The organism is Neobacillus notoginsengisoli, from assembly GCF_003515685.1.
Classification (GTDB): domain Bacteria; phylum Bacillota; class Bacilli; order Bacillales; family Cytobacillaceae; genus Bacillus_D; species Bacillus_D notoginsengisoli.
This window is the reverse complement of sequence record NZ_QWEG01000011.1, coordinates 173,015-224,441: the sequence shown is the minus strand read 5'-3', so window position 1 is coordinate 224,441 and position 51,427 is coordinate 173,015. Positions and strand designations below refer to the sequence as shown.

General features: G+C 43.4%; 58 protein-coding genes (1 of these 58 only partly in view). 45 read left to right on the top strand and 13 right to left on the bottom strand.

Annotated features, from left to right (window positions below; genetic code table 11):
* Window positions 1-220: 220 nt before the first annotated feature.
* Window positions 221-841 carry a YktB family protein gene (locus D1B31_RS17720; RefSeq protein ID WP_118922882.1) on the bottom strand — a complete coding sequence of 207 codons (621 nt, stop codon included), beginning with the start codon at window positions 839-841 and terminating at the stop codon, window positions 221-223.
* 174 nt (window positions 842-1,015) lie between these two features.
* Between D1B31_RS17720 and D1B31_RS17715 the strand changes: the two genes are divergently transcribed.
* Both D1B31_RS17715 and D1B31_RS17710 read left to right on the top strand, forming a co-directional pair.
* Window positions 1,016-1,210 carry a hypothetical protein gene (locus D1B31_RS17715; RefSeq protein ID WP_048824343.1) on the top strand — a complete coding sequence of 65 codons (195 nt, stop codon included), beginning with the start codon at window positions 1,016-1,018 and terminating at the stop codon, window positions 1,208-1,210.
* 190 nt (window positions 1,211-1,400) lie between these two features.
* The gene (locus tag D1B31_RS17710) at window positions 1,401-2,186 is read left to right on the top strand and encodes an inositol monophosphatase family protein (RefSeq protein ID WP_118922880.1); all 786 of its coding nucleotides are present in this window, start codon (window positions 1,401-1,403) and stop codon (window positions 2,184-2,186) included.
* An 89-nt stretch (window positions 2,187-2,275) separates the two neighbouring features.
* Here the strand turns inward: D1B31_RS17710 and D1B31_RS24370 are convergent, their stop codons facing one another.
* On the bottom strand, window positions 2,276-2,452 hold the full coding sequence (locus D1B31_RS24370) for a DUF5325 family protein (RefSeq protein ID WP_158587582.1): 177 nt from the start codon (window positions 2,450-2,452) through the stop codon (window positions 2,276-2,278).
* A 215-nt stretch (window positions 2,453-2,667) separates the two neighbouring features.
* Between D1B31_RS24370 and typA the strand changes: the two genes are divergently transcribed.
* From typA to D1B31_RS17695, 3 genes are read left to right on the top strand one after another with little or no spacing between them, the layout of a single operon-like run.
* Window positions 2,668-4,512: a translational GTPase TypA gene (typA, locus tag D1B31_RS17705; RefSeq protein WP_118922878.1), complete on the top strand. Its 1,845-nt coding sequence runs from the start codon at window positions 2,668-2,670 to the stop codon at window positions 4,510-4,512.
* An 18-nt stretch (window positions 4,513-4,530) separates the two neighbouring features.
* The gene (locus D1B31_RS17700) at window positions 4,531-4,836 is read left to right on the top strand and encodes a YlaH-like family protein (RefSeq protein ID WP_118922876.1); all 306 of its coding nucleotides are present in this window, start codon (window positions 4,531-4,533) and stop codon (window positions 4,834-4,836) included.
* Between the two features lie 18 nt (window positions 4,837-4,854).
* The gene (locus tag D1B31_RS17695) at window positions 4,855-5,160 is read left to right on the top strand and encodes a hypothetical protein (protein ID WP_118922874.1); all 306 of its coding nucleotides are present in this window, start codon (window positions 4,855-4,857) and stop codon (window positions 5,158-5,160) included.
* Window positions 5,161-5,201: 41 nt separating this feature from the next.
* On the opposite strand, the gene D1B31_RS17690 is transcribed toward D1B31_RS17695, so the two are convergent.
* Window positions 5,202-5,402, bottom strand: coding sequence for a YlaI family protein (locus D1B31_RS17690; RefSeq protein ID WP_118922872.1), 201 nt, complete (start codon window positions 5,400-5,402; stop codon window positions 5,202-5,204).
* A gap of 180 nt (window positions 5,403-5,582) precedes the next feature.
* On the opposite strand from D1B31_RS17690, the gene D1B31_RS17685 reads away from it, so the two are divergent.
* On the top strand, window positions 5,583-6,038 hold the full coding sequence (locus D1B31_RS17685) for a pyridoxamine 5'-phosphate oxidase family protein (RefSeq protein ID WP_118922870.1): 456 nt from the start codon (window positions 5,583-5,585) through the stop codon (window positions 6,036-6,038).
* Window positions 6,039-6,113: 75 nt separating this feature from the next.
* Here the strand turns inward: D1B31_RS17685 and D1B31_RS17680 are convergent, their stop codons facing one another.
* Window positions 6,114-6,698 carry a YhcN/YlaJ family sporulation lipoprotein gene (locus tag D1B31_RS17680; RefSeq protein ID WP_118922868.1) on the bottom strand — a complete coding sequence of 195 codons (585 nt, stop codon included), beginning with the start codon at window positions 6,696-6,698 and terminating at the stop codon, window positions 6,114-6,116.
* Between the two features lie 149 nt (window positions 6,699-6,847).
* On the opposite strand from D1B31_RS17680, the gene D1B31_RS17675 reads away from it, so the two are divergent.
* The gene (locus D1B31_RS17675; protein ID WP_118922866.1) at window positions 6,848-8,176 is read left to right on the top strand and encodes a PhoH family protein; all 1,329 of its coding nucleotides are present in this window, start codon (window positions 6,848-6,850) and stop codon (window positions 8,174-8,176) included.
* 148 nt (window positions 8,177-8,324) lie between these two features.
* Here the strand turns inward: D1B31_RS17675 and D1B31_RS17670 are convergent, their stop codons facing one another.
* Entirely contained in the window at window positions 8,325-8,816 is a 492-nt protein-coding gene (locus D1B31_RS17670; RefSeq protein WP_118922864.1) for a peptidyl-prolyl cis-trans isomerase, read from the bottom strand.
* A gap of 169 nt (window positions 8,817-8,985) precedes the next feature.
* Here D1B31_RS17670 and D1B31_RS17665 point away from each other — a divergent pair, with 169 nt between their 5' ends.
* The 3 genes from D1B31_RS17665 (at window position 8,986) to D1B31_RS17655 (ending at window position 11,047) form a co-directional block, all read left to right on the top strand.
* Window positions 8,986-9,267, top strand: coding sequence for an Fpa/YlaN family protein (locus D1B31_RS17665; protein ID WP_118922862.1), 282 nt, complete (start codon window positions 8,986-8,988; stop codon window positions 9,265-9,267).
* 208 nt (window positions 9,268-9,475) lie between these two features.
* A complete protein-coding gene (locus tag D1B31_RS24365) occupies window positions 9,476-9,649 on the top strand; it encodes a hypothetical protein (protein ID WP_158587581.1) in 174 nt (57 codons plus the stop codon).
* Window positions 9,650-9,847: 198 nt separating this feature from the next.
* Window positions 9,848-11,047 carry an FtsW/RodA/SpoVE family cell cycle protein gene (locus D1B31_RS17655; RefSeq protein ID WP_118922858.1) on the top strand — a complete coding sequence of 400 codons (1,200 nt, stop codon included), beginning with the start codon at window positions 9,848-9,850 and terminating at the stop codon, window positions 11,045-11,047.
* A 67-nt stretch (window positions 11,048-11,114) separates the two neighbouring features.
* On the opposite strand, the gene D1B31_RS17650 is transcribed toward D1B31_RS17655, so the two are convergent.
* Window positions 11,115-12,059, bottom strand: a complete 945-nt coding sequence (locus tag D1B31_RS17650) for a COX15/CtaA family protein (RefSeq protein ID WP_118922856.1) — start codon at window positions 12,057-12,059, stop codon at window positions 11,115-11,117.
* A 647-nt stretch (window positions 12,060-12,706) separates the two neighbouring features.
* On the opposite strand from D1B31_RS17650, the gene cyoE reads away from it, so the two are divergent.
* The 7 genes from cyoE (at window position 12,707) to D1B31_RS17615 (ending at window position 19,344) form a co-directional block, all read left to right on the top strand.
* Window positions 12,707-13,624: a heme o synthase gene (gene cyoE, locus D1B31_RS17645; RefSeq protein WP_118922854.1), complete on the top strand. Its 918-nt coding sequence runs from the start codon at window positions 12,707-12,709 to the stop codon at window positions 13,622-13,624.
* Between the two features lie 88 nt (window positions 13,625-13,712).
* Window positions 13,713-14,783 carry a cytochrome c oxidase subunit II gene (gene coxB / locus D1B31_RS17640; protein ID WP_118922852.1) on the top strand — a complete coding sequence of 357 codons (1,071 nt, stop codon included), beginning with the start codon at window positions 13,713-13,715 and terminating at the stop codon, window positions 14,781-14,783.
* Window positions 14,784-14,811: 28 nt separating this feature from the next.
* On the top strand, window positions 14,812-16,680 hold the full coding sequence (ctaD, locus tag D1B31_RS17635; RefSeq protein ID WP_118922850.1) for a cytochrome c oxidase subunit I: 1,869 nt from the start codon (window positions 14,812-14,814) through the stop codon (window positions 16,678-16,680).
* Window positions 16,680-17,309, top strand: a complete 630-nt coding sequence (locus D1B31_RS17630) for a cytochrome (ubi)quinol oxidase subunit III (RefSeq protein ID WP_118922848.1) — start codon at window positions 16,680-16,682, stop codon at window positions 17,307-17,309. The genes ctaD and D1B31_RS17630 overlap by 1 nt, the downstream gene beginning before the upstream one ends.
* Window positions 17,310-17,313: 4 nt before the next feature.
* Complete coding sequence (ctaF, locus tag D1B31_RS17625; RefSeq protein WP_118922846.1) at window positions 17,314-17,646, top strand: cytochrome c oxidase subunit IVB; 333 nt, start codon at window positions 17,314-17,316, stop codon at window positions 17,644-17,646.
* 215 nt (window positions 17,647-17,861) lie between these two features.
* Window positions 17,862-18,755 (top strand): cytochrome c oxidase assembly factor CtaG, encoded by an 894-nt coding sequence (gene ctaG / locus D1B31_RS17620; protein WP_118922844.1) that lies wholly within the window; start codon window positions 17,862-17,864, stop codon window positions 18,753-18,755.
* A 121-nt stretch (window positions 18,756-18,876) separates the two neighbouring features.
* Window positions 18,877-19,344 (top strand): DUF420 domain-containing protein, encoded by a 468-nt coding sequence (locus tag D1B31_RS17615; RefSeq protein ID WP_118922842.1) that lies wholly within the window; start codon window positions 18,877-18,879, stop codon window positions 19,342-19,344.
* A 58-nt stretch (window positions 19,345-19,402) separates the two neighbouring features.
* Here D1B31_RS17615 and ytvI read toward each other — a convergent pair whose 3' ends face one another.
* Both ytvI and D1B31_RS17605 read right to left on the bottom strand, forming a co-directional pair.
* Complete coding sequence (gene ytvI, locus D1B31_RS17610; protein WP_158587580.1) at window positions 19,403-20,425, bottom strand: sporulation integral membrane protein YtvI; 1,023 nt, start codon at window positions 20,423-20,425, stop codon at window positions 19,403-19,405.
* 166 nt (window positions 20,426-20,591) lie between these two features.
* On the bottom strand, window positions 20,592-20,951 hold the full coding sequence (locus D1B31_RS17605) for a YugN family protein (protein WP_118922838.1): 360 nt from the start codon (window positions 20,949-20,951) through the stop codon (window positions 20,592-20,594).
* 243 nt (window positions 20,952-21,194) lie between these two features.
* Between D1B31_RS17605 and D1B31_RS17600 the strand changes: the two genes are divergently transcribed.
* Window positions 21,195-21,629, top strand: coding sequence for a CBS domain-containing protein (locus D1B31_RS17600; protein WP_118922836.1), 435 nt, complete (start codon window positions 21,195-21,197; stop codon window positions 21,627-21,629).
* 260 nt (window positions 21,630-21,889) lie between these two features.
* Window positions 21,890-22,936: a CAP domain-containing protein gene (locus D1B31_RS17595; RefSeq protein ID WP_240035319.1), complete on the top strand. Its 1,047-nt coding sequence runs from the start codon at window positions 21,890-21,892 to the stop codon at window positions 22,934-22,936.
* A 23-nt stretch (window positions 22,937-22,959) separates the two neighbouring features.
* Here D1B31_RS17595 and D1B31_RS17590 read toward each other — a convergent pair whose 3' ends face one another.
* Window positions 22,960-23,325 carry a DUF4131 domain-containing protein gene (locus tag D1B31_RS17590; protein ID WP_158587579.1) on the bottom strand — a complete coding sequence of 122 codons (366 nt, stop codon included), beginning with the start codon at window positions 23,323-23,325 and terminating at the stop codon, window positions 22,960-22,962.
* Between the two features lie 6 nt (window positions 23,326-23,331).
* Window positions 23,332-23,832 (bottom strand): PaaI family thioesterase, encoded by a 501-nt coding sequence (locus D1B31_RS17585; protein WP_118922830.1) that lies wholly within the window; start codon window positions 23,830-23,832, stop codon window positions 23,332-23,334.
* Window positions 23,833-23,964: 132 nt separating this feature from the next.
* On the opposite strand from D1B31_RS17585, the gene D1B31_RS17580 reads away from it, so the two are divergent.
* The 6 genes from D1B31_RS17580 (at window position 23,965) to coaD (ending at window position 27,055) form a co-directional block, all read left to right on the top strand.
* Window positions 23,965-24,378, top strand: coding sequence for a YlbD family protein (locus tag D1B31_RS17580; RefSeq protein ID WP_118922828.1), 414 nt, complete (start codon window positions 23,965-23,967; stop codon window positions 24,376-24,378).
* A 15-nt stretch (window positions 24,379-24,393) separates the two neighbouring features.
* On the top strand, window positions 24,394-24,636 hold the full coding sequence (locus D1B31_RS17575) for a YlbE-like family protein (protein WP_118922826.1): 243 nt from the start codon (window positions 24,394-24,396) through the stop codon (window positions 24,634-24,636).
* Between the two features lie 96 nt (window positions 24,637-24,732).
* Complete coding sequence (locus D1B31_RS17570) at window positions 24,733-25,182, top strand: YlbF/YmcA family competence regulator (RefSeq protein ID WP_118922824.1); 450 nt, start codon at window positions 24,733-24,735, stop codon at window positions 25,180-25,182.
* 188 nt (window positions 25,183-25,370) lie between these two features.
* Window positions 25,371-25,646: a YlbG family protein gene (locus tag D1B31_RS17565; protein WP_118922822.1), complete on the top strand. Its 276-nt coding sequence runs from the start codon at window positions 25,371-25,373 to the stop codon at window positions 25,644-25,646.
* 352 nt (window positions 25,647-25,998) lie between these two features.
* On the top strand, window positions 25,999-26,580 hold the full coding sequence (gene rsmD, locus D1B31_RS17555) for a 16S rRNA (guanine(966)-N(2))-methyltransferase RsmD (protein WP_118922818.1): 582 nt from the start codon (window positions 25,999-26,001) through the stop codon (window positions 26,578-26,580).
* Window positions 26,573-27,055: a pantetheine-phosphate adenylyltransferase gene (gene coaD, locus D1B31_RS17550; RefSeq protein ID WP_118922816.1), complete on the top strand. Its 483-nt coding sequence runs from the start codon at window positions 26,573-26,575 to the stop codon at window positions 27,053-27,055. Before rsmD ends, coaD begins: the two co-directional genes overlap by 8 nt.
* A 71-nt stretch (window positions 27,056-27,126) precedes the next feature.
* On the opposite strand, the gene ylbJ is transcribed toward coaD, so the two are convergent.
* Complete coding sequence (gene ylbJ, locus D1B31_RS17545; RefSeq protein ID WP_118922814.1) at window positions 27,127-28,338, bottom strand: sporulation integral membrane protein YlbJ; 1,212 nt, start codon at window positions 28,336-28,338, stop codon at window positions 27,127-27,129.
* Between the two features lie 266 nt (window positions 28,339-28,604).
* On the opposite strand from ylbJ, the gene D1B31_RS17540 reads away from it, so the two are divergent.
* Window positions 28,605-29,384 carry a patatin-like phospholipase family protein gene (locus D1B31_RS17540; protein WP_118922901.1) on the top strand — a complete coding sequence of 260 codons (780 nt, stop codon included), beginning with the start codon at window positions 28,605-28,607 and terminating at the stop codon, window positions 29,382-29,384.
* Between the two features lie 4 nt (window positions 29,385-29,388).
* Window positions 29,389-30,417 (top strand): SepM family pheromone-processing serine protease, encoded by a 1,029-nt coding sequence (locus D1B31_RS17535; RefSeq protein WP_118922813.1) that lies wholly within the window; start codon window positions 29,389-29,391, stop codon window positions 30,415-30,417.
* An 11-nt stretch (window positions 30,418-30,428) separates the two neighbouring features.
* Here D1B31_RS17535 and D1B31_RS17530 read toward each other — a convergent pair whose 3' ends face one another.
* Window positions 30,429-31,649, bottom strand: coding sequence for a nucleotidyltransferase (locus D1B31_RS17530; RefSeq protein ID WP_118922811.1), 1,221 nt, complete (start codon window positions 31,647-31,649; stop codon window positions 30,429-30,431).
* Window positions 31,650-31,886: 237 nt separating this feature from the next.
* Between D1B31_RS17530 and D1B31_RS17525 the strand changes: the two genes are divergently transcribed.
* The 4 genes from D1B31_RS17525 to D1B31_RS17510 all read left to right on the top strand — a co-directional run bounded on the left by D1B31_RS17525 (window position 31,887) and on the right by D1B31_RS17510 (window position 34,616).
* Window positions 31,887-32,411: a YceD family protein gene (locus D1B31_RS17525; RefSeq protein ID WP_118922809.1), complete on the top strand. Its 525-nt coding sequence runs from the start codon at window positions 31,887-31,889 to the stop codon at window positions 32,409-32,411.
* Window positions 32,412-32,491: 80 nt separating this feature from the next.
* On the top strand, window positions 32,492-32,665 hold the full coding sequence (rpmF, locus tag D1B31_RS17520) for a 50S ribosomal protein L32 (RefSeq protein ID WP_053366094.1): 174 nt from the start codon (window positions 32,492-32,494) through the stop codon (window positions 32,663-32,665).
* A 482-nt stretch (window positions 32,666-33,147) separates the two neighbouring features.
* Complete coding sequence (locus D1B31_RS17515; protein WP_118922807.1) at window positions 33,148-33,906, top strand: enoyl-CoA hydratase/isomerase family protein; 759 nt, start codon at window positions 33,148-33,150, stop codon at window positions 33,904-33,906.
* A 104-nt stretch (window positions 33,907-34,010) separates the two neighbouring features.
* Window positions 34,011-34,616, top strand: a complete 606-nt coding sequence (locus tag D1B31_RS17510) for an RsfA family transcriptional regulator (protein WP_118922805.1) — start codon at window positions 34,011-34,013, stop codon at window positions 34,614-34,616.
* 87 nt (window positions 34,617-34,703) lie between these two features.
* Here D1B31_RS17510 and D1B31_RS17505 read toward each other — a convergent pair whose 3' ends face one another.
* Window positions 34,704-35,177, bottom strand: a complete 474-nt coding sequence (locus D1B31_RS17505) for an N-acetyltransferase (RefSeq protein ID WP_118922803.1) — start codon at window positions 35,175-35,177, stop codon at window positions 34,704-34,706.
* A gap of 303 nt (window positions 35,178-35,480) precedes the next feature.
* Here D1B31_RS17505 and D1B31_RS17500 point away from each other — a divergent pair, with 303 nt between their 5' ends.
* The 14 genes from D1B31_RS17500 to murD form a co-directional block, all read left to right on the top strand.
* Window positions 35,481-36,821, top strand: coding sequence for an acetyl-CoA carboxylase biotin carboxylase subunit (locus D1B31_RS17500; protein ID WP_118922801.1), 1,341 nt, complete (start codon window positions 35,481-35,483; stop codon window positions 36,819-36,821).
* A 149-nt stretch (window positions 36,822-36,970) separates the two neighbouring features.
* The gene (locus D1B31_RS17495; protein ID WP_118922799.1) at window positions 36,971-37,183 is read left to right on the top strand and encodes an acetyl-CoA carboxylase biotin carboxyl carrier protein subunit; all 213 of its coding nucleotides are present in this window, start codon (window positions 36,971-36,973) and stop codon (window positions 37,181-37,183) included.
* Between the two features lie 12 nt (window positions 37,184-37,195).
* The gene (locus tag D1B31_RS17490) at window positions 37,196-38,737 is read left to right on the top strand and encodes an acyl-CoA carboxylase subunit beta (RefSeq protein WP_118922797.1); all 1,542 of its coding nucleotides are present in this window, start codon (window positions 37,196-37,198) and stop codon (window positions 38,735-38,737) included.
* Window positions 38,738-38,858: 121 nt separating this feature from the next.
* Window positions 38,859-39,752 (top strand): 2-dehydropantoate 2-reductase, encoded by an 894-nt coding sequence (locus D1B31_RS17485; RefSeq protein ID WP_118922795.1) that lies wholly within the window; start codon window positions 38,859-38,861, stop codon window positions 39,750-39,752.
* Window positions 39,749-40,144: a DUF3397 domain-containing protein gene (locus D1B31_RS17480; protein WP_118922793.1), complete on the top strand. Its 396-nt coding sequence runs from the start codon at window positions 39,749-39,751 to the stop codon at window positions 40,142-40,144. The genes D1B31_RS17485 and D1B31_RS17480 overlap by 4 nt, the downstream gene beginning before the upstream one ends.
* Before the next feature lie 100 nt (window positions 40,145-40,244).
* The gene (gene bshC, locus D1B31_RS17475) at window positions 40,245-41,879 is read left to right on the top strand and encodes a bacillithiol biosynthesis cysteine-adding enzyme BshC (protein ID WP_118922791.1); all 1,635 of its coding nucleotides are present in this window, start codon (window positions 40,245-40,247) and stop codon (window positions 41,877-41,879) included.
* Between the two features lie 161 nt (window positions 41,880-42,040).
* Window positions 42,041-42,472 (top strand): division/cell wall cluster transcriptional repressor MraZ, encoded by a 432-nt coding sequence (gene mraZ / locus D1B31_RS17470; RefSeq protein WP_118922789.1) that lies wholly within the window; start codon window positions 42,041-42,043, stop codon window positions 42,470-42,472.
* A gap of 61 nt (window positions 42,473-42,533) precedes the next feature.
* A complete protein-coding gene (rsmH, locus tag D1B31_RS17465; protein WP_118922787.1) occupies window positions 42,534-43,466 on the top strand; it encodes a 16S rRNA (cytosine(1402)-N(4))-methyltransferase RsmH in 933 nt (310 codons plus the stop codon).
* A gap of 55 nt (window positions 43,467-43,521) precedes the next feature.
* The gene (gene ftsL, locus D1B31_RS17460) at window positions 43,522-43,878 is read left to right on the top strand and encodes a cell division protein FtsL (RefSeq protein WP_118922785.1); all 357 of its coding nucleotides are present in this window, start codon (window positions 43,522-43,524) and stop codon (window positions 43,876-43,878) included.
* 2 nt (window positions 43,879-43,880) lie between these two features.
* Window positions 43,881-46,094 carry a penicillin-binding protein gene (locus D1B31_RS17455; RefSeq protein WP_118922783.1) on the top strand — a complete coding sequence of 738 codons (2,214 nt, stop codon included), beginning with the start codon at window positions 43,881-43,883 and terminating at the stop codon, window positions 46,092-46,094.
* Between the two features lie 147 nt (window positions 46,095-46,241).
* On the top strand, window positions 46,242-48,161 hold the full coding sequence (locus D1B31_RS17450; protein WP_118922781.1) for a stage V sporulation protein D: 1,920 nt from the start codon (window positions 46,242-46,244) through the stop codon (window positions 48,159-48,161).
* A gap of 162 nt (window positions 48,162-48,323) precedes the next feature.
* Window positions 48,324-49,787, top strand: a complete 1,464-nt coding sequence (locus tag D1B31_RS17445; protein WP_118922779.1) for a UDP-N-acetylmuramoyl-L-alanyl-D-glutamate--2,6-diaminopimelate ligase — start codon at window positions 48,324-48,326, stop codon at window positions 49,785-49,787.
* 157 nt (window positions 49,788-49,944) lie between these two features.
* Window positions 49,945-50,919: a phospho-N-acetylmuramoyl-pentapeptide-transferase gene (mraY, locus tag D1B31_RS17440; RefSeq protein WP_118922777.1), complete on the top strand. Its 975-nt coding sequence runs from the start codon at window positions 49,945-49,947 to the stop codon at window positions 50,917-50,919.
* Window positions 50,919-51,427, top strand: partial view of a UDP-N-acetylmuramoyl-L-alanine--D-glutamate ligase gene (murD, locus tag D1B31_RS17435; RefSeq protein WP_118922774.1) — the start only. Its footprint extends 841 nt past the window's final position; the window shows 509 of its 1,350 coding nt (coding positions 1-509); it begins with the start codon at window positions 50,919-50,921; the stop codon falls past the right edge of the window. The genes mraY and murD overlap by 1 nt, the downstream gene beginning before the upstream one ends.

The following is a 51,427-nucleotide window of genomic DNA, read 5'->3' as shown; positions in this document are numbered from 1 at the left end:
ACCTCACGTACGGTTTGATGAGGGGGAACAGGAAAAGGACTTGCCCACTTGTCTGGCTTAGTAAGGTGGAACACCCTGAAACCCGAGGACAAGAAGGGCAAAGTCTAATTCCTGTTTTCTACTCTACAAGGTCGGGATAGTAATCTATCAAAACGCACCTTTACTGTCGCAAAAATGAGTGTTTTCCCGCCGAAATACTTTCCCGTGATAATTTAAAGGTTTATGACAATTTATATAGGGGTAATATTTTTCTAAATACATCATCTATAGACCGAAGCAATTCCGATGGGCCCATTTGGATAACAATATCGCGATCAATATGACAGCCGCAAAGAATTTCAGCCTTTTTAACATCCTTAAGCCGTTGAAAGGAAGTACCCAATTCATCTTTTGAAAGGCTGCCATGGAAGGTCGCACCCGGCTTCATATGGTCTTCAGACCAGACATAGCTGGCTGGTATTGCTTGATGGATTTGATTTAACTGGTTTAAAAAGGTTTCTCCGATTTGCGGTTTTCCGTTACATTCATAAATGACCGCAAACCAGATGAATAGATGGGTCTCCCATAAACCAATTTGAAAATGGGGAAGCATTTTATACCCCCTTGGGTTACTTGCAAATGCAACCCAAGTATCATTCGGAGGATTCTTAGTCCGTCTGGCATGCTTTGCTACATGGGCAAACATCTCCTCCTCAGTCAGCTCGGATAATCTTGGAGCAAAGTGACTGCCGAGGAAATCGAGTTTTGGCCTGACCGTTTGGATAAGTGCTTCCATCCTTTTTTCAAGGCCATCAATTGTAAAAACTAGAAAATCATCTTCTGTAAAGCCGTTAAATTCCATAAAGCCCTCCTGCTGTTCTGCTTTGAAGCCATTTTAGCACACGGAGGCCTTTAGATAAAATTAAATACCGTGATAGTTGAATTTCGCATTTTTTGGTGCCGATTCTCGATTTAGCTCATATTATATTAAAAAAATCTGAAAAATCAGTTTAGTATCCGGAAGGAGTGCTTACTAATGAAACAATTGATTAATTCGACGAGGAAAAAAGCTTTTGATAAGGAAAGAACGGCAGTATTAAGGCTTGAAATGGATTATGAGCTTGCTACACTTTTCGATGCGATGTCAGAGAACAACGAAGAAATGAAAAAACATTGCAAATTAAGGCTTGAAAAAATCCGCCAAGAACTCCTCCGCCTCAAGGCACTTTAAACGGGATGGAGACAGGCAAGAAAAACGGGTTGGCAATAAGCTTCCATATTGAATCTAATTAAACGGACTCACTGGCTATGCCGGAGAGTTCGTTTATTATTTTTGATGAAGGAGACCATATAAGTTGAAGGACCATGGTGAATTAGATTAAGCTAGAAGGCAAAGGCATTTTCTATATGGAGGTCTTTAAATGGATTTGGATCATGTGTTTGAGCAAGCGAAGAGCTGGGTGCTGGAAGCAGGGGAACAAATTCGTTCCTCTTTTGATAAAACGTTGAATATCCATACGAAAGCAGACCCAAATGATCTCGTAACGAATATTGACCGGGATACTGAAAAGTTTTTCATTGAAAAAATCAGAGAAACCTTCCCTGGCCACCGGATATTAGGTGAAGAAGGGTTTGGGGACGAGCTGTCGGATTTGAACGGAGTCGTCTGGATCATTGATCCAATTGATGGGACAATGAATTTCATTCACCAGCAGCGTAATTTCGCCATATCTGTAGGGATTTATGAAAACGGAGTTGGTAAAATTGGACTTATTTATGATATCGTCCATGATGAGTTATATTACGCTGTCGTTGGGCTGGGTGCTTTTTTGAATGAAAAGAAAATTCCTAAATTGAAGCCTGCCATTGTCAAGGAAGCAATCTTGGCGATGAATATTACGTGGGTACTGAAAAATAAGAGGGTTGACCATAAACGCCTTATTCCACTCGTCCGTGAAGTTAGAGGGACGAGGTCTTATGGTTCGGCTGCTTTAGAACTGGTATACGTCGCGACTGGAAGAATAAATGCGTATATTTCACCCCGCTTAGCACCTTGGGATTACGCAGGCGGGGCAATTATTGTCGAAGAACTGGGTGGAATTGTGACGAACTTGGAGGGTGGTAAGCTCGATATGCTAACTACCTCATCTGTTTTTGCTGCCAGCCCGGGGCTTCACGGGGAAATTCTTGAGAAGTACTTAAAGTGATAAAATGTAGAACTGCAGGCGGAAACTGGAAACCAGTCCGCCTTTTTTTATTTATAGAAACGGACAGCCATTTCTCCAGCCAACGAGCTCTATTTTGTTCCTGGAAGTTTCTTGCTTTTAAATCCGCCGCGCATCGAAAAAGCCAATAGCCCAAGGCTTAAGAGGAAAACAATTACACTCTTTTCCCCAATGGCAATGCCAATCCCTGATAAAGATGCTGCAGCAAGAGCTGCATAGCCTAGTACATTCCACTTAATATTTCTCACGGGCACTCAATTCCTTTCAAAATTAAAGATAGGGAAAAACTTCTGGAAAATCAATTAATTTGAAAAAAGTTTAATTTATCACTAGGTAAGGGAAGAATAAATAATAACTAAAAATTACCGATTTTATATGTTCTATGTTATAATAGTTCAGTTGTACTTGTAAATAGTCTAGCCAAACACGGCTTAACCTCTAGAAAAGGCAGGAGTGAACCACATTGAAAAAAAGAATTGATATACGAAATATAGCCATTATAGCCCACGTTGACCACGGCAAAACGACCTTGGTTGACCAGTTGCTCAAACAGTCAGGAATATTCCGTTCCAATGAACATGTTGAAGAAAGAGCGATGGACTCGAATGACATCGAGCGTGAGCGAGGAATCACCATTCTTGCCAAGAACACAGCCATCCAATATAAAGACACGAAAATAAATATACTTGATACACCAGGACACGCTGACTTTGGCGGAGAAGTGGAACGAATCATGAAAATGGTCGACGGTGTCCTCCTCGTTGTAGATGCATACGAAGGCACGATGCCTCAGACACGGTTTGTTTTGAAAAAAGCTCTTGAACAAAATTTGACTCCAATTGTTGTCGTCAATAAAATAGACAGGGATTTTGCCCGGCCAGGGGAAGTTATCGATGAAGTCATCGATCTGTTCATTGAATTGGATGCAAATGAGGACCAACTCGAATTTCCGGTCATCTATGCTTCCGCTTTGAATGGAACGGCAAGTATTGATCCGACGAAACAGGATGAAAACATGCAGGTCTTATATGAAGCCATTATAGAGCATATTCCGGCTCCAATCGACAATCGTGAAGAACCGCTTCAATTCCAGGTTGCCCTTTTGGACTACAATGACTATGTTGGAAGGATTGGAATTGGCCGTGTATTCCGGGGAACGATGAAAGTGGGCCAGCAGGTCGCCCTTATGAAGCCGGATGGATCAGTCAAGCAGTTCAGGGTTACAAAGATTCATGGCTTTTTTGGTTTAAAGCGCCAGGAAGTTCAGGAAGCCTTTGCAGGTGATCTCATTGCCGTATCCGGGATGGAAGACATCAATGTCGGCGAAACGATCTGTCCGGTTGAGCACCAGGAAGCACTGCCAGTCCTCCATATTGATGAGCCTACCCTTCAGATGACATTCGCGGTTAATAACAGTCCGTTTGCAGGAAGGGAAGGAAAATATTTAACTTCGAGAAAAATTGAAGAACGTTTGCATGCCCAGCTTCAGACTGACGTCAGCCTCAGAGTTGAAAATACGGATTCACCGGACGCATGGATAGTATCAGGCCGAGGGGAACTGCACCTTTCCATCTTGATTGAAAACATGCGACGTGAAGGATACGAGCTGCAAGTATCAAAGCCTGAGGTTATTGTAAGGGAAATTGACGGAGTCCGTTGTGAACCGGTAGAAAGAGTCCAGATTGATGTTCCTGAAGAATATACAGGGGCAGTCATGGAGTCCATCGGCGCGCGCAAAGGTGAAATGGCGGATATGGTTAATAACGGCAATGGCCAAGTCCGTCTTACTTTCATGATTCCGGCCAGGGGATTAATAGGGTATACGACTGAATTCCTTACTCTTACAAGGGGTTATGGAATTATCAACCATACGTTTGACAGTTATGAGCCTATGCTTGCCGGCCAGGTCGGTGGAAGGCGCCAGGGTGTTCTTGTTTCCATGGAGTCAGGCAAAGCTACAACTTATGGGATTATGCACGTTGAAGATAGGGGAACCATTTTTGTGGAGCCTGGAACAGAGATATATGAAGGCATGATTGTGGGAGAACATACCCGTGAAAATGATATTACTGTAAATATAACGAAAGTAAAGCACGCTACAAACGTCCGTTCAGCAAATAAGGACCAGACTTCGACAATTAAAAAGCCGAGAATCATGACTTTGGAGGAATCACTTGAATATTTGAACGAAGACGAGTATTGTGAAGTTACACCAGTGTCAATCCGTCTGCGCAAAAAGATCCTTGATAAAAACGAGCGGGAGCGGTTTGCGAAGAAGATGAAATACGCTGAAACGAATCAGGATTAAGGGGGGGGGAATGCAAGAATGGAAGATCGGCTGTCCTTTTTTGCAGCTCTGTATAAAGTTGGGGAAAATCCGGATACGGGAATGTGGCTGCTTTACGGTACCATTGTTGCCCTTTCCATTGTTGTGTACAAGCTTGGTTTTGCAAAAAAACTGCCTCCAGCCAAATCGGCGCTCATTTATATATTTCTGGCACTTGGCAGTACAATCCTTACATTTTTAGGAGTTATGCTTCCGATAACCGAAGGCTTGGTAGTAGCCGCGCTTATCCTTTTTATTTACAAGATAAGGCTTAACCAAGAACGAAAGGCGAATACAGAAGCATAATGGACGGGGGTTCAGAGAATGAATTCTTTGCAGGACACATTATATAACTGGCTGACCATCAAAGTGGTCTGCGATGCGCGGCCTGATGACTTAGCCGCATCCGAGACGAAAGAACTGTTTGAGGAATTGCTCGTTGAGAAATACGAGCTTCCTGTTTCCGAGTTGACGATTGAAACGGAAGAAGATATGTACTATGTCCATTATGAGCGTAATGGCGAAAAGAAAAAAACACGCTTTCCAAGGGAACTGATTGAGGTTATGCTGAATCAGATTAACCTTGAACCGGAAAAGTTCGCCAACTATCCGAATGAAGCTGAAAATTGACATGAAAACCCCCTGAATCTAATTTCAGGGGGTTTTCCATTTTAAAATTCATCGTCTTCTTTTTTTGCTTGGTACAGCTTGAATTTACCACTAGCAAGCCGTTCGCTTGTCCGCATGCTGATCCTGTCATGGCATGTTTTGCACAAGTATGTATGGATTGGCCGGTTGCGAAGGCGTTTCGCATCGGGTAAGTCATCGGGAATTGTTTCAATCGTATCGCATATTACACACTTCACTCTCAAACTCGAATCCACCTCAAATCTGTTTACTTTCACATAGAGAAATTTACTGGCATACTTATAGTATAACACGGGAGCTTGCCGGAATGTAATCCACTCGCCCTTGCAAGTTGAACTCTAAAAAGGGGAATAGTAAGATGGTAGAGAGCCGCGTACCATACAGTTTGGAAAGGAGTAAATAGAATGGCGAATCAGGTTGAACCAAATCTCATTAAACCATTGTTTGATGAATTGCAAAAAGAAAGGTTTGTCACCTTTGCGACCATTGACCATGAGACTGGCGGGCCGAATGTTAACGCGATTTCATGGGTATTCGCAAAAGACGAGAGCACGATTTACGTAGCGGTCGATAACCGTTCGAGGATTGTCCACAATATTAAAAATAAAAGCGATGTTGTTATTACAGTTATTGCTAATGAAACTACATACTCAATTACGGGCAATGCTGATGTCAAACAAGAACGCCTCGAGGGTGTTCCATTGAAACTTGCGCTCGTAGAAGTAAAAATCAAAGAGGTCCGCGACGTTATGTTTTACGGTTCTAAAATCATTCAGGAGCCTGAATACGATAAAACGTATGATAAAGATGCAGCCACCCGCCTTGATAACCAAGTGATGGACGCATTCAGAAAAGCATAAAACCGCACCGCAAGACCGATTTCAGTAAATGAAAAAGCTCACGCTGTTGTGAGCTTTTTCCGGTTAAGAAAGGGTTTACTTATGGTTATAAGATTCTTTTTCCTGCTTTTGGTCAAGTTTTCTCTTGTCATTCCTGGGCAATGTTTCTTTCGGCTCTTCTGTCGACTTGTCCATATCCGGCTGGGGAATTTTCCCTGGTGCTTCAGGAATGATCCTTCCTGCTATATCTGCTAGTTCATATAAGATTCCTTGCAGCGGCTTACCATTTCGGATGTCGGCGGATAGCTCGCGCAGCCGTGCGTTCATATCCGGATCTGCCACCACCAATGCCTTTGCCCCGGTAGGATCATTTTTCAATGCTTCTGCAACAGAGTATTTAATAACTCCCGCCTCGGACCTTTCTGTGGCTGCGTCAATATTAATCCCAACAATCGCATACCTGCCAAGAACAATTGCGTTTGCACTGTTTACATTCGGCACTGAGGAAGCAATCTGTTCCAGATGCCTGGCTGCGCTTTCCCCTGTTTTCCGGTCTACATCCCGGACTTCAGTATTCCTGACTTTCATTCGATTTTGATTACTTTCCGGCTTACCGCCATCTTTTACTCCGCATGCAGAAAGAAAAATAATCAAACTTAAAAAGAACACTAATTTCTTCAATAGCACACCTCCCGTCCACTTTGTCCTGCTGGTTCAAAAGGCAGGCACTTCCATATTGATTATTGTTGTGAAAACCGTCTAACTTTATTCCTGAGGTCATATATTTTACCAAAAGTGCTAAGCGAGGACTTAAAGCGGGAGGCGTTCGATTGAGTAAAATATATGTATTGGACACCAATGTTTTATTGCAGGACCCATATTCGCTATTTTCTTTTGAAAACAATGATGTTGTCATCCCTGCTGTTGTATTGGAAGAAGTCGATTCGAAAAAGAGATATATGGATGAGATTGGCCGGAATGCCCGCCACGTTTCGAGGTTGATCGATGGGTTCAGGTCAATTGGCAAGCTTCATGAAAGGATTCCTCTTGAAAATGGGGGAAATCTTAGAATCGAGATTAATCATCGATCCTTTCATGAGCTCCAGGAAATATTTACGGAAAAGACAAATGATAATCGAATATTGGCTGTAGCGAAAAACTTATTTCTTGAGGAACAGGCAAAGAAAAACGGAAGGCAGGTGATTCTTGTCAGCAAGGATGCGCTTGTCCGCGTGAAAGCAGATGCAATTGGGCTCATTGCAGAGGATTTCCTGAATGATAGGGTCGTTGAAGCGGACCACTTATTTGACGGTTTTTTGGAAGTTCATTTGTCAAAGGAGATACTGGATACTTTTTATGCTAAAGGGGAATTGCAGCTTTCCACACTGCCAAACTATTTCTATTATCCAAATCAATTTCTCATTTTAAAAGATGCGCTTGGCAGTTCTGCGTCTGCGGTAGGGCACATCGATCCGTCAGGGAAAAAGGTGAGAAAGCTCTTTGTTAAGCAGGAGCATGTCTGGGGAATCAATCCCCGAAATGTCCAGCAAACGATGGCGATTGAATTGCTGCTTCGGAAAGATATCCACCTTGTTACTTTATCGGGGAAAGCGGGGACAGGGAAAACGTTGCTCGCGCTTGCTGCGGGGCTGATGCAAACAGAGGACTTGAAACAGTATAAAAAACTGCTGGTTGCAAGGCCAATTGTGCCACTAGGTAAGGACCTCGGGTATCTGCCAGGTGAAAAACAGGAAAAGCTAAGGCCTTGGATGCAGCCGATATTCGACAACCTAGAATTTTTATTCAACACTAAAAAACCTGGCGAGTTAGATGCGATTCTGGCGGGAATGGGTTCCATTGAGGTTGAAGGACTGACCTATATTAGGGGGAGAAGCCTTCCGGACCAATATATTATCATTGATGAGGCTCAAAATCTTACGAAGCACGAAGTGAAAACAATCCTGACAAGGGTAGGGGATGGGAGTAAAATTGTTTTGATGGGAGATCCAGAACAAATCGACCATCCGTATTTAGATGCCTACAATAACGGCTTGACCTATGTAGCAGAAAAATTCAAGGACCAGCCGCTTTCAGGCCATGTTAAGCTAATTAAAGGAGAACGATCAGGGCTTGCCCGTCTAGCCGCTGAATTGCTTTAAGGAAGTACAACAAAATGAATCCAGTCTGAATCAGCATGTGAGGAAGAAGGATAAGGATTGAAACCTACTAAAACGAAAACAGCCGCCTTGGACTGTTTTCGTTTATTGGTATGACAGGGCGGGGAAGGGAGCCGCCCCTCAGTTTTTTTTAGATAACCTTAAAACTCGCAACTTTTTTAATTGGATTTTCCTTGTTAGAGCCATCGGAGAAGTAAAGGTGGATTGGCCCGTCTCCGCGAAGCGGCTTTCCTTTTTTTGAAAAACAGGCAATAAGCCCGTATGACTCTTCAAGAGGAATTCTGTACTCTTGACCATCTGCTAGAATGAGTAAATATTCGGCATCTTCATCAGGTTCGCTGTTATGTAAAAAAGGTCCTAGCTTCATCCCAAAAGTTCCTTCAAGGACTTTTTGCTTTTCGAATTTTTTTTTGCCCGTTTCGGGAATCTGGGCTCCTTCCGTTATCTCCTTGTCCCATTGCTTTGAAACAGATTTCGTATAATCCGCAAGACTATTATCTTTTCTTTTGTATACGTCAAAATATGTATCCAGATCAATCCGACGATCATCAAAAATCCAGACGCTTGGATCAATTGTGATTGGGTATTTCACTTTCCCTGTAACCTGTATAATTCCATCCATTGCCATTCCTCCATTTTTCTCCGAATGTATTTTGAGTATATCCTGTTTAGGACTGAAAGTCATATCTCCTGAATTGACTGGCTGGTTGTTATAAGTCTTGCAATTTTAGGCCAGTAACGGTAAAATTTAAAGATAGTTGGGTAATCGCTCGGAAACGGGGGGATCGATGTTGGCGTCCGAAATGATCGTGAATCATCAGGAAAAAGCATATGCCATTTTAAAGGCTGACGCTGATAAAATATTGAAGTTGATAAAAGTCCAAATGGATAACTTAACAATGCCCCAATGTCCTCTGTACGAAGAGGTATTGGATACACAGATGTTTGGATTATCTAGGGAAATAGATTTTGCCTGCAGGCTTGGGCTCATAGATGAAAGAGATGGCAAAGCCATTCTGGAAAAGCTTGAAAGGGAACTTTCAGCACTCCATGAGGCATCTTTAAAGAAATAAGGTATAAACCCAAACACTGAACTTGTTTGGGTTTTGTTATTTTTAAGCCACTTTTTAAATTTAATTGTTCATCACAATTTTGGGGTAATCATTTTATTATGATCAACCATATAGGTTGAACTTAAATTTTATACAAATTAGTCAAGGAAGCAGGTTGATTGAAGCTGAAGGCACGAAGACTCCTCGAAAATGCTTTCGCATTTTCTTCGTGCAAAGCCTATTCGAAGAAGCTGTTTGTCCTGCGGGATGTGGCGGCAAGGTGGAGACCCCGCAGGCGCCAAAGCGCCGAGGAGGCTCCACTGACGCCCCGCGGAAAGCGAAGCGCCTCGTGACAGGCAAAAACCGCCTCGAGACAGGCAAAGAACGCCTGTCTCTGCGGTGATTATTCAAGGGCGCTTTCCCTTTGTGTCCCTGCGATGATTAACCTCAGAAGCTTTCCTTTGTGAAGCGAAAATCAACCAAGATTCACCTTGAAAAGAAAACTCTAGTTCAACCTATATATCAAAAATGCGTTTTTTGCACCTAAGAAACCCATTATCATTTATAATAGAATCATTCATTAAGGAATCGGGGAATTGCCATGCTGAAAAAAATATTAAAATCATACGATTTTTCATTAATAGCAGTGATGATTGTTCTGTCCATTTTTGGGCTAGTCATGGTCTATAGTGCGAGTATGGCATTTGCGGTCCAGCGATATCACGTTGCCCCGGACCATTTTTTTCAAAAACAGAAAATGTTTCTGATTGTGGCTGCGGGAATCTTTGCATTTTTTGCAGGCTTTCCTTATAAAATTATGAAAAGCACAAAAATGCTTGTCCCGATGGTCATCTTGTCGCTCTTAGGTCTCGGCGGTATATTTGTATTTGGGAAAGTAGCAGGTAATGCGCAAAGCTGGTATGAGATTGGCGGAATAAGTATCCAGCCATCCGAATTCGCCAAATTAGCCGTCATTATTTATTTATCAGCAGTTTACGCCAAAAAACAAAATTATATAAATGAGTTTAACCGCGGGGTAGTCCCCCCTTTGATTTACCTTATATTAATAAGTGGCCTCATTCTTTTGCAGCCTGACTTTGGGACGGCGGGACTGATCCTTTTGATTGCAGTTTCCATTATTCTATCATCAGGCATGAATGGGAAAAATATTTTCAAGCTTATTGCCATGGGAGGAATAGCTGGTGGTATTATTAGTTTTTTCCTGCAGGAAAAAATTTTTTCTGAAGTAAGAATGAGTAGGTTCACTGTTCTTGAGGATCCGTTCAGAGATGTCCTGAACGAAGGATTCCACTTGTCAAACTCCTTGCTGGCAATAGGATCAGGGGGCATAACAGGGCTTGGTCTTGGAAAGGGTGTCCAAAAACTTGGATATCTTCCCGAGTCCCACACTGACTTTATCATTGCAGTCATCGCCGAGGAGTTAGGGTTGATAGGGGTTGCCTTCGTTATTATCTGTCTTGGCTTTATCGTGCTTCGAGGCATCCATATTGGGCTAAAGTGTAAGGATCCTTTTGGGAGTCTGCTTGCCTTGGGGATATCCAGCATGATTGGGATTCAATCCATTGTTAACTTGGCGGGTGTCTCCGGGGTCATTCCCTTAACAGGTGTGCCTCTACCGTTTGTCAGTTATGGAGGATCATCGCTTATCCAATTGGCGGTTGCAGCCGGTATATTGGTGAATGTATCGATGTTTGCCAATTATGAGCAAAACTACAAAACGAAAAAGGCGGAAAGTCCACCCGCGACACTCGCAAGGGAACCAATACGAGCAAGACGATAAGTAACAAATTCATACAAAAAAGATGCCTGAAACAAGGCATCTTTTTTTATGTTGAGATTAAAATTGCTTACATACCCTTGTCCAGGTTGGTGGACTGTTTTGGTGTAATAGACTTTCCTTTGCTTCGGTAGACTAGAAGGAGGAAATAGCTAAACATGCCGAACAAGCAAGTTATGAAAAAAGCGTGTGATAAAGCAATGTATATATTCAGTCTAGTAAAAATGACGAGCGCCCCGGCAATGACCTGGAGTGATACAAGGATTAATGAAATCATCCAGCCCCAGTAAAGTACTTTTTCGTGTTTATATTGCTTTGCGGCAAGCCATGCTAAGTAGGCTACCCATATGAAGATAAGACCCGCGGCTGCCCTGTGTCCCATCTGCACCCACTCATAAATATTATCAGGCAGGCCAAAAACTGAATTTGAGCAGAGTGGCCAATCCGGACAAACAAGGCTTGCGTTCATATGCCTGACAAGAGCCCCTGTGTAAATGACGATATAGCTGTAAATTGTTAGCCAAATGATGTGAGATTTCATTTTGTGATCAATTATCAGCTTTTCAGCGTCAAATTTCTTATCAATCTCAAAAATAAGCAGAGTTAACAGGAATACAGACGCAAAAGAGATAAGTGATATCCCAAAATGGAGAGCCAGGACAAAATCAGATTGGCCCCAGACAACAGCTGCGGCACCAATCAACCCTTGCAGAAGCAAAAAAGCAAACGACAGGGCTGCCAAAAATTTAGTTTCCCTGATATGTCCGATAGCCTTCCATGCCCAAATGGACAGAATCAGAACCATAAATCCAACTGCACCCGAAACAACCCGATGCGCAAGTTCAATAACCAGTTCGGGGGTAATTTCATCCGGTACTAATTGTCCGTTACATAGCGGCCATGACCTGCCGCAGCCCATCCCTGAATCTGTCTTTGTAACAAGGGCGCCACCTAGTAAAATAAATACCATTCCAATTGTTGTTGCGACAGCAAACCATTTCAAAGAGCGACGCAAAATATTCACCTCTTAATTCAAAGTTCAATAATTTGTCATAAAATTAACTTGTAAGTATAATAAATGGGAGCCGGGGCAAAGGCCCCTTTTACATAATAGCCGAGAAAGGAAGAAAAGAACAGAGCCATGCATGATTAAATGTCCCGTCAAAAGAAGACTCACACTCAAATTTCCCTTTTAGGCAAGATGGTGGAACTCCATGGGGGGAATTCTAGGGCAAAAGAATGAAATGAGTTTTCTAACAATAATTTCAGCCTTGATTAATATTATATTAATATATAATAATCTAAAAATTGGGAATTGGGAAAAGGAAGATTATTCACTCTAAGAACATAACCAGCGAGGGACTTAACACTGTCTTCTATATAGTAACCTATTTATGGATTTACTAAAACTTGAAAAATTATGAAAACCGAAGGTGTGTCAAAAAAAGTCACATTAATTTCAAAAAAAGTTCACAAAAAAGACTTGAAGTGTGATTTAATATACAGAGAAAGCAATTACTATTTTCTTATATAATTAGCAACATCTTCATAGTGTAAAATAATTGCGATAAGAGAGAAAAAAGTTATTCGCGCTAACACCGTAACCAGAATGAAGAATATTATCTCATTTCGGTTATTCGGACGAAAAAGGGAGGAACAGGAATGTCCAATCCGAAGTCTGTTAATGAAAGCATTGGGGCAATCCGTTTGGATGAAACAACTCCATGGCAGGATTTTCTAGCTTTAATAAAAGTAGGGATAGTGAATTCGAATCTAATTACAACTTTTACAGGATTATGGCTGGCATTACATTTTACCGGTCTGAGGTTTCTTGAGAATCTTGATTTAGTATTCTTTACGCTTGCGGGTTCTTCACTCATTATTGCTGGTTCATGCAGCATCAACAATTATTATGACCGTGATATTGATCCGTATATGGAAAGAACAAAAAGCAGGCCGACTGTAAGCGGGAGAGTTCAGCCCCGGGTGGCATTATGGCTGGGAATTGCATTAATCGCAGCAGGGACCATATTTCTTTTCATGACCACTATTACAGCGGCAGTGATTGGTATCATTGGCGTTTTCAGCTATGTCGTCCTTTACACGATGTGGTCTAAACGGCAATACGTTTCAAATACGATTGTAGGCAGTATTTCTGGAGCTGTGCCCCCCCTTATTGGCTGGGCAGCAATTGATGGGAATCTGGACCCAATGGCTTGGGCGCTTTTTGCACTTATGTTCATTTGGCAGCCCCCCCATTTTTATGCCCTTGCCATGCGGAGGGTGGAAGAATACAGGGCCGCAGGCGTTCCGATGCTTCCTGTTGTAAAAGGCCTGAAAAGGACGAAGCTGTCCATTATCATCTGGGTTGCAGCTTTGTTGCCAATTCCGTTTTTCTTAAAATCTCTTGGGATCCCATTCCTGATACTGGCAACCATTTTAAATCTGGGTTGGCTGGCATTGGGGATTTATGGATATAGAAACAAAGATGAAATGCAATGGGCAAAGAGGATGTTTGTGTATTCCTTGCAATACATGACAATTATTTTTGTTTCAATGGTCATTTTCTCATTCATCTAATTTGCCCAGGATGGCCCTTCTGCTTCGGCAGTTGGGATGCGAACACAAACACTTAAGACTTTAATGGAAAGAGGGGTAAGATTAAGCTATGAAAAGGCTTGCGAAATGGCGTCTCATGTCTTTGCTGACAGCCCTGGCGTTCATACTCTCCGGCTGTGGAGAGCCATATCTGTCAGCACTCCGTCCAGCGGGGGAAGTTGCCGAAAAGCAATACTGGCTGATGAAGCTCAGCACTGGAATTATGGTTTTTGTTATTCTTGTAGTCGTTGTAATCTTTATCATTGTCCTGTTTAGATTTCGCCGGAAATCGGATGATGAAATTCCGAAACAGGTGGAAGGCAACCATATGATGGAAATCATTTGGACGGTCATTCCGATTTTCCTACTGCTTATTTTAGCGGTACCAACAGTTACAGCAACGTTTGATCTGGCGGATGTGTCGCCGATGGATAAAAAGAACAAAGATGGTACACGGGATGTCCTCGTAGTGAATGTCCGTGCAAGCCTTTACTGGTGGGAATTTGAATATCCAGACCAGAAAATCGTAACGAGCCAAGAGCTTGTTGTTCCGACAGATGAGAAGGTTTATTTTAACCTCAAAGGCTCCGACGTTAAGCACTCTTTCTGGATTCCACCTGTTGGCGGAAAAATGGATACAAATACAGACACGATAAACAAAATGTGGCTTGTATTTGACAGTAAAAAAGCAGAAGAAGCCGGGAATGTTTTCTATGGGAAATGTGCTGAGTTATGCGGTCCTTCCCATGCTCTGATGGATTTCAAAGTGAAGGCTGTATCACGGGCTGACTTTGACAAATGGGTAAAGGATATGCAGGCCGTTAAGGATCCAGCAAAACCGGCAACAGCTGACGCGCAGGCCGGGCAGGAAATCTTCAATAACAGCTGTATCGGCTGTCATGCTGTGACTCCGGCAAATACGACTCCGGAAGCGGCAAGGCAAGGCCCTAACTTGACCAACTTTGGTGAACGTGATTATGTGGGCGGTATTTTGAAAAATGATGAAAAGAACTTGAAAAACTGGATTAAAGAGCCTGATAAGTACAAACCCGGATCAACTATGCCTGGATTTGGCCATCTGTCAGAAGAGCAGCTTGACCAAGTGGCAGCTTATTTGATGGGATTGAAAGTCCAAGAATAACCGGGATGGGTGAAAGGGAGGTAAAACTGTGAGTACCTATGCTCAAAAAAGAGGATTCGGAGCAGTTTTATGGGACTATTTAACGACTGTCGACCATAAAAAAATTGGAATTCTATATTTACTCGCCGGCGGATTTTTCTTTATCCTCGGCGGCCTGGAAGCAATGTTTATCCGTATCCAGCTAATCAAGCCCGATAATAACTTTGTTTCAGCGGGTTCTTTTAATGAAATAATGACAATGCATGGAACGACGATGATATTTCTTGCGGCCATGCCATTATTATTTGGATTCATGAATGCGATCGTACCTTTGCAAATTGGAGCGCGCGACGTGGCATTTCCGTTCGTAAACGCGCTTGGATTTTGGCTTTTCTTCTTCGGGGGACTTTTCCTGAACCTTTCTTGGTTCTTCGGCGGTGCTCCTGATGCGGGCTGGACGTCTTATGCGTCCTTGGCCATCCATAGCGGGGGCCATGGAGTTGATTTTTATATACTCGGCCTGCAAATATCAGGTTTTGGGACGCTGATGGCCGGGATTAACTTTCTGGTAACGATTATTAACATGCGGGCGCCAGGTATGACATACATGAGACTGCCACTCTTTACCTGGACGACATTTGTCGCGTCAGCACTTATTCTCTTTGCATTCCCTCCACTTACAGTCGGTTTGACATTACTGATGTTCGACCGGATGTTCGGCGCAAATTTCTTTAATGTTGCCGCTGGAGGAAACACAGTTATTTACGAGCATTTATTCTGGATATTCGGACACCCTGAAGTTTATATTCTTATTTTACCGGCGTTTGGGATCTTCTCGGAAATTTTCAGTATATTCTCGAGAAAGCGCCTGTTCGGGTATTCATCGATGGTTTTTGCGACTGTCTTAATCGGCTTCCTAGGCTTCATGGTATGGGCCCACCATATGTTTACGACCGGGCTCGGCCCGATTGCCAATGCAATTTTTGCTGTAGCAACGATGGCGATCGCGGTACCGACAGGAATCAAGATCTTCAACTGGCTGTTTACGATGTGGGGAGGAAGCATCAAATTTACGACCCCAATGTATTGGGCGGTTGCGTTTATTCCATCATTTATCATGGGTGGCGTTACTGGCATTATGCTTGCATCCGCTCCCATGGATTATCAGTACCATGATACGTATTTCGTTGTTGCGCACTTCCACTATGTCATTGTAGGCGGGGTAGTGTTCGCTCTTATTGCAGGAACCCACCTATACTGGCCGAAGATATTCGGAACGATGCTGAGTGAAACACTCGGAAAAATTGAATTCTGGTTGTTCTTTATAGGATTTCATTTGACATTCTTCATCCAGCACTTCCTGGGGCTGATGGGAATGCCACGCCGTATTTTCACGTTTTTACCTGGCCAGGGCCTCGCAACTGGAAACCTGATAAGTTCTATAGGGGCATTTTTCATGGCAGCGGGCGTAATCGTTCTTTTAACCAATATTGTTAGGACAACTGTCCGGAACGAAAAAGTTGGAAACGACCCTTGGGAAGACGGAAGGACTCTGGAATGGGCCATCTCTTCACCGCCTCCGTTTTATAACTTTAAGCAGTTACCGCTCGTTCGTGGGTTGGATGCACTTTGGCTTGAAAAAATGGAAGGTAAAAAGGGTATGATACCTGCTGAGCCAATAGGGGATATTCATATGCCGAACTCTTCCTTTGTCCCGGTTGTGATTTCATTCGGATTTTTCGTTGCCGCATTCGGTGCAATGTACCAAATGGAACACAAATGGATGTTATCCGTCTTGATACTGGGCCTTCTGATTTCCTTCGGAGCGATGATTTTCCGTTCAGTCAAGGATGATCATGGGTACCACATCCATAAAGAGGACTTGATTGACGATGTTGACAAGGGGGTTAAGGCATAATGCAAACTGAAGAAAAAATGACGTTTGAAACATGGCCTGCCCTGCCTGAAAAAGCGACACTTGAAGGGAAAAACAAGTTTCTGGGGTTTTGGCTATTCCTTGGCGGGGAAACGGTATTGTTCGCTTCCTTGTTTGCAACGTATCTTGCTTTAAAGGATAAAGTACCTGATAATACGCATGCACTGGCAAAGGATCTTTATGATTTGCCGCTTACATTTGTCGCGACGATGCTTCTATTAACTAGCTCGCTGACAAGCGTATATGCCATTTACCAAATGAAAAATTTCAATCACAGGAAAATGATGCTTTGGCTTGGTGTGACTGTAGCACTTGGCCTAAGTTTCCTCTGTCTTGAAATTTATGAGTTTAACCATTACGTCACTGAATACAATCATAAGTTCACAGGCTCTGCTTTTGGATCCGCGTTTTATACGTTAGTTGGATTCCATGGAGCTCACGTTATCTTCGGGCTTGTCTGGATTATCGCTTTAATGGTCCGTAATGCTAAGCGCGGCCTGAACTTGTACAACGCACCTAAGTTTTATCTTGCGAGCCTTTACTGGCACTTTATTGACGTAGTGTGGGTCTTCATTTTCACAGTGGTTTATTTAATGGGAATGGTGGGATAAACTGATGGCGAATCAAAATTTGAACTCAGGGAACCCAAAAGTGAATCTGGCATACCGACTGCGAAAAAGCAAGGAAGAGATGCGATATCAAATCATCTCCTTCTCAATGATGCTATTCCTGACATTTATTGCGTTTGGGGCTGTAGGAGTTGGTTTTTCCGGCTGGTTCACGGTTCCGTTAATCATGCTGCTTGCTTCAGTGCAGGTGATTTTCCAATTATTCTATTTCATGCACATGAGCCATAAAGGCCATGAAGCCCCGACCATATTCCTGTTTACAGGATTGCTAATTGGGCTAATTACAATTTGGGCTTTTATGAAAATTGTTTGGTGGTAAGAAAAGCGGAAGGGCCTTGATTAGCGCCGCTGAAGCTGGACAATAGAAAAGCGAAAGCGGCTGGATTTAGTGTCGTTGGAGCTAGCCAAAGAAAAGAAAATCGGCGTAATGCCGATTTTCTTTTTGGTCGGAAGGTGGAGGCAGCTTCCTTTGCCAACTCGTTTCCCAACGTTTATAATGAAATAGGTTGAAAACTTTTCCGAGGTGGTGTTACGGTGCTTACTCTTGACATATTTGGATTTAAAGCGCTCTGGAGCCCGTACTTTTTTACTTCAATCGCATTATTTACCGCCCTTTATTTCATTTTGACGATCAAGTACAGGAGCAAATTTGAGGGCAGCGAGCCATTGCGTCCAAGGCAGATTGCCTTTTTCGTCACATCAATGGTTCTGTTATATATCGTTAAAGGCTCACCACTTGATTTACTCGGTCATATTACTTTTTACGCCCACATGATTCAGATGGGTTCCCTTTATCTGATCGTCGTCCCATTATTCATTATGGGAATTCCGCCATGGCTATGGCGGGCTGTAATAAAAATACCACTCATCAATAAAATATTTGCCTTTATGACAAAACCGTTGATCGCGCTTGTGGTATTTAACGGGATGTTTTCCCTATATCATGTCCCATTTATTTTTGATGCTGTGAAGCAATCATTGATTATACACGCCTTGTTTACCGCGGGTATCTTCATTTTCGCATTGTTCATGTGGTGGCCGATTGTGACAGAATTGCCCGAACACCAAACTTTGACAGGCCTAAAGAAGCTAGGTTATATTTTTGCGGATGGGATTTTAATTACTCCAGCATGCGCATTGATTATTTTCACGAATACTCCCCTTTATGCGGCGTATTCCGATCCTGCATTATGGGCCAAATCAATGGAGCTCTGCGTTTCGCCGTCACTCCTAGCTGGCCTTGACCTGAGCGGACCGGAAATGTTTAGTACATTGTCGCTGATTGAAGACCAACGCCTCGGTGGTGTCGTGATGAAAATGATTCAAGAAATTGTTTATGCTGTATTCCTGGCAAAAGTTTTCTTTGAATGGTATAGGCAGGAGCATTCAGGGATTGATCCTGAACCGGAGCCTCTTGCTGCGGAATAAAGTCCTTTTAAGAAGGACTTTTTTCTTTGCTCGCATTTCCATTTTCTGATCAGAATGATTTGAAAAAAGTAGATAAGTCGTCTAAAATTATAGTAGAATATAAGATTGTGAGGATTAAGCCATGGACCATTCAGTACCGATTTTACCAACCATCAGCACGAGCTTCATTTTCATTAGTGCCATTCTCGTTGCAAGAGGCTGGTATCTGATTTCAAAAGGGCGGATAGAAGCGCATAAAAAGACAATGCTGGCTTCAGGGGTGGCCGCTCTGACGTTTTTTATCATCTATATGTCTAGAACTATCTTTATTGGGAACACTTCATTTGGAGGACCTGATAAACTTAAACCTTTTTACACGATTTTTTTAATCTTTCATGTTAATCTTGCAACCATTGGCGGTATACTCGGACTGATCAATATTATTACCGGATTGAAGGATAAGCTGAAAATACACAGAAAGCTTGGCCCGGTTACAAGCATCGTCTGGTTTGCGACGGCTGTGACTGGACTTGCTGTCTATTTGCTTTTGTATGTTTTGTACGAAGGCGGCGAAACCACATCGGTTATTAAGGCGATATTAGGAACTTAATTGAAAGCTTTAAATAAAAAACTGGCTGCCTGATTGTGATAGACGCCAGTTTTTTTACTTATAACTTAATAGTATATTTCAATATTCCTGCTTCTCGTGCTGTTTTCAGTGCGACAACCGCTATCGGCCCCATTATGATTCCGAAAACGCCGATGATTTTGAAGCCAAGATACATTGCTGCCAGGGTAATAAGCGGTGAAAGGCGGGAATGGCGTTCATGTAGTTTAGGTTCCAGGTATTGGCGGACAGCAATGAGGATGGCGGCTAATAGGACAAGTTCAAATGACAGTAAAATGCTGTTTGTCAGTGCGAAAAACAAAGCCATTGGTCCGAGAATAATCAGCGGTCCAATTACCGGAATAAAATCAAAAATCCAAATTAGAGCGGCTGCCAATAATGCGGCATCCGGTGTGATGACAAAGAGTCCAACCAGTGAAATAATAAAAATCAATACGCCGACAAGGAACTGGGCTTTAATAAAGCCAATGATTAAGGTTGAAATTCTTGAGAACATGTTATTTACTTTTTCGGCAGTTTGTTCAGTCAAGTGTGCCTGAATGCCTTTTCGGAGTTTCGGAATATCAACCATAAAAAGGAAAAGGGCAACTAAATAAACAATAAAAGAAATGAAGAGATTTGGCACATTGGTTAATATGGATTTTATATTTCCTATACTTACATAGTTTAGCAGGACATTTTTTATAGAAATAATGAAGTTATCGACCTGGCTGGTCATCTGTACGACTAAATTTTCCGGCATGTCTTTAGACATTAAGCTGATCCGCTCTTTTGCCTCCAGCCAATAAGAGGAAATCTTGTTCACGTAAGCTGGCACATGATTGACCATGTCCACTGCTTCAGCGGCTGCTTTTACAGTCAAATAGTACCCAAGCGAGCCGATGAGGATGACGAACAGTGTAAAGACAGTCAATATGGATATATGCCTTTTAGCCTTGAATTTGTCAGTGACCATAATGACTGCGGGCTCTAGCAAAATGGCTGTGAATAAAGCCAAGATTAATGGAACCGATACAGGCAGGATGAAATAAAGAGCAATAATTGCAGCAATAATCCAGGCCATCCAAACAATTCTTTTTTTAGTGAAAAATGCTGTCAATTGTTTATACCTTCCTTGGGGTAAATTAGGTCAAGCCTTCTTAAATTATAGCTTTATCGACGGGTGATAAACAACAGTTTTTCGAGGGGAAAAATAAAAGGCACATGATTCCATGCACCTTTAACTTACTTTACTCCGCAAATTCTTCAATTTCTTCTTTTAGCTTGTCAAGAAGGTTTTTACACTGGGTAACGAGTGCAGCCGGGAAATGTTCTCCCTCGCCATATTCCACTCCATGCGGGTAATAATGCTTTCCAAGAAGCGGAGGCATAAGTTGAATTAACGCCCTGCCGGAGTCTACGTTACCTTCTACGGCATATCCGCGAACTCTGAGATAATAGGTTTCGTCCCGCATTTCAAATTTTTTATCAAATGTCACTCTGTCATAATCCCACTGGCCCTCCCTGACAAGGCCGTGCTTTAACATGACTTCATCAAGGTTGCCCAGGTCAGCTTTAAGTTTTTCCAATCCCGTGTTCTCAAACTTCAATTTAAATATCCCCCTTTAGTAAACATGCTGCAATTGTTTATTTCAAGCAGTTTAACTCATTTTTATAATAGTGTAAATCAAGCCAATATGCAATGAATTCACATACCCTGCTATGCGACAGGATTCGGTTCCAGCCCAGCAATGCAGTCGCATAAGCACTGGGAATAATTTGGCCGGACATTGTGAAAAATAGCATTGCAGACAAATATCATTACGATTTTTAATACGGCAGGAGGCATTATGATGGAAAAAGTCGGAGAAATTATGACTGAAAATGTTGAAACTTGTTCAATGCTCGATAATATGTACGAAGTCGCTGTCAAAATGAAAGAATTGAATGTCGGGGCTATACCTGTTTTGGATGGAGAAAAGCTAGCAGGCATTATTACAGACAGAGACATTGTCATAAGGGGGACCGCGGAAAAGAATCCAGGTTCTTCAAAAGTTGAGCAGCTAATGACGAAGGATCTAATCACTGTTACTCCGGATACTTCAACAAAAGAAGCCGCAAAGTTAATGGCAAAGCATCAGATTAGGAGACTGCCTGTTGTTGAAAACAATAAGCTGCTCGGCATTATTTCACTCGGTGATTTCGCCGTAAGAGAATTAACAGATGATCAGGCAGGAGATGCACTATCCGAAATCTCTGAAACAAACTATAATGGAGTTCAGCATTAAAAAAGCGCCGGAAAGGCGCTTTTAATCTGTTTACTAATAGAAAAAATCAGATGATCTTCCAAGCATGATTTGCTTCTTGCCCTTTTACACATTGATTTTGCTATAATAGAGAATGTAATAATGAATAAACAAATGTAAGCAATGGCTTCAATTAGTAGCTTTTTACCGAGGAAAGGTTATACGAAATAAATTTTTTCTCCTTTACATAAATATAAAAGAAAACGGGAGGGGGGATGGCTCTGAGGACGCTAGTACGGATAATGATACTGTCTGCAGTTTTTCTTACAATCGGATTTTATGTTAGTCAGGATGAAAATAGGGACAAGGATTCCCTCATTCATGAAGAGCCTATACCCGAACAGGAGCAGCCTGCCGAGCCAAATAAAGGTTCATCCAATTATGAAATTCCGGACAGGCCAGACTCAGGGCTGTCCACCTTGATAGGCGAGTCTGTCCATGAAGTGGAAAAGGTGCTAGGCAAACCAGCGAGGATCGATAAATCGAGTTATGATTATGATTGGTATATTTATAATCTTGATTTAAATAAATACGTTCAGGTAGGGATTGCTGACAAAAGGGCGGTTACTGTATATGCGATTGGGCCTGATGCGGCCGTTGCTCCTTTCACGATAGGTATGCCGCTTGAAGAAATTTTCACTTCGTTTTCCATACATACGAATATATCAATGGAATATGACGGGAACTCTTACCGAATTGAACTGACAGATACCGATGTTAATACAATGCCGCTTATTCAATTTGGGGACATTTTTGCCCAATTGTATGTCGATAAATTTACAAGTAGTTTGTCGAGTGTCAGGTTTATTGATGCCGAAACTTTAATTAAACAGAGGCCGTATGAAATTGCCTATAGGGGAGAGCTCATAGAAGCGGAGCCACTTGCTTCTGAAGAGTGGCATGAGGTTGAGGGCGGAGTAGAGAAACAAATCTTTGATTTGACGAATGTATTGAGGTTGCGGCATGAGTTAGAGCCGTTAAAATTGGATGAAAAGACGGCAGAAGTTGCTTATGGCCACAGCCTGGACATGTTTGAAAGCAATACTTTTTCCCATATTTCCGAAAAACACGGTAATTTGGCCGACCGCCTTAAAAAAGCCAAAGTCGTATATCAGGCGGCGGGAGAGAATATTGCGGCAAATTATATGGATGCCCCCGCTGTCATGGAAGGGTGGCTGAACAGCAAAGGACACCGCGAATCTTTGCTGAATGAAGAATTCACCCATATCGGTGTAGGAGTGCACCACAAATATTATACACAGAATTTTATTCAGAAGTGGCTTGAATAGGAGGCTTGGCACATGCCGGCCTCCTATTTATTTTGTTCCGTTGTTTCCACCCTGTTGGCGTGGAACCAATTTTTTTGCCAGCTTCCGTAAATTCGGACTGTCTGGCCGGGACGAAAATCCTTCAAATTGGCATCTTTCGTCAATGGTGTTATGATACGGGCCTGAACGGTCCCACCTGCAGACTTGATCGAAAGCTCCTGGACAGCCAAATAGCGGTGGTAATAAAATCTTTGTTTTTCTTGTAATATTGAAGTAATGGTTCCTTCTAAAAAAGCTTCTTCCTTAGCCTTTCCGGAATCAAGCCATTTCTCTTCATTCTCCCTAGCCTCTCTAATCGTGAGCCAAAGAAAATAAAGGCAAATGAGAGGAATCAGGATAGCTGTTACCAAAATGCATCACTCCCCGCTGCTGACCTTTTTTTCGACAATAAAAAAACTTCCGGTTGCCTGTGCAGCTTTTTTTCCATCGGTCCGGAAGACTTCCGCACTAATCACCATAGTGTTTTTCCCTTGATGGGCAACTTCGGCTCGGCAACGAAGACCATCTCCAATACCTGGGGCAAGATAATGAACATTCAGCTGGGAAGTGACAGCGCCGTATCCTTCAGGAACAAGGTTGTTCGCAAGTGTACCCATTGCCGAATCGACGAGTGTCGCCGTAATTCCTCCATGTACGATTCCTAAAGAATTAAAGAGAACTGGGTTTATAGGGATGTTTACTTCCCAGACGGTTTCCTCGGGATTCTTCTCATAATGAAGGATTCCGCCGATATAAGTTGACGAATGGCCTTCCAGTTTATTTTTCATGCCTTTTAAGACATGTAAAAGAGCTTTTACATCTGTTTCAGTTGCCTGTTCTACGTATTCCTTCAGAAGCTTTTCGAGTTTATTTTTCAATTCGTTCTCCCCTTTTCTATTGTAAATAGTACCATTCCCTTTTGTCTTTTTATAGTTTTAAGACTGTTTTTCACAATTTGGGGCTGACGGCATATCGTAATGCTATAGGCATGAAAAAGGAGTGGATGAATCATGGCGGAAAACAAGCTGCACCCGACTGTCAGCAAGTTTAAAGAATTTGTTTCAAGCCACCCCCATATCATCCAGGAAGTCCGGGATGGGAGGGCAACATGGCAGGAACTATATGAGGACTGGTATTTGCTTGGCGAGGAGGATCCCCGCTGGACCACTCAGAAGGAAGCTATTCATTCGGATAAGCCCGCTGCGGAAAACGTGGACACAGGGGCGGGGGCCTTGGTGAATCAATTCGTTACTCTCGCCAAAAAAATGGATCCGGCTCAACTGCAATCCCACCTTTATAATCTAAGTCAAACTCTTGGTACAATCCAGGGGCTGATTAACCAATTCCGCAGTGCGCCGCCTCCACAGCAGCCCCGTCCTGAAATAGCTCCGCCTCCGCAGCCTTTCCCATTCCGAAAAGATTGACAGGAGGAATCGGCCATGAGAACGGAAGTAATGGATTATATAATTGGAAGAAAGGATTTAAAGCAGTTCATTCGGGAGCAGCCAGTCTGGTACCGTAAGTTATCAAGGAATCCCCATGGACTGCAGGATTTTGAAACTGCATCTTTATATTATTTTGAAAGGACGATTCCACACAGAGTCGCGAAATTTTCAAATGGGGTACAAATGGCATCCATGATGTTCCAGATGTTTCAGTCAATGAAGAGTTCGGGAAGCTGATTAAAAACTCCTGATATGGTAAAAAAAGGACAGCGTTAAGAAAATTTCACCTTTTTCCTGCCTTCATGGTAAAATGTACAATGGAGGTGGGCAGATTTGCTTGCTACAATTGAGAGAGTAGAATTACTCGAACATGCCGAGCGGTTGGGAAAAATGGTCTTGGAGTCCAACGTTGCAGAGCATTATCGGGATTGTTTATATAAATTACGTACAAGCCGGGAAACCCAAAGCAAGATTTCCCGCTTTGTTAAATTGAAAGATCAGTATGAGGATGTCCAGCGGTTCGGCAAATATCATCCTGATTACAAGAGCATCATGATGCAAATCAGGGAAGCTAAAAGGGATATGGATATGGATAAACATGTCGCGGAGTTTAAGTTAGCTGAAAATGACCTCCAGTCGCTTTTGGATGAAATCAGTGTAATGATCGGCAGTTCTGTTTCAAAACATATAAAAGTCCCGACTGGAAATCCATTTTTCGATACCGGATCCAACTGCGGAACCGGCGGCTGTGGAACGGGCGGAAGCTGCGGCTGCTCCGCATAAGCAAGCCCGTAAAAAATCTTATTAAAAGGCCGGCGCACCGGCCTTTTTCCTTTTTCAACATAGTTCCAAGCAGTAATCTTTCATCTGTTTCGGAAGTTCTTCCCAACTTGTTAAGGGAAGCCAATTGATTAAACCGGTTTTCATATGCTAGACTAATAAGTAACACCTAGTATGAAGGGGAAAAAATAATGTTTGGACAAAGGCAAGGATTAGTGGTCTGGCTATATACGTTAAAACAGGCCAAAATGCTTAGAAGGTTCGGGAATGTCCATTACGTCTCTAAAAAACTGAAGTACGCTGTTATATACTGTGACCAAAGTGATATAGAAACCATTATGGAGAAACTGAAGTCATACTCCTTTGTAAAAAAGGTTGAACCATCGTACAAGCCTTTTATTAGAGTGGAATATGAAAACGCCGCACCCGATAAAGCGAAGGAATATGATTACAAAATGGGTATTTAAAAGTGAGGGCAATCTGCCCTCGCTTTTTTGCTCCCTTGACGGAATCATTGAGGAAAAGAAAAAACCCTGCGGCAAAAGCCTGCAGGGCCCTTCTATATCCCATCGGGGACAGAAGGCAAAGGGAGAGGAGAAACCGGAGGAAGAACTTATGGGGAAACGTAAGTCTTCTCCGCGGTTGGCAACAACATCTCGAATTGATGTTGTTACTACCATTATTTCCAGCGAGGTCCTGGTTATACACGCCTTTTCATAAAATTTTGCCCCTTATGCACGCTTTTACTTTTGGTTGGCTGTGAGCGCCAATTGTGTTAGGATTATGAAAAAAGTAAATTTATGATTTGCGGTGATTAAGATGAGAGTCGTTTCGGGAATCTGCAAAGGCCGCCCGCTAAAGTCGGTGCCTGGTACGGGTACAAGGCCGACTACGGACAAAGTAAAGGAAGCAATTTTTAATATGATCGGCCCATTTTTTTCCGGAGGAACAGGGCTTGATTTATATGCGGGAAGCGGTGGGCTTGGCATTGAAGCACTTAGCAGAGGGTTGGACCAAGTGATTTTTGTCGATCGTGATCCGAAGGCGGTAATGACGATAAAGGAAAATATTAAGGCCTGTTCTTTTGAGGAACAAACGGAAGTGTATCGTACTGATTCACAAAGGGCTTTAAAAGCACTAAAAAAGCGCAGCCTGGAGTTTGACTATATTTTTCTTGACCCTCCCTATAAGAAACAACAGCTTATCTCGCTGCTGGAGCGGATCAGTGATGATGAGCGACTCAAACTCGACGGAAAAATTATCTGTGAACACGGCAAAGAGGTCAAATTGCCTGAAACAGTGGGAAGCCTAAATAGAATAAAAGATGAAATTTATGGTATTATTGCAATTTCAATTTATGCCTTTCGGGAAACAGGGCAAGGGGGAAATGAAAGTGACTAGCATTGCAGTCTGTCCGGGAAGTTTTGATCCTGTCACATACGGACATCTTGATATCATCAGGAGGGGAGCGAGGGTTTTTGATGAGGTGTATGTCGTTGTTCTTAATAATTCCTCAAAAAACCCGCTCTTTTCAGTGGAAGAACGAATTTCTTTAATCAGCGAAGTGACACGCGATTTGAAAAATGTAAAAGTTGATTCTTTCCAGGGGCTTTTAGTTGATTATGCAAAGAGTGTGAATGCAGGTGCAATTATCAGAGGCTTGAGGGCGGTATCCGATTTTGAATACGAAATGCAGATCACTTCAATGAACCGGGTACTGAATGAAGAAATTGAAACTTTTTTTATCATGACGAATAACCAATACTCCTTTCTTAGTTCAAGTATTGTAAAGGAAGTGGCGAAGTATGGCGGAAAAATTTCAGAACTCGTCCCGCCTTACGTTGAAAAAGCTTTAAAAGAAAAGTTCAATACATAACAAAAAAGCCAGTCAACGGGTAACTATCCGACTGGCTTTTTTTTATGGGATCGCGCTTCTTGGTAGGCAGACTATACCCTTTGCCGTCGATATAAAATGATTATGTAAATAATCAAGGATGAAAGTGTAATGAGCGGTCCTAATTCTGCGATTGCAAAATGGGATATGGAAAACATGTTCTCTCCACCCTGTAACAAAACGGGAACGGCGTCCTGTGGAACGTTTGAGCCAGCAATCCTGATGTAGAAGGGTTCCCACAATAAAAATGAAAATATGCCTGCAAAAAATCCGTGTAGAATCCTTGCAAAGAAAAAAGGCCTAAATCGGATGTCTGCCTGGGCAAAAATGCTCGCTACTTGGGCCAGGACACTGAAACCGCTGAATGCTAGAATGAAACTTGTCGTAATTGCCTGTTGGCGAAGGGTTGCTTCCTGGACCTGGCTGATAAGCTGGCTTCCCAAGGTTATTTCGAATAGTCCTGAAATAAAAGGAATACTAAGCATTTCCGAGAAGGAAATGGAGGACAGCACCATATCGACACCATTAGCGAGGAAGGCTGTGACCTGCAAGTGAAAAAGCAACTTATTTATAACTGAAAATAAAATGATGAATCCACCAATCATAAGCAGTGTCTGAATCGATGATGTGACAGCATCGCCTAGGAGTTTTCCGATGGGCCTGTTATCTTTAATGCGGGTTCGATGTAGCGCGGCAAGGGCTTCACGAATCTTAAACTTTTTATGGCGCCCGCTACGGGTCAGACGTTCGTCTTTTCCATAAAATCGCATGAGCAGACCGACACACATGTTTCCGAGATAATGAGAAATAGCTAGCAAGATACCTAGATGCGCATTATGAAAGAATCCAACTGAGACAGCTCCAAAAATGAACAAGGGATTAGAACAATTTGTAAAGGAAGCGAGCCTTTCCGCCTCAATTCTGGTCAGATTCCCTTCCTGGCGCAGCCTGGCTGTCAACTTGGCCCCTGCGGGGAAACCCGAGGCCATCCCCATCGCCCATACAAAACCGCCCACCCCGGGAACTTTAAAAAGTGGTCTCATGAAGGGTTCAAGCAGTACGCCGATAAATTTAACAACGCCAAATCCAATCAGCATTTCGGAGACGATAAAAAAAGGCAAGAGCGATGGAAAGACGATTTCCCACCACATGTTCAAGCCGCGGATGGACGCCTGGAATGATTCTTGGGGGTAGGAAATCAGAGATGCGGCCATAATCGTAACAGAAACCGCCAGAAGGATTGTTTTTACTTTTGACCGGAACATGACAGGCCTCCTTGGAGAAGGAAAATGAATGATGCAGCGAATAAGGGCTAATGATAAAATGGAAAAAGCCGCCTTTATTCCTCTCGGCAATGATGGATTGTTTGCTTTTACAGTGAGAAGGTGTTGAAGCCGACTGCATGATAATAAGCAGGGATAACGCCTGTCCCTGTATCACAATATACTCATAGAAAAATGATTTAGACCATAAGATTGAAGGAGATTTTCAGTTGGGTAAGGTAGATACCATTCAAGGGAGGCGGGAATGGATGGTTCCAAAAATAGGTTTGGCACTTGGATCAGGAGGAGCCCGGGGGTTTGCCCACTTAGGGGTAATAAAAGTATTGGCTGATGAGGGCATCCCGATTGATCTGATTGCAGGAAGCAGTATGGGCGCGCTTGTTGCCTGCCTTTATGGGGCGGGGATCGACTTGGAGCGTTTTTATAAATTTTCTATTTCGTTCAAACGGAAGTATTTTCTTGATTTTACTGTTCCGAAAATGGGGTTTATTTCAGGAAAGCGGGTAAAGGAGTTCATCAGGCTGTTTACCCATAACAAAAATATCGAAGATCTTGATTTGCCTATCGCGGTTGTTGCAACCGATTTATTGACTGGAGAAAAGGTTGTGTTCAAAAGCGGACCTGCGGCAGAAGCAGTGAGAGCAAGTATTTCCATACCAGGAATTCTAATACCAGAAAAAATAGGCGGTAGGATCCTGGTTGACGGTGGGGTTGCCGACCGGATACCTGTCTCTGTCGTTAAGGAAATGGGAGCGGATATAGTTATTGCCGTCGATGTGTCTGGTGTAAAAAGGAATGCTGAAATTGACTCCATCTATGATGTTATTATGCAGAGTATCGATATTATGCAGACAGAACTTCTGCAATACAGGGAAGTGGCCTCGGACGTTATGATTCGCCCGCAGGTGGGCCGTTTCAGTTCACGAGCCTTTACCAATATTGAAGATATTATTAAAATAGGGGAAGAAGAGGCACGAAAACAGATTGGGCCAATTAGAACAGCCATTGGGCGCTGGAAGGAGCAGTAATAGAATGCGCAATAAAAACTCGAGGATTCCCTATATACTTGCCGCTTTGCTTTTCATGGCAAGTATATTTTATTCATTGCCATATTATGTGTCAAAACCGGGACTTGCCAAGGAACTGGAACCGATTATTACGGTGGAAAACGGATATGAGGAAGAGGGCAGCTTCATGCTGACGACTGTCCGGATGGGAAGGGCAAATATCTATACGTACCTTTTGGCAAAATTCGGCAAATACCAAGAAATTTATTCTGTTGACGAAGTCCTTGGCAAGGGTGAAAGCGAAAAAGAGTATAACACGAAACAAATGCATATGATGGAAGGCTCGAAATCAAGCGCGATTGAAGCCGCGTATAAAAAAGCCGGGATACCAGTGGAGTACAGATATAAAGGTGTTTACATAATGGGGATTGCTCCTGGCATGCCCGCTGAAGGGAAGCTGGAAACAGGGGACATGCTGTTGAAAGCAGACGGAAAAAGGCTACAATCAAGAGATCAATTGCTTAATTACCTGAATTCAAAAACTGCCGGAAATGAGGTAACCCTTACATTTAGCAGAAAGGGCAAAGAAAAAAATGTATCCCTTCAGCTAGAATCATTTAAGGATGACCCGAATAAGGCGGGAATTGGAATCTATCTGGTTGATGACATAGACATCATTGTCAAGCCGAAAGTAAAAGTGAAAACAGATGAGATCGGCGGCCCTTCTGCCGGCCTTATGTTTGCACTTGAAATTTATAATCAACTGACGGAGGATGATTTGACAAAAGGCTATAAAATAGCCGGAACAGGTACTTTATCCGAAGGGATTGTCGGGCCAATCGGCGGAATAGAGCAAAAAATCGTCGCTGCCGATAAAGCCGGTGCTGAAATATTTTTTGCTCCAAACGAAGAAGGCGCTAAGGATTCAAACTACCGGGCTGCACTCAAAACCGGCAAAGACATTAAAACAAAAATGAAAATTGTCCCCGTTGATTCATTTGACGAAGCCGTTGACTACCTTGAAAAACTAAAACCGAAAAAAAGAAAGAGATGAAGCACAACGCTTCATCTCTTTTCAATGAAAAGGGGAGGTTGGCTGTATTCCATTTCCAACAGTTTTTGGGACTTACTTCCCGCTAGCCCCAGTGCATAAATATAGGACGCCCTTTTATCGAGTTCAATCCCAATTCCTGAAAAAGCGGAGAGTTTTGAGACGACTGGCAGGGTAAAGTGTCCTTTATTCCTATTCAAATACAATTTACCAAGGCGAGACATCCCAAGCAGACGCATATATTCAGGGCTATCTTCCGTATTGGGCATTTCTTCTTTTTTTGCATTAACAAGGATGTGTGTGCATAACCGCTGGATTCTCGTCCATGTATACCGCTTTGTTTTCACAGCCTCCATAAATTCAAAAAAGCTTTCTGCTTTAAGAGCCACCGCCGCAAGCCTCTTTTCAAGTCCTTCCTCGGCTTCATAAATGGAATTCAATTCATCCGGAGAACTTTGAATTAGACGGTATTTTAAAAAAGGCCAATACATATCCCAAGAATGGAATTGCAAAAAATCTGCCAGGTATTCTTCAAGCGACTGCATCGTTCCGTCCGGTATGTACTGCTTAATAGAGTCAAGTCCGCCACTTCTTGTAAAAAGTGATTTCCGGATGCTAGTGGCGCTCGCGATTGTAGAAGAGGCAAAATCTTCATCATGATAATTAGCGCTTTTTCTTTTGACGGTTAATGGTTCTATCTTGCTTCCTAAGGACTGGATTGATTTTACATAGTGATACCCGAGAATGTTATTTGGCTCGGATAATGAAATAGTGCCATGGGGCGCCTTAAGTTCGTCCAATGCTAAAGAGGCTGCCTTTGGGTAACTGACACCAGTTTTAATGTGATTCCGAATTAGGCTGTCATAGATTGTCCTTCGTTGTTCGAGAAAGTTTACGGTTGCGGTGAATGATTCGGCGTCTCCGGACTCACTTCCAAAACAAAGAGTTGAACAGCCAACTGCATCAAGGATTTTTATAGCTCCGTTTGCGAAAACTTCGGCTTTCTGGGTACTGAATTGATATGGAAGTTCGAAAACCAGATCAGCCCCGTTCATTAAAGCCATCTTTGTTCTGGCCCACTTTGACACAAGTGCCGGCTCCCCTCTTTGAAGGAAGTTGCCGCTCATGACGGCGATCACAACATCCGCTTGGCTCATTTCTCTTGTCGCATTCAAATGATATAAGTGTCCATTATGAAAAGGATTGTATTCGACAACAACTCCTGCAGCTTTCAAAAAAAATCCTCCCTATCCAGTACAAACTACTTTTATAATAAATCAACGTTGAACAACAGTAAAATTATGATTTGTTCTATTATGTTTGTTGGTTATAATTAAGGTTAAACTAGTAGAAAACATCTTGTGTTAAAGCGTTTGGTATGCTTGCTGAGGAAGGAATAGGTGTAAAGAAAAAATATTGACAAATAGTTTTGTGGAAGCTATAATTACCTTTGTTGCCTTGGGGTGGTATAAATGAAATGGACAATTAACCAGCTGCAAAAAATACGGAACCAGGAACTAGCCATTGATGAAACAATCCGAGTTGATGAAATCAAGGAGATTGATTCCACAATTAGGGAAGTTTCCCCGATCCATATTACTGGACGGGCCGATATTGGTGCCACGAAAGTAGCATTCCATATCAGGATTAACGGTCATTTAATCCTGCCGTGTTCAAGGACTCTAGTTGATGTCAATTATCCAGTGGATGTCGAAACAACGGAAACATTCCTTTTCAATATTTCTGGATATGAAACAGATGAGGATGCCCACCAAGTAAAAGGTGATGTGGTCGATTTAATGCCTGTCATACGGGAAATCCTGCTTCTTGAGGTTCCCATGCAAGTATTTTGCGATGATGTAAATTCCGAAGGGGCTGCCCCGCAATCCGGAAAGGATTGGGAAGTCGTCACAGAGGAGAGCCAAAGCAATAAAATCGATCCAAGGCTTGCAGATCTGGCCAAGTTTTTTGATGACAACAAATCATCCGATTCATAATCGGCAAAAAGAAGCAAAGTGAAGAAACCAGCATCTCTGGGCTTCATAACTTTCTTAAACCCTTTAAGGAGGTGGGAAGAATGGCTGTACCTTTTAGAAGGACTTCTAAAACTGCGAAGAGAAAACGTCGCACTCATTTTAAATTAAATGTTCCTGGTATGGTGGCATGCCCAAATTGCGGAGAGATGAAGCTTGCTCACCGTATTTGCAAAGCTTGCGGAACATACAAGGGGAAAGAAGTTGTAAACGACTAATTTTCCATACGATCAAGCACAAGGGAGTGAATCCCTTGTGCTTTTTTCGTTTTTAATGCAATGATCTATATAGGTTGAATTTAATTTTTACACAAATTAGCCTAGGAAGCAGGTTGATTGGGGCAGAAGGCACGAAGACTCCTCGAAAATCCTCAATTATGCTAACGCATAATTTCGTGCGATGAGGATTCACAGAAGCTTTCCTTTGTGCTATCGCATTTTCTTCGTGCAAAGACTATTCGAGGAAGCTGTTTGTCCTGCGGAATGCGGCGGCAAGGTGGAGACCCCACAGGCGCCGAGGAGGCTCCACTGACGCCCCGCGCGGCGCTGTGTGCCTCGTGACAGGCAAAAACCGCCTGTCCCTGCGATGATTAATCTCAGAAGGTTTCCTTTGTGAAGCGAAAATCAACAAAGCTTCACCATGGAAAGAAAATTTCTAGTTCAACCTATATAGCTAAAAAGAGTCTTTTGGGGGTAGGAACTTGGCTTATTCAATTGGAGAGCTTGTAGATGGTGTCCTTCTTTTTACTATTGAAAGAGAAGAGAAACGGAATGCGATAAATTTCGATGTGATGGAAGGCCTTGAGAAACTGATTAAGGCAGCGCAGGATGACGATATAAAAGCTGTTGCAGTTACCGGAATTGGGCAAGAAGCTTTTTGCTCGGGTGGGGATTTATCCGTGTTTCATTCTCTGAAAACGAAGAATGAAGCATTTAACATGCTTTCGAGAATGGCTCGAGTCCTTTATGCTCTGCTGACACTTCCAAAGCCTACGCTGGCAATATTGAACGGGACAGCTGTAGGGGGTGGTTGTGAATTAGCGGCTGCTTGCGACTTCCGAATAGGCAAAAAAGGAACAAAGGCAGGATTTATACAAGGGCAGCAAGGGATTATAACAGGTTGGGGAGGAGGATCCATTCTGTCAGAAAAAATGCCGGCCCCTTCTGCAATGAGAATGTTAATGGGGGGTGGGCTTCAGCCGGTAGAGGAATTGTCGGAAATGGGTTTCATTGATTGGATTTACGAAGGGGACCCGCTTCATGCAGGAAGAGCGTTTCTCGCCCAGTTGACCCGCCATGAAGGAGCGGTATTACAAGGATTTAAGACAATCTGGATTCACAAGTGGGAAGAATCGCAGCTCCGAGGAAGAATTGAAAAGGAAGTTGGAATATGCGCCACTTTATGGGAAAGCGAAGCCCACCACAGGCAAGTGGCAAAGTTTCTAAACAAAAATCGGTAAGTATAAATTAAACGACAACATGCAAAATCAGCTGTCTTCTACTCATTCTATCTTTCCTATTACATGCATATGTATGAGTAAAAACAATAGGAGGGATGAAAAGAATGTCATCTACAAGACAAGATGCGTGGACAGCGGATGAAGACTTGCTCCTTGCAGAGGTGATTCTCAGGCACATCAGAGAGGGAGGTACCCAGCTGCAGGCATTTGAAGAAGTAGGCAGGCAACTTTCCCGGACGTCAGCCGCATGCGGGTTCAGGTGGAATTCGCATGTAAGGAAACAATACAAGTCAGGAATTGAACATGCGAAGAAGCAAAGAAAAGAGGGTAAAAAGGCTGGCAAGCAGATTTTGAAGGATACTGCTGGCCAGGAACCGCAAGTTGCAGAAACCCCCTCGCTTCCTCAGGCGAAACCCGAAATCGAACTGGACGTTGTTCTAAATTATATTGAGAAACTTTACAGAGTTGCTGGGAGGGCCGCCACAAATGAGGATGAGCAGAAACAGCTTCGTGAAAGAGTGAAGGAACTTGAAAAGGAAAACAACAGCCTGGCTATAGAACTAACCGGCCTGCGGGAGGATTATCAAGCACTAATAAATATCTTGAACAAGGCGAGGAAAATGGCCTCTGAAAAGGAGGAAGAAAGTCTAGGACAGCAAAAGGCAAAATTTCAAATTGATAAATATGGGAATCTTGAGAGAGTAGAATAAGAGAAAAAGTGGAGAATCACGTTGGATTAGATGAATTGAGGCCGCACGGAAATCTGTTGCGGCCTCTTAACGTTCTATACTATTTCCTTAGTGGTGCTGTGCCCCAACGCCCTCAGGATACCAGACAAGAGGGTTTTCCCCAAGATCGCGTTCGACTTCATAAGTAACATCAGTGAATCCGTGCCTCTCCCAGAAACTTTTCGAGCCGACACGCGGATTCGTCTTAATAGGAAAGCCGAAACTCTTGGCAAATTCAACAAGGGCTGTCCCGTACCCTTTTCCTTGGTAATCAGGAAGGACCTCGAGCTTCCATAGCTCAAGATACGTCTGGGGTGGGTCAAAATAGCGGTCGAACTTCGCATCAATTTCATATAAGCTCATTCTTGCAACGAGCTTATCACCGAAGTAGATGCCGTAAAAAGGCGACTGGCTGTCGTTTTCGATTATATTTGCTTCAAGGTCCTCCAGCATGGATAGCTCTTGAATTCCATACTCTTTAAATTTTTTAAACTCTTCCAATGTTTTGTAGTTAACTTTTAGTTTCTCCACTTTTATTGGCAATTGTCCAACCCCCTGTCAAAATACGCTCTTTATTTGAAGCTCAAGAAGAAACAATTCTAAAGATGTACAATTCTGAGAATACACTTATTATATAACAAAAAATCAAAAAATTCTGCTTCAGTGCCTAAAAATCAATTTCAAAATTTGCAGGTTATTCAGAGAATATGGTAGAAACATAGTAGAGGGATTCAATTTTTTGAAAAAAGAATAGCTAAAAGAAAAACCTCCATTCAAATGTTTGTCTCTCAATAAGTTACGTATGAGCTGGACAATCATAAAACCAGGGGGAGGAAGGGGTAAGGTGTGCAAAGGATATTGATTGCGAACAGAGGAGAAATAGCATTACGAATCATCAAAACATGCCAAAGAATGGGAGTTGAAACGATTGCCATCTATTCGGATGCGGATGAATCGTTGCCATATGTCCAGGCTGCTACTAAGGCTGTCCGGATAGGAGAACCTCCTGTCATGAAATCATACCTAAAAGGAGAGGAAATCATTCGTGTTGCTAAAGAGCTTGGAGCGGATGCCATCCATCCGGGCTATGGGTTTTTATCAGAAAATGCTGATTTTGCAGAGATGGCTGAAAAAGATGGCTTCACCTTCATCGGTCCCGATTCTGAAACAATCAGGTTAATGGGGGATAAAGTAGCATCCCGCACAACGATGGAACAGGCTGGCGTCCCAGTTGTTCCGGGCAGCAGCGGAGGAGTCGAAACAATTGAAGCAGCAGCGCGCATCGCAACGGAAATAGGTTATCCAGTAATGCTTAAGGCGTCGAGCGGCGGAGGCGGGATTGGCATGGTAAAATGCCACGGGCAAACGGAACTTGAAAAATCCTTTGCTTCGGTAAAGGCCAGGGCAAAGGCTTACTTTGGCTCCGATGCCGTTTTCCTGGAGAAATTCATTGAAAATGCCAGGCATATCGAGGTCCAGGTTTTTGGAGATAGCCATGGGAACATTGTCCATCTGTTTGAAAGGGACTGTTCCATCCAGAGACGGAACCAGAAAGTTGTGGAAGAGTCCCCATCCCCATTTCTATCAGAAGGGACAAGAAACAAACTTTTTGAAACCGCTCTCAAAGCTGCTAAGGCTGTCAGTTACAAAAATGCCGGGACAATTGAATTCATTTTTGATGAGGACGAAAATTTTTATTTTCTTGAAATGAACACCAGGCTTCAGGTTGAGCATCCGGTTACAGAGGAGATCACAGGGATTGATTTAGTAGAGTGGCAGATTCTCGCCGCTTCAGGTGAAAAAATTCCTTTAACGCAGTCTGAAATTACTTCACAAGGACATGCCATTGAATTTCGCCTTTACGCAGAAGACCCTGTGAGGTTTTTGCCTTCCCCGGGTAAAATAAATGCCTTTTCCTTTGAAAAAGGGAATGGTACGAGAATTGATTCGGGGTATGGGGAGGAGAATACTGTAACGCCTTATTATGACCCAATGATCGCCAAATGCATTTTTTCTGGTGAAAGCAGGGCCATAGCTCTTTCAAATGCCACGAAATTCTTTGACGGATTGACGATTGAAGGAATAAAAACGAACGCCCCTCTCTTCAAGCAAATTTTGCAAAATAAAGATTTCACACAAGGAAACTACACCACCGCATTTTTAAACGAGGCTGTGTTAAAAAATTAGGTCGAGTTTTTATAACGTTGATTGAAGCGAAGGGCACCGACTCCTCGTAAATCGTGAATTATGCTATCGCATAATTCTTGCGATGCCGATTCGATGATTGAAGCGGAGAGTACAAGGCAGGCCATAAAATATGTTGGGAGGAACAAGATATGAAAGAAGTCGTATCTTCAATGGCAGGGACAGTTTTTAATATTTTAGTAACTTCGGGGGATGAGGTAACAGAAGGGCAAACAATCCTCATCCTGGAATCGATGAAGATGGAAATTCCTGTTGAAAGTACTTCAGCCGGAAAAGTGAGCGAACTAAGGGTGGCCGTTGGCGACTTCGTAAATGAAGGCGATGTATTGGCGACTCTGGAATAGGGGGAGCAGCAGATGACGGGATTGAATCCAATTCAGCAGAAATTAATCGATAAAAGAAAAGAAGCGGAAGCGGGCGGCCAAGAAAAATACCATGAAAAGCTGAAGGAACAGAAAAAGCTTTTCGCCCGAGACAGGCTGTCACTTTTGTTCGACCACGGAGAGTATGAAGAGGATGGAAAGTTTGCCAATAATATGGCAGGAGGGCTTCCTGCCGATGGAGTCGTTACGGCAATTGGCAAGATTGGCGGCCAGACGGTTTGTGTTATGGCCAATGATTCGACGGTTAAAGCGGGTTCCTGGGGTTCCAGGACGGTGGAGAAAATCATCCGTATTCAGGAAACAGCCGAAAAACTAAAGGTGCCGTTACTGTATCTTGTTGACTCAGCGGGGGCAAGGATAACAGATCAGCTGGAAATGTTCCCAAACAGAAGGGGCGCTGGAAGGATTTTTTACAATCAGGTGAAGCTTTCGGGAGTGATTCCCCAGATTTGCCTCCTATTTGGGCCATCAGCGGCTGGCGGAGCGTACATACCGGCATTTTGCGATATTGTCATTATGGTTGACGGAAATGCGTCCATGTATTTGGGTTCGCCAAGGATGGCTGAAAAAGTGATTGGAGAAAAGGTGACGCTTGAGGAGATGGGCGGCGCGCGAATGCATTGTTCAGTCAGCGGCTGTGGCGACATTCTTGTTTCATCCGAGGAAGAAGCAATTGAAACAGCGAAAAACTATCTATCCTATTTTCCGGCGAATTTTACAGAGCGCCCAAAGATTGTAGAGGCTATTCCGACTGTGGAAGGAAGGGCCCTTGAAGCTATTATTCCAGAAAACCAGAATGCGCCGTTTGATATGGTTGAAGGAATCAATGCGCTTATAGACGAGGGAAGTTTTTTTGAAATAAAGAAGCTTTTCGCCCCGGAACTGGTTACAGGCTTGGCCAGGATAGGGGGCAGGACCATTGGAATCATTGCCAATCAGCCTAAGGTAAAAGGCGGTGTGCTTTTTGTTGATTCCGCCGACAAAGGTGCGAAGTTCATCCAGCTATGTGATGCCTTCCATATTCCGCTGCTGTTCCTTGCGGATGTTCCGGGTTTTATGATTGGGACGAAAGTGGAAAGGGCCGGAATTATCAGGCACGGAGCAAAACTGATTGCTGCAATGAGTTCGGCAACCGTACCGAAAATCTCCGTTATTGTCAGGAAGGCCTATGGGGCCGGATTGTATGCAATGGCGGGACCGGCATTCGAACCGGACGTGTGTATAGCCCTGCCGACGGCGCAAATTGCTGTCATGGGGCCAGAGGCGGCGGTTAATGCAGTTTATTCAAACAAAATTAATGAAATAGACGATCCAAAGGAAAGACTTGCTTTTGTTCAGGAAAAACACCAGGAGTATAAGGAGCATATCGATATATACAAACTGGCTTCCGAACTGATCGTTGATGAAATCGTCGCGCCTTCCGAACTCAGGGAAGTGTTAATTAAACGGTTTGGCCATTATGAAACAAAGGAACTGCACTTCAGCACAAGGAAACACCCAGTTTATCCTGTTTAAGCTTTCGACCGGCTTTCCCGCCATTTCTGGGGGAAAGCCTTTTAATTTTTGTATTTTAAGAGTACAAAGGTCCCGGAACTTTGGTAAAATGTAGGGAAAGAGAAGACGGGGAGTTTTTAACATGAGAATTGGAATAGTAGGTGCAGGTTCAATTGGATTGCTCTTTGCCGCCTATTTACATAGGGTTTTTGAGGTTACTTTATACACACGGACCGAGGCGCAGGCAGACTGGATCAATAAGCATGGGGTCCAGCTTAAGAAAGGAATTGGGCCTTTAACCGCCCAAGTCAACGCGGTTCCGTTGGATAAAGGAATCGGTGAGGCCGAATTAACCATTATTGCCGTAAAGCAGTATCAGCTTGAATCGATTCTGGAAGGCCTACCGCAGGGCGGGAATTACCTTTTCCTTCAAAATGGAATGGGCCATTTGAACGCTCTTGCTCACTTGAGTGCAGAGAATATTTATGTTGGTTCCGTGGAGCATGGGGCACTTAGGGAAAACCCGACAACTGTCAGCCATAACGGGGCAGGCATAACAAGAGTTGCGGTTTATCGGGGAAGCTCTGAATTATTAGAGAATTTCGCCCGAAATGTTCCAGATTTTTTTCCTATCCAAATTGCAGGCGATTATTACAAGATGCTGGCCAACAAGTTGGCGGCTAATGCCGTCATTAACCCTCTAACCGCCATTCTCGGAGTGAATAATGGGGAGCTTGTCAATAACAAATATTTTGAAAAGGCGCTGGAAGGGTTATTTGATGAGGTAGCCCAAATCCTTTCCTTCACCGACCGAACCAATGCTCTTACAAAAGTGAAGGGAATTTGCAGAAATACGGCTGAAAACCGTTCATCCATGCTAAAAGACCTGGATGCGGGGAGGCCGACTGAAGTGGATGCCATTCTTGGGTTTCTAGTGGACGAAGCCTATAGAAAAAAGTTGAAAACGCCAATGATCAGCACATATTATCACTTAATTAAGGGCAGGGAACTAGCTTCCAGGAGGGAGATGCGATGAGCACATTTTTATCATCGGTTGCTGCGTTGTTTATCTTCCTGCCAGTTCTGGGTTATTTGCTCGTTTTTGTCATTTTCAAGCCCATTACCGGGAACCATCGGCGTTCAGTAAACTATGCACTGAATGCGACTACATGCCTTCTAATTATTTCCGTGCATTATTTGCTCGTCACGATATGGAAAACATCTTTCGACTGGGTGATTCTTATGATCCTGATGACAACGTTGATGGGGTTCGCGGTCCTTCATTGGAAGGTAAAAGGTGAAATCTTGTTTGGCAAGGTTTTTAAGGGGTTTTGGAGATTCACATTTTTACTGTTTTTCATTGGGTATGTCGCCCTCATACTGTACGGGCTCGTTCAGCGCGCGATTGTCGCTGTCCATCTGCCCTAACTATTAGAAAAGAGGCTAAAGCAAAGTCTTTTTTCATTTGATTATGTTAGTGCTATACTCATATGGTATGAACAATTGTTAATTAGAAAGGGAGTACTGTATGGAGATTTCAAATCTCTTAATGCCCGCTGCCAACCGATTTGCCTCAGAGTATTTGCAGCAGACAGACCAAATTAAGCCATTTTTTCATTATACATATAATGAGCCTTCCTCCTACTGGAACAGAGTTGAGGAACTTCGCTCACGTGAGTTCCCAAGGGAAGGGCTTGCTAATCATATTGAAAGTTATATGGCCCGATTTACGGAATCAGAGGAAACAAGCCACTCAATTGTAAAATTGAAACATCCGGATAGTGTGGTGGTAATTGGCGGACAGCAGGCGGGGATATTCACCGGCCCGCTGTATACAATCCATAAAGTGATTTCAATCATTCAATTGGCACGCCAGAAGGAAGCAGAACTGGGAATTCCGGTAGTCCCGATTTTCTGGATCGCCGGGGAAGACCACGATTACCAGGAAGTGAATCATCTGTACGTTCCCGAGGGAACAATCGCAAACAAATGGATTTTTCCGCAAAAAGTACACGAAAAGATCATGGTAACGGATATAGAAATCAATAAGGAGCATTGTAAAAATTGGGCAGGCCAACTTGTCTCCCACTTTGGGGAAACGGCTCACTCAAGAGAATTACTCTATTTGATTGAAAGCACACTTGAAAAATCCGAAACTTTTACAGATTTTTTTGCAGGAATCCTTATGGAACTATTTAAAGGTACGGAACTGCTCATCGTGGACTCGGGGCATCCGGGATTGCGGCAGATTGAAAGCGGGTATTTCGATGCGATCATCCGAAACCATGCGGCAGTGGCTGACAGCCTGTCATTTCAGCAGAAGGCAATAATTCAAGAAGGCTTTCCTACTTTAATAGAAGCCACTGACCAATCTGCCAACCTTTTTTATTATGACATCAACACAAATGAAAGGGTCTTGCTCGAATATAACTCGGAAACAGCATTATTTGTCGGCAAAAATGCGGCCTTCTCTTTTTCAATGGATGAATTGCTGGAAATCGCCCGAGTCGAACCTCAGCTTCTGAGTAACAATGTGGTAACCAGGCCGCTCATGCAGGAATGGCTTTTCCCTGTGCTTGCATTTATCGGCGGTCCGGGAGAAATTGCCTATTGGGCCGAATTAAAACTGATTTTTGAGCACTTTGACATTAAAATGCCGCCAATTGTCCCGAGATTGAATATAACCATTCTTGAACGTTCAATTGAAACCGACCTACAAGAATTGCAAATGGATGTCTCCGAAGTCATCAGGCGGGGAACGGACAATGAAAAGCAGGCTTTTATGGACAGTATCCGTGATCGTGAATTGGAAAGTGTTTTCACATCTGCAAAGGACCAGGTTTTGGAACAGTACGACAAGTTCCATGAAAAGACGGCCCAAATTGCCCCATCCTTGCTGACAATGCTGAAGAAAAACGAAGAGATTGTCATCGGCCAGCTTACTTTTATGCAAAAAAAGCTGGAGGATGCAGTACAGCAAAGGCATCAAGTTACACTTGATAAATATTCCCGTATATCGATGGCTCTCCGACCTGAGGGATTGCCCCAGGAACGGGTCTGGAATGTCCTTTATTATTTAAATAAATATGGCCTTGATTTCGTAAATCGACTTGCAGAACTTGAATATGAATTTGATGGCACCCACAAATTGGTCCGCATTTAAGCGAAGCTCCACCTTCCAGGTGGGGCTTTTTTATTTTTTAAAAAAGGAGTCCGCTCTTGAATTCTGAATTTTTCGCTAACTATTTCGCATGTTTTTTAAAAAAGTGTGGAGGAAAGTGGTGGATTGTGGTACATTCTAATTAGAAAGTGGGGGTACCGGGTATGTTCATGGGTGAATACCATCATAACATCGATAATAAGGGACGCCTGATCGTACCATCCAAGCTGAGGGACGACCTTGGGGAAATGTTCATTATTACCCGTGGATTGGACCGCTGCCTGTTCGGATACCCGTTAAAAGAGTGGAGTGTCATTGAAGAAAAGCTTAAAGCTCTTCCGCTTACGAAAAAAGATGCCCGTGCTTTTACGAGATTTTTCTTTTCCGGGGCAACGGAAAGTGAAATTGACAAGCAGGGGAGAATCAATATCCCGGCTCCATTGCTGGACTATGCGCAATTGCAAAAAGAATGTGTAATTTTAGGAGTTTCCAATCGAATTGAAATCTGGAGCAAACAGATTTGGGAAGAATACTTCCAGGAGTCCGAGGATTCTTTTGCTGAAATTGCAGAAAATATGATTGGCTTCGATATTTAAAGGGAATATTATTTTAGTATAATTCTTTTTAAGTGTCGTTCGATTGGAAAGGTGGCTTGGCATGTTTGATCATACAACAGTGTTATTGAACGAAGCAGTAGACGGCTTGAACATCAAGCCTGATGGAACGTATGTTGATTGTACCCTTGGCGGAGCGGGCCATAGCTTCGAAATTGTGCGGCGGCTCGGCGAAGGTGGCAGGCTGATTGCATTTGACCAGGATGAGACAGCAATCCTTAATGCTAAAGAAAAGCTTCGTGGCTATGAGGACAAGCTTACGATCATTAAAAGTAATTTTCTTCACCTTGAAAGTGAACTCGAGGAGATTGGGATACATAACGTAGATGGTATTTTATATGATCTCGGCGTTTCGTCTCCCCAGCTAGACACTCCGGAACGCGGATTCAGTTATCACCATGATGCCCCGCTCGATATGAGAATGGACCGGAGCGCAGACATTTCCGCTTACGATATTGTCAACCACTGGCCATATGAAGACCTTGTGAGGATTTTTTTCCGTTATGGAGAAGAAAAGTTCTCTAAGCAAATTGCCAGGAAAATAGAAGCGGCAAGAGTGAAAAAGCCAGTAGAAACTACTTTTGAACTCGTCGAATTAATCAAAGAGGCAATACCTGCGCCCGCCAGAAGGAAAGGCGGCCATCCCGCTAAGCGGATTTTTCAAGCAATCAGAATAGCGGTGAACGATGAACTAGGTGTTTTTGAAAAATCGTTAAAGCAGGCAATCAGCCTTTTAAAAAGTGGAGGGAGGATATCCGTTATCACCTTTCACTCACTCGAAGACCGGATTTGCAAAGCAGCATTTAAGCAGGCTTCTGAAACACCTCCTCTACCGCCTGGCCTGCCAGTCATTCCAGAGGAATTTGAGCCCGAATTAAAACTAATTAACAGAAAGCCGATTGTACCATCGGAATTAGAACTCGAGGAAAATAACCGGGCCAGATCGGCCAAATTAAGAATTGCTGAAAAACGATAAGAAATTCGTGAGAACTAGATGAGATAAAAGAGGAAAAAGTTCAGGAGGGGAAAGAATGAGCAGTTTAGCCAGAAAACTCCAGGAACAGCAGAGCCAAGAAAGGCAACACGTTACAAAACCGGAAAGAAAAAGGGCGTTATGGCATCAGGTTACGCCAGGTGAAAAATTAATCTGGGTACTATTCGCTGCCCTTCTTTGTTTCGGAGCTGTTCAGATTGTTACTGCCCAATCGGCGATTTACAAAGTTAATAAAGATATTCAGGAAGTGAAAACCTCCATCAATGACCAAGAAAGAGTCAACGCAGACTTGAAGGTTCAAGTAAAAGAATTAAGCAAATATGACAGGATTATGTTAAAAGCGAAGGAACATGGCTTAAATCTTAATGAAAATAACGTCAAGGTTGTGCAATAAAGATGGCCAAGAAACAACCAAATATGAACAAAGGAGCAGTTGGATTGTTTTTTGTATTCAGCCTGCTCTTTTTTGTCATCCTATACCGCTTTTCGGTCATCGGCATCACTGGAGAGGCGGCTGGCCAACCGCTGGCAGCCAAGGCAGAACAAAAACACACACGGTACGGCACGATTGAAGCAGCCAGGGGAGCGATTAAGGACCGGTCCGGAGAGGTAATCGCCGAAGATACAGCCTCTTACACTCTAATCGCCATTCTAGATGAAAAAATGACGACGGATCCTGAAAATCCCAAACATATTGTCAACCCTGAAATGACCGCGGCGAAACTAGCAAAATATATTGATATGAAAGAAAGTGAAATAATAAGGATTCTTGAAAAAAAGAAGGAGAAGCCGGAACTTTTCCAGGTTGAATTCGGAAAAGCCGGGAGGGACATTCCTTTCCAGACGAAAAAAGAAATTGAAGCTGAAAAGCTGCCCGGGATAACCTTTAAACGCGATTCCAAGCGATTTTATCCGAATGGAATTTTTGCCTCCCACCTTGTCGGATTCGTAGAGAGAAAGGAAAGGGAAAATGGCACCTATGCGAGTTTCGGAAAACTGGGTATCGAGAAGTTGATGGACAAGCGCCTTAAAGGTGAAAGCGGGAAGATTGAGTACGAAAGCGATTTGTGGGGCTATCTACTTCCAAGCGGAAAAGAACTTGTTACACCGGCAAAGAATGGGAATGATATTTATCTGACCTTGGATAGAAAAATCCAGACGTTTTTGGAAGATGCCTTGAATAAGACCGTAGAAGAATATAATCCGAAAAAAATCATTGCGATTGTAGCGGATCCTAAGACTGGAGAAATCCTTGCAATGGGCCAAAGGCCGACATTTGATCCCAAAACGAGGGAAGGGATTGAAAAAGCCTGGCATAATGAAGCCATTGAGTATCCATTTGAACCAGGTTCGACAATGAAAATCTTTACATTGGCCGCCGCGGTGAACGAAGGGGTCTTTAAGCCAAATGAGCCATACAAATCAGGCTCGTATCAAGTAACAAAACGAGATAAGCCAATTAAGGACCATAACGGCAGTGGATGGGGTACCATTACTTATCTCGAAGGCGTCCAGAGATCCTCGAACGTCGCGTTTGCAAAAATGGCCAAGGAGAAACTGGGCTTTGACACCTTCCGTGAATACTTAACAAGGTTCGGACTCGATAAGCCGACAGGTATTGACTTGCCTTCGGAAGCAACGAGCCAGTTGAGATATGAATGGCCTATTGAAAAAATAACAACATCCTTCGGACAAGGAACAGCGGTAACTGCTATCCAGCAAGTTCAGGCGGCGACCGCGATTGCTAATGATGGCAAGATGATGAAGCCCCATGTAATCAAAAAAATTACGGATTATGATACAGGCGAAACAATTGAGGAAATAAAGCCAGAGGTTGTTTCTGAACCAATCACTCCTGAAGCCGCAAAAAAGGTGAGGGATATACTTGAAACTGTAATCACTTCCCCGAAAGGAACGGGTCACAACCGCTACAATATTGAAGGGTATAGCGTGGCGGGGAAAACAGGAACCGCGGAGTTGTCACAGGGACACGGATATTTAAGTGGAGCCGGAAACTATATTTTCTCATTTCTAGGCATGGCACCAGCGGATAACCCTGAGCTCATCGTCTATGTCGCAGTACAGCAGCCTGAAATAGACAGCTATTTCAAAGGCTCGTTGCCGGTTTCCATGATTTTTAATTCCGTTATGAAGAACAGCCTTCAATATTTAAATATTAAACCTTCGACGCAGGCGCCAGTAATGAGCGGAAAGCTCCCCGACCTTAAAGGAGAACCTGCTGTTAATGCGAAAAGGGATCTTGAAGCAAAAGGATATGATGTCATTGTCATCGGGGATGGAAGCGAGGTTGCCGAACAAGTGCCAACAGCCGGCGCAACAGCATTGGAGGGTGAAAAGGTCATCCTAAAGACGAACGGGAAAGCCGTTATGCCGGATATGGCGGGCTGGTCAATAAGGGATGTCATGAAAGCCGCAACCCTGACAGATTTAAAATTAAATTTTAAAGGATCAGGCTATGTTGTAAAACAAAGTATTACTAAGGGTGCGCCAATTAAAGGCGGTGACCAGCTAACGGTTCAGCTCGAAACTCCCCGTGAACAGAATCATGCAAAGGAAAAAGAAAAAAAAGACCCAGAAATAAAAGAGTGAACTCCGCCGGCGGGAAAATCTGCCGGCGTTCTATTTTTTGTACACACCGCATAAAAATGAACGATAGGCATGTCCTTCTTAAGAGGCTGCAATTTTCTCGCTGCCAGACAACGGGAAGGATGCAAGAAAGAAGGGGGAGCGTTCTGAATGCGGGTTTCGAATGTAACTGTAAGAAAACGGTTATTGGCAGTCCTATTCATTGGTGTCGCAGTGTTTCTCATTATTGATGTTCGCCTTGGTTATGTGCAGTTTTTTATGGGCGATATGCTGACTGACAGGGCAAAGAACTCATGGAGCCGGGAAATACCTTTTGCTCCGGAAAGAGGAGAAATCGTTGACCGGAACGGAGTGCCTCTCGCCACCAATATTAGTGCTCCGACTGTATGGGTCGTTCCGAGGCAAATTATCGATCCGGAGGATACAGCCTCCAGGCTTGCTGCCATCTTAAAAGCGCCGAAAGAACGTATCTTGAAAAGCCTGGTTGAAACGGAGTCCATGATCCGTCTGCCAGCGGGGAGAAAAATATCCCATGCCAAGGCGAAGGAAATACGCGCACTTGGATTGAAGGGGATCTATATTGGCGGCGACTCGAAGCGCCATTACCCATATGGAAAATATTTGTCCCATGTCCTCGGCTTTGCTGGAATTGACAATCAAGGGTTAATGGGACTCGAATTGTTTTATGATAAAGAGCTAAGCGGAGAAAAAGGTTCTGTCCAATTTTATGCTGATGCAAAGGGCCGCAGGATGGACGATATGGCTGATGACTATGAGCCGCCAACCGATGGCTTGGATTTAAAGCTGACGATTGATACGAAGATACAGACGATTGTAGAAAGGGAATTGGAAATCGCCCAGAAGACATATAATCCAGATGGATTGATTGCGATTGTCATGAACCCGAACAATGGGGAAATTTTGGCCATGTCAAGCAGACCGACATTTGACCCTGCAGATTTCCGATCTGTTCCCCAGGAAGTCTATAACCGGAACCTGCCTGTCTGGAGCACCTATGAACCTGGTTCTACTTTTAAAATCATCACCCTCGCCGCCGCACTTGAGGAAGGGAAAGTGAATTTGGAGAAAGAGCATTTTCATGATTCCGGAAGCGTCACAGTAGGCGGCGCCAGGCTTAAATGCTGGAAAAGGGGCGGACACGGAAGCCAAACTTTCCTTGAGGTCGTACAAAACTCCTGCAACCCAGGTTTTGTCGAACTTGGTGAAAGACTCGGAAAGGAAAAGCTATTCAGTTATATAAAAGGATTTGGGTTTGGGGAAAAAACAGGAATAGACCTGCAGGGAGAGGGGACGGGGATCCTTTTCAAGATGGACCGTGTCGGACCTGTTGAACTAGCTACAACCGCATTTGGCCAAGGGGTTTCGGTCACCCCCATTCAGCAGGTTTCGGCGGTAGCAGCAGCGGTAAATGGTGGGTATTTGTATACACCTTATATTGCAAAAGAACTGATTGACCCAGCGTCAGGGCAGATTGTCATGAAAAACTCGCCAAGCCTGAAACGAAAAGTCATCTCTGAAGAAACATCCAAACAACTCCGATTTGCTCTAGAAAGCGTTGTAGCACAAGGAACCGGGGGGAAAGCATTCATTGATTCCTACAGGGTAGGCGGAAAGACCGGGACTGCCCAAAAGGCGCAGGGTGGAAGATATCTTGAAAACAACCATATAGTTTCATTTATTGGTTTCGCGCCAGCCGATAAGCCACAACTCGTTGTTTATGTCGCTGTTGATAATCCGAAGGGGACTGTACAATTCGGCGGAGTTGTATCGGCGCCGATTGTTGGAAATATTATGAAGGACTCCTTGATTGCGCTTGGAGTTAAACCGAGGCATGAACAAATCGAAAAGAAAAAGACTTGGACAGATGTGCCCATGATTGCGATGCCTGAGTTAGAAGGGCTTACAAAGAAAGAAATCAGTGAGCAAATGATCAACCTGAGGATCGAAGCGAAAGGCGATGGTGATGTTGTCATGAAACAACTGCCTCAGGCGGGAACGAGAGTCAAGGAAGGCTCAACAATCATTCTTTATTTTGGCAAAAAGGAATAAAATAAAAAAGGCGGCGTAATCCTTGCCGCCTTTTTCCCTGTATCAACAAGGGATTTCAGGTAATTTTTATCGTAAAAAAAAGGCTTATGGATTAATGGCGAAAAGAAACTGTTTCATGTAAAATAGGTAACGATTGTTTGATATGAGAGGATTGAAAAAGAAATGAAATTGCATGACCTATTAAAGAGCCTCTATTTGCTAGGTCCATTCCCAGGCGGGAACCCGGAAATCAGCTCGGTGGAAAACAACCACAGGAAGGTCCGGGAAGGCAGCCTTTTTATTTGCATAAAAGGATATACAGCTGACGGACATGATTTTGCCCCGGAAGCGGTTGAGAGGGGGGCAGTTGCCATTGTCTCCGAGCGCAAGCTTGAAGTTGGCGTACCGGTCGTAATTGTTCCGGATACAACGAGGGCAAAGGCGATTCTGGCCGATGCTTTTTATGGCCATCCAAGCAAGCAGTTTCACTTAACTGGCATTACAGGGACGAATGGGAAAACGACCACCTCGCATTTGATTGAGAGGATCTTTGCTGATGCGGGGAGCAAGACGGGGTTAATTGGCACGATGTATACAAAGATTGGCGATGTTAAATTAGAAACAAAAAATACAACCCCAGAAAGCCTTGTTTTGCAAAAAACATTCCGGAAAATGGCAGACTCGGGTGTCAAACACGCTGTCATGGAAGTCTCATCCCATGCGTTGGACCTTGGCAGAGTGCATGGCACAGATTTTAATGTAGCAGTATTCACAAACTTGACTCAGGACCATCTTGATTATCATAAGACAATGGATAGGTATAAATATGCCAAAAGCCTGCTGTTTTCCCAGCTCGGGAATACGTATTCAGGCACTGCCCCAAAGTTTGCGATATTAAATGCGGATGATGCAGCTACAGTTGATTTTATCCGGGCAACTGCCGCCCATGTCCTTACATATGGAATTGACAAGAAGGCTGATTTACGCGCTGTTGATATTGTCTTGTCCCCGCAGGGAACAGCTTTTACACTTGAAACTGCAGGGAGAACTTTTCCTGTCAAAATGAAGCAGGTTGGCAAGTTCAATGTTTACAATGCACTAGCTGCAATTGGCGCTGCGGCCGTTTCAGGAATCAGCCTCGAGGACGCTATACGCTCGCTCGAACGGATCAAGGGCGTCGCAGGAAGATTTGAACTTGTCAATGCAGGGCAGGACTTTACTATTATCGTTGATTATGCCCATACCCCTGACAGTTTGGAAAACGTCCTGGCGACCATTAGGGAATTTGCTGAAAAAGATATTTATGTTATTGCTGGATGTGGAGGTAACCGTGACAGTGCAAAAAGGCCGCTGATGGCAAAAATTGCATGTGATTACGCGACAAATCCAATTTTAACGTCTGACAACCCCCGAAATGAGGACCCAATCGAGATTCTCCGTGATATGGAGAAAGGCGTTCAGGGTAGGGACTACAAAGTGATTCCTGACCGTAAGGAAGCGATTGAATTTGCCGTCAATGAAGCCAAAACCGGAGATGTGATTCTGATTGCCGGGAAAGGACATGAAACTTATCAGGAAATCAAGGGGATAAAATATGATTTCGATGACCGGGTCATCGCGAGAAATGCTGTGCTGAATAAGGCCTAAAAACCGAAAAAAATACATTGGAGATAGTAGATAGATATGATTACCACGAATACTTACCTTACTTATTATCATTTTGACATCTTGGAAAAGGATTCCTATGAAGGAGCGGTAATATTGGAAAACGCTATTGCCGCTGGCCCAGGAAGGGGGAATACCCATGCTTGAGCAAGTCATCTTATTTACGATTTTAATGGCGTTTTTAATAACCGTTCTTACGTCGCCTGTTTTCATTCCATTTTTAAGGAGGCTGAAATTCGGGCAAAGCATTAGGGAAGAAGGCCCTAAGTCGCACCAAAAAAAATCGGGTACTCCGACAATGGGCGGCTTGATGATCCTGCTGTCCGTTATCATCACAACAATTGTAATGGTTGGGAAATATGCAGAACCGACAGCTAAAACGTATATGCTGATTATTGTTACAGCCGGCTTTGGGCTTCTTGGCTTTCTTGATGATTTCATCAAAGTAGCAATGAAGAGAAACCTTGGCCTTACGTCTAAACAAAAGTTGCTTGGCCAAATCATCATCTCTGTTATTTTTTATCTTCTTTACAGAAGTAGTGAGCTGCCTTCTGCCATAAGATTGCCGTTTAGCGATGAACCCATCCACCTAGGCTGGATCTATCTGTTGTTTGTCATTTTCTGGCTTGTTGGTTTTTCGAATGCAGTAAATCTGACCGATGGCCTTGACGGGCTAGTATCCGGTACAGCGGCAATCGCTTTTGGCGCATATGCAGTTCTAGCATGGAACCAGTCACAATTTGAATTATCGATTTTTAGTGTAGCGGTTGTAGGCGCGGTATTAGGGTTCCTCGTTTTCAACTCACACCCCGCGAAAGTTTTTATGGGAGATACAGGTTCCCTCGCCTTGGGTGGGGCGATTGCCGCATTGTCCATATTGACCGGTCTGGAAATCCTGCTACTTGTGATTGGCGGAGTGTTTGTAATTGAAACACTTTCAGTCATCCTGCAAGTCATCTCATTTAAAACGACTGGAAAAAGAATATTTAAAATGAGCCCGCTTCATCATCACTATGAATTATCAGGCTGGTCTGAATGGCGTGTCGTCGTTACTTTTTGGTCCGTAGGCCTGCTGCTGGCAATACTCGGAATCTATATTGAGGTGTGGTTGTAGTGTTTACTATTGATACGTATCAGCATAAAAAAATTCTTGTATTGGGCCTGGCGAAAAGCGGAGTCACTGCCGCCGCACTGCTCCATAAGTTAGGCGCGTTTGTCACCGTGAATGATTTCAAACCCCTTTCGGAAAATACAGAGGCCCAAGGGCTTTTGGAGCAGGGGATTACAGTCATTTGCGGGAGCCATCCAGTCGAACTTATGGAAGAAGGGTTCGAGCTTGTTGTGAAGAATCCGGGCATTCCCTATTCAAATCCGATGGTCAAAAGAGCCTTTGAAAAAAACATTCCAGTCATTACCGAAGTGGAACTTGCATACCAGATATCTGAAGCTCCTTTCATCGCGATCACAGGGACGAATGGCAAAACCACTACAACAACACTGATCTTTGAAATGCTTAAGGAAGGTGCGAAGCATCCCCTCATTGCCGGCAATATCGGGACGGTCGCATCCGGGGTCGCCCAAGAGGCCACAAAGGAAAATACAATTGTCATCGAGCTTTCTTC

Coding starts and splice junctions, on each gene's coding strand:
- D1B31_RS17720 (WP_118922882.1), bottom strand. CDS start 841: ATGGAATTTAACGGCTTTACAGAAGATGATTTTCTAGTTTTTACAATT.
- D1B31_RS17715 (WP_048824343.1), top strand. CDS start 1,016: ATGAAACAATTGATTAATTCGACGAGGAAAAAAGCTTTTGATAAGGAA.
- D1B31_RS17710 (WP_118922880.1), top strand. CDS start 1,401: ATGGATTTGGATCATGTGTTTGAGCAAGCGAAGAGCTGGGTGCTGGAA.
- D1B31_RS17700 (WP_118922876.1), top strand. CDS start 4,531: ATGGAAGATCGGCTGTCCTTTTTTGCAGCTCTGTATAAAGTTGGGGAA.
- D1B31_RS17695 (WP_118922874.1), top strand. CDS start 4,855: ATGAATTCTTTGCAGGACACATTATATAACTGGCTGACCATCAAAGTG.
- D1B31_RS17685 (WP_118922870.1), top strand. CDS start 5,583: ATGGCGAATCAGGTTGAACCAAATCTCATTAAACCATTGTTTGATGAA.
- D1B31_RS17670 (WP_118922864.1), bottom strand. CDS start 8,816: ATGGATGGAATTATACAGGTTACAGGGAAAGTGAAATACCCAATCACA.
- D1B31_RS17655 (WP_118922858.1), top strand. CDS start 9,848: ATGCTGAAAAAAATATTAAAATCATACGATTTTTCATTAATAGCAGTG.
- cyoE (WP_118922854.1), top strand. CDS start 12,707: ATGTCCAATCCGAAGTCTGTTAATGAAAGCATTGGGGCAATCCGTTTG.
- coxB (WP_118922852.1), top strand. CDS start 13,713: ATGAAAAGGCTTGCGAAATGGCGTCTCATGTCTTTGCTGACAGCCCTG.
- D1B31_RS17630 (WP_118922848.1), top strand. CDS start 16,680: ATGCAAACTGAAGAAAAAATGACGTTTGAAACATGGCCTGCCCTGCCT.
- ctaF (WP_118922846.1), top strand. CDS start 17,314: ATGGCGAATCAAAATTTGAACTCAGGGAACCCAAAAGTGAATCTGGCA.
- D1B31_RS17615 (WP_118922842.1), top strand. CDS start 18,877: ATGGACCATTCAGTACCGATTTTACCAACCATCAGCACGAGCTTCATT.
- ytvI (WP_158587580.1), bottom strand. CDS start 20,425: ATGGCCTGGATTATTGCTGCAATTATTGCTCTTTATTTCATCCTGCCT.
- D1B31_RS17600 (WP_118922836.1), top strand. CDS start 21,195: ATGGAAAAAGTCGGAGAAATTATGACTGAAAATGTTGAAACTTGTTCA.
- D1B31_RS17595 (WP_240035319.1), top strand. CDS start 21,890: ATGATACTGTCTGCAGTTTTTCTTACAATCGGATTTTATGTTAGTCAG.
- D1B31_RS17580 (WP_118922828.1), top strand. CDS start 23,965: ATGGCGGAAAACAAGCTGCACCCGACTGTCAGCAAGTTTAAAGAATTT.
- D1B31_RS17575 (WP_118922826.1), top strand. CDS start 24,394: ATGAGAACGGAAGTAATGGATTATATAATTGGAAGAAAGGATTTAAAG.
- D1B31_RS17565 (WP_118922822.1), top strand. CDS start 25,371: ATGTTTGGACAAAGGCAAGGATTAGTGGTCTGGCTATATACGTTAAAA.
- rsmD (WP_118922818.1), top strand. CDS start 25,999: ATGAGAGTCGTTTCGGGAATCTGCAAAGGCCGCCCGCTAAAGTCGGTG.
- ylbJ (WP_118922814.1), bottom strand. CDS start 28,338: ATGTTCCGGTCAAAAGTAAAAACAATCCTTCTGGCGGTTTCTGTTACG.
- D1B31_RS17540 (WP_118922901.1), top strand. CDS start 28,605: ATGGTTCCAAAAATAGGTTTGGCACTTGGATCAGGAGGAGCCCGGGGG.
- D1B31_RS17535 (WP_118922813.1), top strand. CDS start 29,389: ATGCGCAATAAAAACTCGAGGATTCCCTATATACTTGCCGCTTTGCTT.
- D1B31_RS17525 (WP_118922809.1), top strand. CDS start 31,887: ATGAAATGGACAATTAACCAGCTGCAAAAAATACGGAACCAGGAACTA.
- rpmF (WP_053366094.1), top strand. CDS start 32,492: ATGGCTGTACCTTTTAGAAGGACTTCTAAAACTGCGAAGAGAAAACGT.
- D1B31_RS17510 (WP_118922805.1), top strand. CDS start 34,011: ATGTCATCTACAAGACAAGATGCGTGGACAGCGGATGAAGACTTGCTC.
- D1B31_RS17495 (WP_118922799.1), top strand. CDS start 36,971: ATGAAAGAAGTCGTATCTTCAATGGCAGGGACAGTTTTTAATATTTTA.
- D1B31_RS17490 (WP_118922797.1), top strand. CDS start 37,196: ATGACGGGATTGAATCCAATTCAGCAGAAATTAATCGATAAAAGAAAA.
- D1B31_RS17485 (WP_118922795.1), top strand. CDS start 38,859: ATGAGAATTGGAATAGTAGGTGCAGGTTCAATTGGATTGCTCTTTGCC.
- D1B31_RS17480 (WP_118922793.1), top strand. CDS start 39,749: ATGAGCACATTTTTATCATCGGTTGCTGCGTTGTTTATCTTCCTGCCA.
- bshC (WP_118922791.1), top strand. CDS start 40,245: ATGGAGATTTCAAATCTCTTAATGCCCGCTGCCAACCGATTTGCCTCA.
- mraZ (WP_118922789.1), top strand. CDS start 42,041: ATGTTCATGGGTGAATACCATCATAACATCGATAATAAGGGACGCCTG.
- rsmH (WP_118922787.1), top strand. CDS start 42,534: ATGTTTGATCATACAACAGTGTTATTGAACGAAGCAGTAGACGGCTTG.
- ftsL (WP_118922785.1), top strand. CDS start 43,522: ATGAGCAGTTTAGCCAGAAAACTCCAGGAACAGCAGAGCCAAGAAAGG.
- D1B31_RS17455 (WP_118922783.1), top strand. CDS start 43,881: ATGGCCAAGAAACAACCAAATATGAACAAAGGAGCAGTTGGATTGTTT.
- D1B31_RS17450 (WP_118922781.1), top strand. CDS start 46,242: ATGCGGGTTTCGAATGTAACTGTAAGAAAACGGTTATTGGCAGTCCTA.
- D1B31_RS17445 (WP_118922779.1), top strand. CDS start 48,324: ATGAAATTGCATGACCTATTAAAGAGCCTCTATTTGCTAGGTCCATTC.
- mraY (WP_118922777.1), top strand. CDS start 49,945: ATGCTTGAGCAAGTCATCTTATTTACGATTTTAATGGCGTTTTTAATA.